Genomic DNA, 53,911 nt, shown 5'->3' with positions numbered 1-53,911 from the left:
CGAACAGGTCGATATCGCCGTCGGCTGCGCGGCGCTCAATGGCGAAACGGTGGATAGCCAGACCTGGGAAAAGCTCGGTCTGCGTTGCCTGGGCTGTTCCGGCTGCACCTCGGTGTGCCCGACCTGTTCCTGCTTCGCGCCCTTCGTGCAGGCGCAGCCTGACGGCGCCAGCGTGCAGGAGCGGGTCTGGGATTCCTGCCTGTACCAGGGTTTCCAGAAGGAGGCCAGCGGGCACAACCCCAGCGCCACACCGGGCCAGCGCGTGCAGCGTTTCTGGTATCACAAGTTCGGTGACGACTTTCGCCAGCGCTTCGGCCGCGACGGCTGCGTCGGTTGTGGGCGCTGCGATGCGGTGTGCCCCGGCGGCATCGGCGTGCACCAGGTGATGAAGAGGATCGGCCAGCCATGATCGACCTGACCCCACGACCGCTGCGCCTGCTGGAGTGTTACGACGATGGCGAGGCGGCGCGGCATTTCAGCTTTGCCGTCGAGCCGCTGGCCGACGAGCCGGTGGTGCAGCCCGGGCAGTTCTTCATGCTCGCCGTGCCCGGTGTTGGCGAAGCGGCGTTCACCTATGTCAGCTCGCCGGATGCCGACGGCCGCTTCAGTGCACTGATCCGCCAGACCGGCACGCTCACCGGGGCGCTGTTCGAGCTTGAACCGGGGGCCGTGCTTGGTTATCGCGGGCCGTTCGGCCGCGGCTGGCCGCTGCCCGAACCCGGCGAGCGGTTGCTGCTGGTGGCCGGTGGCTGCGGGCTGGCGCCACTCGCCGGGCTGATCGACGCGGCTGCCGGCGAAGTGCAGCTGATCTATGCCGCGCGCAACCGCGCCTACCAGGTGCTGGCGCAGGAACGGGCGCGCTGGCGCGGGACGCTGAAGCTGGTCGAGACGCTGGACCAGGGCGATGACGGCCGGCCGCAGGGCAATCCGCTGGACGCGCTGGAGCAGGCACTGACCTCGGGTGCGGCGCCGTCACGGGTGTTCTGTTGCGGACCGGAACCGCTGATGTTGGCGGTAGCACGCCGCTCCATTGACCATGGTCTGCCGGCCAGCCGAGTCTGGCTGTCGTTGGAGCGGCGCATGCATTGCGGGGTGGGGCTGTGTGGGCATTGCTATATCGGCAGCAGCTACGCCTGCATCGACGGGCCGACCTATCGCTACGACGAATACCTGCGCCTGCTGGCGGCCAGCGGGCAGGCTGCGGCGACCTGCATGCCGCCGCAGCCTTGCTGAGGCAAGGACCGGCTACTGCCGCAGCGTCGGCTCAGCCACGCTGCCACTGCACGTCGACGTAATACTCCTCGCCGTCGTAATGGATTTTCAGATCGCCGTCATAGGCCGCTTCCAGCGCGTGGCCGATGCGCTGCGCCAGATGCAGGCCGGTGGTGGTCACGCGCAAGCCATCGGACTCGTCGCTGATGGTCATCAGACGCTCGAGGGGATGTTCGCTTTTCTCCTTTTCCTCAGTGTTGCGGATCAGCCCGCAGAGGTCGTCGGCGTGGGCTTTGACGAAGGCACCGCGCAGGCTGATCGTCCCTGCCGGGACGTTTTCGGCGATGCGCTGGCAGGCCGGGCATACCGCTTCCTGGGCAGTGCTGGCGTCCACCAGGCCGTGCCAGGTCCAGCGTCCGGCCTGGTAGGCGGCGCCGCACTGCGGGCAGAGGGTGTCGCTGCGCTGATGCCAGGCCCTGAGATAGGGGTCGTGATGTTCGGGTTGCAGAAGCTTGTCGCGCGTCTTGTCCATGGCGAAGGCACTCGATGAGTGGAGGGTGCCCTTGCAGCGTAGATCAGCCCGGTCCGCTCTTCCGCCGCTCCAGGCTTGGGATTGTCGGTTGCGATGATTTGTCGCGCATGCGCCAGGCTGTGATGGCGTGAATGTGCAATCGGAGCGCCGCGGCGCTGGTCGTTCAGATGGGTTGCGACGCCACGCGCGGCGCCAGCTGTTCCAGGCGCAGCGCAGCCTGGGTACGGTTGCGCACCGCCATCCAGTCTTCCAGCGCGGCGAGCGAGCGCGGTGGCGAGATCAGGTAGCCCTGGAACAGGTCGCAGCCGGCCCGCAGCAGCGCCGACTGTTTGTCCATCGTGTCCACGCCCTCGGCATTCACCCGCTTGCCTTGCGCATGGCAGAACGCGACCAGGGCGCTCAGGCTCTGCTGCATGTCCGGCTGTGTCAGGCGGGTGATGATCGCCATGTCCAGCTTGATGGTGTCGGCTGGGTATTCGAGTAGCTGCTGGATCGAGGTGTAGCCAACACCGAAGTCGTCGATGGCGACGCGGAAGCCGGCGCGCCGGATCGCCTGCACCACGTCCATGGTGCCGGCGCAGAGTTCGGCGGCGTAGGTTTCGGTCAGCTCGATTTCGATCCTGCCCGGCGCGACGCCGTGATGCGCGGCCCGCCCGAGCAGGTAACTGCAGATGCGGTCATCCGCGAGCTGCGCGGACGAGACGTTGATCGCCAGGATCACCTCGGCGCCGAACAGCTCGACCAGCTTGGGATACTCGGTGAGGGCACGGTCGATGACCCAGTTGTCGATCCGTGAATGAAGCCCGGCGCGCTCGGCGATGGGAATGAACTCGCCAGGCGATACCGTGCCCAGAATTGGCGAATGCCAGCGCAGCAACACTTCGCAGCTGACCACGGTGCCTTCGCGATTCAGCGCCGGCATATAGACCAGCCGCAGCTGGTCGTCGCCATCCAGCGCCCGCAGTTGTTCTTCGATCAGGCGGATGCGCTCGTTGCGTTGCTCCAGCTCGCGGCTGAATGCCACCGCGGTGCTCTTGCCCTCGGCCTTGGCCTGGTACATGGCGGTGTCGGCGCGGGTCAGCAGCTGGGTGATCGAGTCCGCATCGTCCGGGTAGCGCGCGGTGCCAATGCTGACACCAACCGGGTAGAGACGGTCTTCCAGGCGAAAGCCGCCGCGGCAAAGATCGAGCAGTGCCGCGCACAACTCATCGACGCCGCCGTCGCCGGCATCGGTCAGCAGCAGGATGGCGAACTCGTCACCGGACAGCCGCGCAAAGGCCACGTCCGTTTGCGCATGGTCCAGCTGATGGCGCTTGAGCAGGCCGCGGACGCGCTGGGCGAAGATTCGCAGCAGCGTGTCGCCGGCATCGTGACCGTGCTGGTCGTTGACCTGCTTGAAGTTGTCCAGATCGAGGAACAGCAGCGCCAGGCGCCTGTGGGATTGCAGGCAGCGCTCGTACATGGCGCTGGCGAGCACGCCGAAGTGCGCGCGATTGCTGATCTGCGTCAGGCTGTCGGTCCAGGAGATGACCTGGATGCGCTCCAGCGCTTCGGTGTTGCGCTCGTGCAGCGTCTTCATGTTGACCGTCAGGCGACCAATCTCGCCGCCGTCGGTGGGCTCGTCGAGTGCGGTGCGCTTGCTTTGCAGCAGGTCGGTGAGCTGGTCGTCCAGCTGGCTGATGGGGCCGGTGACGTAACGGCGAATCAGCCACAGCAACAGACCGATGGACACCAGGCAGATCAGCGAACCGCCGGCGATAAAGGCCAGCGCCAGAGTCTGCAGGCGCTCGGCGGTATAGGTCGCCGCCGGCGTCAGCCGTGCATGCAATGCCGGTGACAGCTCGATTGCAGCAGACAGGCCCGACTCGACCGGCAGCTGGTGCAGCTCGATCTCGACCGCGGCGCCGTATTCCTCCTCCAGGCTGCGCTTGAGCTTGAGAAAACGCTCCGGGCGCACCGCCAGCTGCGCGGCAAAGGCTTCGCTGCGCTGACTCGGCAGCGGGCGGCTGCTGCTGGCCGGCAGGATGAAATCGGTGTCGAGCAACAGCGGTCCGCCGTCGGCGTGCGCGACATAGCGAGTCGCACCGGGGCGGGACGAGCGTCTGGCTTCACCCACGATCTGTCGCTGGGTCTCATCCATCGAAGCGAATGGCGACAGGCTGCTTTCGAAATAGTAGGCCGGCTCGCCATCGGGCTGCAGCACGGCAAAGGAGACGAACGAGAGCTCGGTGTTGGACAGCGAACGGATGCTCTGCTGAATCCGCAGTCCGAGCGTGTCGTTGCGAAAGGCGGTGTCCGATTCGCGCAGGAACAGCAGCAACGCCTCGCTATCCATGATCGAGTAGAGCACGCTGCGACTGAACGCCTCGTAGTCGAGATAGGCCGACTGCAAGGCCAGCAGCTGCTGCTCCAGGCGCGCCTGTTCCAGGCCCAGCAGCGAGGCGCGCTGGGTCAGGTAGGCGGTGGTCGATGCGAGCAGCTGGATGATCAGAATGACCGGGAAGATCACCAGCAGCGCGCGTTTACCGAGCGTCATGGGCGTTGATCAAGGCGCTGATGATGCGTCTGCGGGTCTGCGTGGCTTCCAGCGGCCGCATCTCGTAGACCTGGCTGCGCGCCAGCACCTCCTCCGCCGGGTAAATCGTCAGATCCTTGCGGATCTCCTCGGGCAGCAGCGCCTGGGCGGCGGCGTTCGGTGTGGCGACACCCAGCTCGGCAGCGTTCAGCACAGCGATATCCGGCCGGTTGAGGAAGTTGAGGAAGCGATAGGCCAGGGGCTTGTTGCGGGCGATGCTCGGCACCGACAGGCAGTCGACCCAGAGCAGGGTGCCTTCTTCGGGCACTACGTAGCGCCAGGGCTCGCCTTCCACCCCCTCGACCTGATTGAGCACTTGTTGATCGCCGCTGTAGGCCAGCGCCATATCGGCCCGCTCGAGGTGGCGCTGGCTACGCAGCGCGGTAATCACGTATTCATAGGTCAGCACCGCCTCGGATTGACTGACCAGCAGTTCGAACGCCGCCTTCAGCTCGTCATTGTCCGAGGTATTGATCGAGTGCTTCAGCAGGAGCAGCGGACTGGCGAGGATGTCCTCATGGTCTTCCATCATGATGATGTGCGGTTCGTCCGGGCGTGCCGGTCTCAGCAGGTCGGCCCAGGAGTGCGGTACGAAATCCAGACGGTCGCTGCGATAGGCGATGCCCAGCGTGCCCCACAGGTAAGGCACGCTGTAGCGCCCGCAGCTCTCGCGCCAGCGCGGCGCTGCACGGTGCAGCTCGGCCAGGCTGGGCTCGTCGAGCGGCTGCAACAGGCCGCGGGCACCGAAGCGGGTCGAGCTGATCAGCTCGGTCAGGGCGATATCGATCTGGTGATCGGGTTTGGCGAGGATTTCGTCACGCTTGTCGCCGCTGTCGAAATAGACCTGTCTGATCTCGAAGCCTGTTTCGGCCTGCCAGCGCTCGATCACCGCTTCGCTGAGATATTCCTCCCAGGTGAGCAGCGTCAGGGTTTCGCCTGCATGGAGCGAGGTGGACGGCGATAACAGGCCAAGCAGCATCACGAGCAGGGTGCGGGCACGCCAACGCGCCGGTTTCTTGTTGTTGTGGGGCATCGGCATCTATCCATCGGCTGGCACAGGATAGTGGCACTTTAATGGCGCCATATAGTCGGCGGCAACGCTTTTGTCGTTCCCCGCTTTATTCGTCCGATCGACGGTGGAGCGGCCCTGGGTTGTTTCGCCGCAGGTGGCCTACCGTTGGCCGATTATTGAGCCAGACTCCTAACAGTCAGCAGTTACGCCGAGGAGCCTGCCATGACCCTGAAGATTCCTTTCCCCGATCGAACGCAGGTTGGTGCGGCGCTGGCAGAGCGCCTGGCACAGGAGGGCAGCTGGGAGAACGCGCTGGTCCTGGCGCTGCCGCGCGGAGGCGTACCGGTGGCTTACGAAGTGGCGCAACGCCTTGGGCTGGAACTGGACATTCTGGTGGTGCGCAAGCTCGGCACGCCGGGCAATCGCGAGCTCGCCATGGGCGCCATCGCCAGTGGCGGCGTACGGGTGATGAACGAGGACATCCTGCGCTACGTGCACGTCTCCAAGGCCGAAATAGATGGAACCGTCGCCCAGGAGACTCATGAGTTGCAGCGCCGCGAGCGGGCCTATCGTGGTGATCGGGCACCGCCGGCCATCGCCGGGCGTGCGGTGATCCTGGTCGACGACGGGCTTGCCACCGGCGCGACCATGCGCGCCGCGGTGCAGGCAGCGCGTCAGCTTGGTGCGAGCAGCATCACCGTCGCCGTGCCCGTGGCAGCGCCGGACAGCGTCACGCAGCTGGAGCCGCTGGCCGACCGTATCGTCTGTCTGCATCTGCCTCATGATCTGTATGCCATCGGCCGCTGGTACGAGAACTTCGATCAGACGCCGGACCGGCAGGTCGTCGATCTGCTGCAGCGTGCCTGGAACCGGGGAGAGCAGCCCGCATGAGCCAATCGACCTCGACACCGATGCGCTTCACCCTGGGCAAGGCGCGCCTGCATGGCGACCTCAGCGTACCGCCAGACGCCGCTGGCCTGGTGGTCTTCGTGCACGGCAGCGGCAGCAGCCGACACAGCCCGCGCAACCAGAGCGTGGCGCGCTATTTCAACGAGCTGGGCCTGGCCACGTTGCTGTTCGATCTGCTTACCGCCGATGAGCAGGCGATCGACGAGATTACCCGCCAGCTGCGTTTCGACATTCCGTTGCTCAGCCAGCGTTTGAGCGGCGTGGTCGATCAGCTGGGCAACGAGGCGGACCTGCGCGGGCTACGCATCGGTCTGTTCGGCGCCAGTACCGGTGCCGCCGCGGCATTGATCACCGCGGCGTCGCGCCCGGCGGATGTCGCCGCGGTGGTGTCGCGTGGCGGTCGCGTCGATCTGGCCGACCAATCGCTGGCCCGGGTCAAGGCGGCTTCGCTGTTCCTCGTCGGTAGTCGTGATCTGGAAGTGCTGGAGCTCAATCGCGAGGCCGCGGCGCGGCTGCAGTGCGCGCATCAGCTGCAGGTGGTGCCCGGCGCGACCCATCTGTTCGAGGAGCACGGCACTCTGGAACAGGTGGCGCGGCTGGCCGGTGACTGGTTCGTGCGGCATCTGGTGTGACCGTTGCAGCGAGTCAGCGTCCGGAAACTTGCGGCGCAGCACGTGGCGGGCACGTCGGATTGGCACTGGCCAGCGGCGGGCGCGATCATGGGCGCTCGAAAACAAGGAGGTTTCATGAGTACCCAGAATCCCTACGCACCCCCGCTTGCCCCGCTGACCGGTGCTGAGGCAGGCCGGATCGAGGCGCTGCCCGTTTCCGACAGCTGGAAGCGACGTTTCCAGGCCATCGCGCAGGCTGGCGGCCCGCGCCTGCCTGCGGTCAAGAGCCTGTCCGCAGCCGAGCGGCGCCAAGCCATGGCCTTCAACATCCTCGCGTTTCTGTTCGGGCCGCTGTACTACCTGGCCAAGGGCATGTGGCGCAGGGCGCTCAGCTATACGCTGCTGGCGCTGGGCGCGGTCACCCTGATCATCATGGGGCTCGACGTTGTGGGCTACGGCGACTTCGCCCGCTTCCTTGCCTATGGTGTCGCCGGCGTGTTCGCCATGCGCGCCAATCTCGATTTCTACAAGAGCCAGGTGCTGGGCGACAACGGCTGGCTATAGCGCGGCCGTTGCACCACCCAGCCTATGGGCGAAGGCCTCCAGTGCCGCTTCGCCGACCACATCGCCGGGCAGCAGCGGCAGCTCGAGCAGCGGCAGCTGCCCCAGTGCCTGGCGCAGGGTGGCGAGATGCTGTTCCTCCAGGGCGTGGCGTTCGGCGAGAAAGCTGCCGGCGTCGGCCGGCGAGCGCTTGTTCACCACCAGTGCGCCGACCGGAGTGCCGGCGCGCTGCAGCTGCGCATGCAGTTCGATGGTTTCCAGCACGGGTAGACGCTCGGCGGCGAGGACGATGACGAAGGCGCACCGTTCGGCGTCGCCAAGCACCTCGCGCAACCGGTTGAAGCGCTCGCGGCGGCGGTCGAGGATGCTGCGGATGCGGCTGTCGCGGTCCTGCTCTTTATTTTCGCCGCCGTGACCGAGGATGGATTCGCCGAAGCCGCGATCATCCTGGCCGAGATTCTTCAGCACCTGGGCAAAGCGTGAGCCGCGCTCCTGGCGGCGCAGCAGGCCTTCGGTCCAGGCCGCCATCATCTCCGGCAGGGCCATCAGCCGCGCGGTGTGCCCGGACGGTGCGGTGTCGAACACCAGCAGGTCGTATTCGGCCAGGCCCTGGTCGACGGTTTCAGCGATGCGTTCCAGCAGCGCCGCCTCGTGCATGCCCGGGGCATCGCGCGAGAGCGCCATGTGTTTGTCCACTTCGCCGGCCAGGTGCGCCGGCATCAGCTTGCGCAGAGCGGCGCTGACCTCATCGAGGTGCTGTTGCACGGTGAGCTCCGGGTCCAGTTCCAGCCCGTCCAGCCCGGGCGCGAGGCACACCTTCTGCGGGCCCACCGGGCGGTGCCAGAGGTGACCGAGGTTGTGCGCCGGATCGGTGGAGACCAGCAGCACGCGGCGACCGGCCTGGGCCTGGGCGAGCGCGGTAGCGGCGGCCACGGTGGTCTTGCCGACGCCGCCCTTGCCGCCGAAGAACAGCACGCGCCGCTCGGCAGCGAGCTCTAACAGCATGCGATATGGTCCAGCGGCGAGTGCTCCATGCCCATGCGCCGGTGCCAGTCATGGAAACGCTCGTAAAGCGCCGGCATCAGCTCCAGGGTGTACCAGGCGGCCGGGTTCGGCACGCCGAGGGTTTCGCTGAATACCAGCAGCATGAAAAGGTCGTCCTCGTCGCGTCGGGCGCGGGCGAAGGTGCGCCGGTAGGGCGCGACGTAGAACTCGCGCAACCCCGCCGAAACCTTGCCGAGAATGCTCAGCGGCTCGCTCACGGCTGCGCCTCGAAGGCCTGCTCGGCCGGGTCGCGGCCCTTGCGCATGGCAATTACCGCTTCCAGGGTCACCCACAGCGCGGCGATCAGGATGATCACGTCCATGCCCAGCAGCAGCCAATTCTCGGCGCGGTAGAACTGGCCCATCTGCACCAGCAACGCGTAGATCGACATGGCCAGCAGGAACACCAGCGGCACCAGGGTGTACAGCGGCGAGCGGCCCAGCTTGATCAGGATGACGGTGATCACCGCCAGGGTCAGGCCGGCCAGCAGCTGGTTGGTGGTGCCGAACAGCGGCCAGATGACCATGCCGCCGGTGCCATCGGAGCCGGCGCCAAAGGCCAGCGCCATGCACACGCCGACGGCGATCAGCGTACCGATCAGGGTGTTGACCTTCATTCCGGCCAGTTCACCGGCTTCCTGGATGACGAAGCGCTGCAGGCGCAGGCCGGTGTCCATGGTGGTGCCGGCAAAGAGGATCGCCATCACCGCGAGAATGGTTCCGCCGAGCTCGGCCGGCAGGCCCAGGCCGTTGGCCAGCAGCGTGCCGCCGCCCTGCACGAAGGCGGTGACGCCGCCACTGCCGAAGGCGGTGTAGACCTGCTGCCAGTCGGTCAGCGTGGCGAAGCCGGCGGTGCAGCAGATGATCGCCGCCAGCGACAGCATGCCTTCGCCCATGGCGCCGAAGTAACCGACGAAACGGGCGTCGGTTTCCTTGTCCAGCTGTTTGGAAGTGGTGCCGGAGGCGACCAGGCCGTGGAAGCCGGAGATCGCGCCACAGGCGATGGTCACGAACAGCAGCGGCACGATGCTCGGCGTGTCGGCCGGCAGTTCCTGGTTGAACGCCGGAGCCACCAGCTCCGGTGCGCCGAACAGCACGGCCAGATAGAGCAGGCCAAGGCCGACGAACAGCTGCAGGCCGTTGATGTAGTCGCGCGGCTGCAGCAGCACCCACACCGGTAGCAGCGAAGCGATGGCGGCGTAGACGAACAAGAGCAGGATCCACACCGACTTCGCCGACAGGCCCATGATCTCGTCTGGCAGGGCGACCGGGTACTGGTTGCCCAGCAGGATCAGCGCGTAGAGCACGATTACCCCGCCGAGCGACGGCCAGAGCAGCTTCATGTTGTAGCGGTAGATCATCTGCCCGATCACCAGCGCCACCAGGATCGCGCCCCACACCGGGATCACCGAAGTCGGCGTGGACACCAGCAGGTTGGAGATCACCGCGGCGAAGGCGCCGTTGACCATCAGCAGCACGAGGAAGATCACCACCAGGAACAGGCTGCGCCCGCGAGCGCCGATCAGCCGGCCACTGAGCATGCCCACCGATTGGCCGCGGCTGCGGGCGCTGGCCCAGAGTGCGCCGAAGTCATGCACGCCAGCGAAGAAAATGGTGCCGAAGATCACCCAGGCGAAGGCCGGGCCCCAGCCCCAGATCACCGCGATGGCCGGGCCGACGATGGGCGCGGCACCCGCCACGGAGGTGAAGTGATGGCCCCAGAGCACGAACTTGTTGGTGGGGACGTAATCCACGCCGTCGCGCATGGTATGCGCCGGCGTCAGGTAGTGGGGATCGAGACGGTAGATCCGTTCGGCGATGAACTTCGAGTAGAAAACGTAGCCCAGCGCCATGGCGATCAGGCCTACCAGCAACAACGCAATTGCACTCATCTCGGATTCCTCGGCGTGCCGCTCGCCGGCAGCTCAGCCCTGTTTTGCCCTCGTGGGGTGATTGTTATGACCGGGCGTCCACACCGCGGCCTCAGGGAGGACAGACCAGCCTCGCGCACGGACGTTCCGCCCGAGTTCCGGGTGCGCTCGGGCCAGGCCGAACGGCAATCTGCTGATACAAGGCATTTGGCTGCGGGATGTGGACAGCGGCGAACTCTTCGCCTCGACTTGATACAAAGATCGGAATGCCAAGGAGGATGTGATGACACAGGCCGCACTGCGTCGCGGAGCCACCGACGCGCTCTTCTGGTCACTGATCTATGCCGCGCTCTGGGCCCTGTTCGCTGCCGGGCAGGGCTGGCTGCTGGGCGTGCCGACCGTTGCGTTGGCCGTTGCCCTGAGCCTGTGGCTGGGATTGCGCCCGCTGGGCATGCGCCTGGGTGCGCTGCCGGCATTCCTCGTTTTTTTCCTCAAGCACATGCTGCTCGGCGGCTGGGACGTGGCGCGCCGCGCGCTGCAACCGCGTTGCCCGCTGCAGCCGGCGTGGCATGCGTATCCGCTCGCCAGCCAGTCGCCGCGGGTGCGCCTGCTGCTGTCGGCCCTGGTCGGGTTGCTGCCCGGCACGCTGGCTTCGCGCATCGAGGATGACCAGATGCGTGTGCATGTGCTGGATGAGCGGTTGCCCTGGCAGGCTACGGTCGCCGACCTCGAACGGCGTCTGGAGCGCCTGCTCGGTAGCCGGGAGGTGCGCTGATGGCACTGTTCTCGGCCCTGTTGCTGCTGACCCTGATCATCGGCCTGTGGCGCGTGCTGCGCGGGCCGGGGCGCGTCGATCGGCTGCTCGCAGTGCAGCTGTTCGGCACCACCGGTGCCGCGCTGCTGCTGGTCATGGCGCAGTGGCAGCGCGCCCCCGGCTTGCGTGATGCGGCGCTGGTGCTGGCGCTATTGGCGGCGATGATCAGCGCCGCCCTGGTGCAGCTGTTGCGGCGCAGTCGCCATGAGTGAGCTGCTGAACATCTTCAGCTGGCTGCTGCTGGCTGGCGGCCTGCTGTTCTTCGCCGCCGGCAGCATCGGCCTGCTGCGCTTCCCTGACACCCTCAGTCGCCTGCACGCGCTGACCAAGGCCGACACCCTCGGCCTCGGTCTGGTGGTCGCTGGCCTTTCCCTGCGCGCCGGCAGTCTGCTGGAGGTCGCGCAGATGCTGCTGATCTGGCTGCTGGTGCTGGCTTCCGGTGCCACCGCCTGTCAGCTGCTGGCACGCCAGGCTGACGAGGAGGGTGGCGATGAGTGAGTGGCTGCTCGATGGGGTGCTCGGTCTGTTGCTGCTGGGCCTGGCCGGCGGTGCGCTGCATGTGCGCCAGCTGTATGCCGGCGTGCTGCTGTTCATTGCCTTCGGCCTGGTGCTGGCGCTGGTCTGGGCGCGGCTGGGGGCCGTCGATCTGGCACTGGCCGAGGCTGCCATCGGTGCCGGCCTGACCGGCGTATTGCTGTTCGCCGCATTGGCGCGGCAACCGCAGGCCGGCAGCGAACCGCGCCTGTCGCGGCGCCGCCGCCTGGCCGCGCTACTGGTGGTGTTGCCGCTGCTGATGCTGCTGTTGCCACAACTGGCTCCGCTGGCCGAGTTACAGCCGACGGTGCCGGCGCAGATCGACGCCGCTCTGGCGCAAAGCGGCGTCGAGCATCCGGTGACGGCGGTGCTGCTCAACTTCCGCGCCTGGGACACGCTGCTGGAACTGGCGGTGCTGCTGCTGGCGCTGCTCGGTGCCCGCCAGCTCGGACCGCTGCAGCCGCGATTGAGCGAACCCTGGCCGCTGCTGCGAGCCTGGGGCCGCACGCTGGCGCCGCTGCTGGTGCTGGCTGGCGGCTATGTGCTCTGGCGGGGTGCTGCTTCGCCGGGCGGCGCCTTCCAGGCCGGCGCATTGCTGGCGGCGGGCATCGTCCTGCTGCGCCTGGCGGGGGCGCTGCCGGCTTTGCACTGGAGTTTCTGGCCGCTGCGCCTGCTGGTACTGGTCGGCTTGCTGCTGTTCGTCGGCGTGGCCGCCGCCTGCGCCTGGTTTGGCGATGGCTGGCTGCAGTACCCGATCGGCTGGGCCAAGCCGCTGATTCTGCTCATCGAGGCGGCGGCTACGCTGTCCATCGCCGCCAGCCTGAGCCTGCTGGTGATCGGCGACGAACCGGAGGCGCAGTCATGAGCGCCACGCTGTTCTGGATTGCCATCGGCTTCGCCCTCTGGCTGCTCGGCCTGCACGGGTTGCTCACCTTGCGTCATGCGCTGCGGCGCATCATTGCGATAAACCTGATGGGCAGCGGCGTGTTCCTGGTGATGATCGCCCTGGCGGCGCGCCGCGACCCGAGTGATCCGTTGCTGGTGGCGCTGGTGGTCACCGGGCTGGTGGTGGCGGTGAGCGCGACCGCGCTGGCGTTGCGCCTGAGCAGTGCGCTGGCTTCATCGACGGAGCACGAGCGATGAATGCCGCCCTGGTCAGCCTGCTGCTGCCATTAGCCGGCGCCTTGCTGCTGATCCTGCTGCGCCCGGCACGCAGCGGGCGCTGGGTGATCGCGCTGAGCCTGGGCGCGCTGGTGGCGGCGATCATGGCGCTGCAGGTGGTGCTCGATCACGGTGAGCGCAGCCTGCTTGTCGGTGGCTGGGAGGCGGGGCTGGCGATCCGTTTCCGACTGACGCCGCTGGCGGCGCTGTTACTGGTATTTACCGCCGGGTTGCACCTGCTGGTGGCGCTATACGCGGCGCGCATCCCTCATGCTGCTGGCAAGGAAGATTACTGGCCGCTGTCCTGCCTGCTGCATGCGGCGCTGGCTGCGCTGTGGCTGTCAGCGGACCTGTTCAACCTCTACGTCACGCTGGAGCTGCTCAGCCTGGGCGCCGTGGCGCTGGTGTCGCTGGCCGGACGCAAGGCCTGGAAACCGGCGCTGAACTATCTGCTGCTGTCGCTAGCCGGATCGCTGGCCTATCTGCTGGGCGTGGCGCTGGTCTACGGACGCTACGGCGTGCTCGATCTAACCTTGCTGGCGCAGTTGAGCGAAGCCGATGGCGTGACCCATCTGGCGCTGCTGTTGATGACCCTCGGGCTGATGCTCAAGGCTGCGCTATGGCCGCTGCACCTGTGGTTGCCGCCAGCCCACGCGGCGGCGCCGACGGCGGTCAGCGCGCTGCTCTCGGCGTTGGTGGTCAAGGGCCCGTTGTACATTCTCTGGCTGATCTGGAGCGAGATTGCCCCGGCTGAATTCGGCCGCGACGCCGGCCTGCTGTTCGGCGCCGCCGGTGTGCTGGCGCTGCTCGCCGGCGGCTGGTCGGCGCTGCGTGCGCCGCGGCTGAAGACGCTGGTGGCCTATTCCACCGTGGCTCAACTCGGTTACGCGCTGCTGGCGCTGGGGCTGCTGCTGCATCTCAATGAGCCACGTCTGCATGCGGCCTTGTGGTTGTTCGTGCTGGCCCACGGCTTGGCCAAGGTCTCGATGTTTCTCGCCGCAGGTGAGCTGCAGAGCATTCTCGGCAGCAAGCGGGTGACGGGCATGCGCGGCGCCAGCCAGAACGTGCCCATCGCCCTGGCTGCATTTGCCGTAGCCGGTGGCAGCCTGGTGGGCCTGCCGCCCAGTGGCGGCTTTCTGGCCAAGTGGCTGCTGCTGCAGCCGCTGTTCGAGCAGCCGCAGCACTGGCCGTGGGCGGTGGGCGTGCTGCTCGGCACGCTGATGTCGGCCGCCTATGTGTTCCGCGTCGTTGCCCACGGCTTCGACCGGGCACGGCCCAATCCGCCGAGCATCCGCGCGGATCGTCTGGCGCAGTGGCTGGCCCTGCTGCCGGCACTGCTGGTCTGGGGGCTGGCGCTGATCAGCGAGCCGCTGCTGCTCTGGCTCGGAGGGCTTGGACGATGAACTGGCACGGCCTGCTGCCGCTCGGCATCGTGCTCAGCTCGCTGCTGCCGGGCCTGGTGATCTTCGCCCTGCGCGAGGACCAGCAGCGCCTGCGGGTCACGCTCAACCTGCTCGGTGTAACCCTCAAGCTGCTGCTGGTTGGCGGCATGCTCTACGGTGTCAGCCAGGGCAGCGAATACCGTTTCAGCGTGCCGCTGCTGCCAGGTGCGCCGCTGGTGCTGCAGGCCGATGCCCTGTCACTGCTGTTCGTCGCGCTGTCGTCGCTGCTCTGGGCGCTGACCACGATCTACGCCATCGGCTATCTGGAAAACTCGCCGTTGCGTTCGCGTTTCTTCGGCTACTTCAGTCTGTGCGTCAGCGCCACGGTGGGTCTGGCGCTGGCCGGCAACCTGGTCAGCTTCCTGCTGTTCTACGAGTTGCTGACGCTGGCCACCTTTCCGCTGGTGGTGCATCGCGGCACGCCCGAGTCGCTGCGCGCCGGGCGTGTCTACCTGGCTTATACGGTCGGTGGTGGCACGCTGGTGCTGATGGGCGTCGGGCTGCTGCACAGCCTGGCGGGCACGCCGGACTTCCAGGCGGCCGGCTACCTGCTGGAGCAGGTCGACGAACATGACATTGCACTGCGGGTCGCCTTCGCACTGTTGATTCTCGGCCTCGGGGTGAAGGCCGCGCTGATACCGCTGCACGGCTGGCTGCCGCAGGCGATGGTCGCGCCGGCGCCGGTCAGCGCACTGCTGCATGCGGTGGCGGTGGTGAAGGCGGGGGCATTCGGCATCGTGCGGGTGGTCTATGACGTCTTTGGTGCCGAAGCGCTGACCCGGCTGGATCTCACCAGACCGCTGCTCTGGCTGGCCGCGGCGACCATCCTCTATGGCTCGCTGCGCGCCTTGCAGCAGCAGGAGCTGAAGAAGCGCCTGGCCTACTCGACCATCAGCCAGGTGTCCTACGTGACGCTGGGCGTCGCGCTGCTCGGGCCGATCGCCGCGGTGGGCGGCCTGGTGCATCTGGTGCATCAGGGGCTGATGAAGGTGACGCTGTTCTACTGCGCGGGCAACTTTGCCGAAACCCTGGGGATTCACCGCATCCGCGAGATGGATGGCGTCGGCCGGCGGATGCCCTGGACCATGGCGGCGTTCTCCATCGGTGCGCTGGGCATGATCGGCATCCCGCCGATCGCCGGTTTCATCAGCAAATGGACGCTCGGCCTCGGTGCTCTGGAGGTCGGGCAGGACTGGGTGCTGCTGGTGCTGCTCGGCTCGGCGCTGTTGAATGCCGCCTACTTCCTACCGCTGCTCTGGCGCGGCTGGTTCGCCGAGCCGGCCGACTGGCACGAGAATCGTTGGGCGGAGGAGCGTTTCGAAACCCACTGGATGTTGCTGCTGCCACCGGTGCTCACCGCGCTGCTGTCACTGCTGGTCGGGTTGCTGGCGGCCACGGCGCTCAGCCCGCTGGGCTGGAGCCAGCTGATCGTCGAGCGGGAGTTCGCCATATGAATCCCTGGCTTTGGCTGCTGGTGCCCTTCGCGCCGTTGCTCGGCGGCGTGCTGCTGTGCCTGCGTGAACGCGCCCTGTCGTGGTTGTGGCTGACCTGCCTGCCGGCGTTGCTGGTGGCGCTGCAGCCTCCGGCGGCGCTGGAGCTGCCCTGGCTGTGGGAGGGGGTGCGCTGGGGCGCGGACGATATCCTGACGCGCGCCTGGCTGGGGTTTTCCGCCGTGCTCTGGGGCTGCGCAGCGGTCTTTGCCAACAGCAGCCTGAGCCGGGACCCGCGTCGGTTGCGCTTCTGGGCGTTCTGGCAGCTGGCGCTGGCCGGCAATCTGTTGCTGATCGTGGCCACCGACGCGCTGAGTTTCTACCTCGGCTTCAGTGCCATGAGCCTGTCCGCCTACGGGCTGATCGTCCACCGTGGCGGCCCGGGACCGCGGCGCGCCGGGCGGCTGTATCTGCAGCTGGCGATCTGTGGCGAGATGCTGCTGCTCGCCGGTCTGCTGTTGCGCACCCATTCCACCGGCCAGGCCTTCGACTTCGCCAGCTGGCAGGCGCAACCGATCGACCATCTGACCCTCGCCCTGCTGTTGCTCGGCCTCGGCTTGAAGGCCGGCTTCTGGCCGCTGCATGTCTGGCTGCCGCTGGCCCATCCGGAGGCGCCGGCGCCGGCCAGCGCGGTGCTCTCGGGGGCGATGCTCAAGGCCGGCATCCTCGGCATCTGGCGCTGCGTGCCGGAGGCCGATCCGACGCTGGCTACCTGGAGCATGCCGCTGCTGGCAGCCGGGATCTTCGGCGCGCTCTACGCTGCGGCGCTGGGCCTGTGCGCCGGCAAGTCGAAAGCGGTGCTGGCCTATTCCTCGGTAAGCCAGATGGGCTGGATGCTGATGATTCTGGCGCTGGCGTGGAGCCTCGATGAACCGTCGGCGGGAGTTCTCGCGGTGCTGGTGCTGTTCGGCGTGCATCACGGCCTGGCCAAGGGCGCGCTGTTCCTGGCGGCGGGGATGGTCCATGAAGGGCGGCTGCCCCGGCTGGCCTGGCTGCTGTTGTTGCTGCCGGCACTGGCGATCATGGGGGCGCCGCTGACCAGCGGGGCGGCGGTGAAGTACCTGTTCAAGGACGCCCTGCACGACAGCGCCTTCGCGGCCTGGGCGCCGTGGCTGACGCTGGCCAGCTTCGCTACCGCGCTGCTGCTGTTGCGCGCACTCTGGCTGATGTGGCGCGATCAGCAGCATGCCCCGGCGCAGCGCCCGCCGGCTGGCCAATGGCTGCCATGGGCGGCGCTCAGCACGGCCTCGCTGCTGTTGCCTTGGGGCTGGCCGGCGCTGCGTGAATCCTTGCTGGACGGCCTCTATCCGGGCGGATTATGGGCAGCGCTTTGGCCGCTGCTGGCTGCGCTGGCGCTGGCTGGATGGGCGCTGCGCCGTGGCTGGCAAGTGCCGTCGCGTCTGGCACGGTTGCCCAACCCGGCGCTGTGGGCGTCGCTGTATTTCACGCGGGTGCTGCGTCAGCCGCCACTGCCTGTTCCCGCTATCCACATTCAGCGCAATCGCTGGCGTCAGCGCGAGCGGCGCTGGAATCGGCAGTGGGAGCGCGGCTCACTGACGATCAGCGCCTGGCTGCTGGTGGCGCTGCTCTGGCTCGGCTGGCTCTGGTGAACCGCTGCTCAGGGCAGGGCTTTTTCGGCGTAGGGGCGGGTATCCAGGCCCAGCTGGGCGCGGAAGCTTTCCATGTCGAACATGGTGCAGATCTCCTGCACCTGCTGCGTCGGGGTGATGGACCAGAACGCCATGGCGGAAATGCTCAGCACCTTGTCGCTGGGCGGGTAGCCGAACGCCGCATGCTCGATGGTGCCGATCAGCGTGCTCCAGGTCACCACCCGGTTGCCTTCGGCGATGCATTCCTCGACTACCACCTCCAGCTCCGGCATGGCGTGACGGATCTGTCGGACCATGTCGAGAAACTCGGCACTGTGGAGCGGCCTTCCAATGAACGAGCTCTTGTAGAGAAAGTCCTTGCTGTGCAGATGCTCGGCGAGCGCCAGGTGACCACGATTCCAGGTCAGGTCGATGTGCTGGCGAACGAGTTTCTTGCGGTCATCCAGTGACATGCGCGCTCCATGAGGCTGCAGTTGGCTCGGCAGCGAACTCTAGCAGCGCCCAGCGTGCAGTGGGAGAGCCGGTCGGTAACCTGATCTGGAATGCCGCTTGGGGTTTGCGTGATCAGATTCGGAATCTCCCGACCTTGTTTTGCAGGTCGCTACCCAGCTCAGCAAGATCCACGCTGGCCTTTGCGGTGTGCTCGGCGGAAACAGCCGACCGTTCTGAAATGTCCCGTACCCGGATAACACTCAAGTTGATTTCTTCAGCTACTGCGCTTTGTTGCTCTGCTGCAGTTGCGATCTGCTGCATCATTTGCTGGATGCTGGCGATCATCCTGGAAATGTCTTGTACAGCGGCGCCGGTGCTGTCCACCCCTTCGACTGTCTGGTCGGTCAAGTTGCGGCAAGTGTCCATCGTCGAGGCGGATTCGTCGGCAATCGCCTGCAAGCCCTGGATCAGGACCTGTATTTCCAGCGTTGCGTCTTGCGTGCGTTTGGCCAGATTGCGCACTTCATCGGCTACCACCGCAAATCCGCGCCCCGCATCTCCTGCCCTGGCGGCTTCGATTGCTGCGTTCAAGGCCAAGAGATTGGTCTGCTCCGCAACGGAGCGAATGACGTCCAGAACGCCCCCAATTCGCTCGCTCTCGTGCTTGAGTCGCATCATCGCGTCGGTGGCTCGGCCGACCTCGCTGGCTAGTCGACCGATTTGATCTATGGCTGCGCGAGCGGTGTCCTCACCCTGTTGCGCGTGCTGGTCAGCTGAAATCGCAGCCTGGGCGGCGTGTTCGGTGTTTCTCGCAACATCCTGCACGGTTGCAGCCATCTCATGAATGGCCGTTGCAACCTGCTCGACTTCCTGCTTTTGCCGGATAACGCTGTTGCTGGCCTGCTCGGTTGACTGAGACAGTTCTTCCGCGGCGCCGGAGATAACATCTGCGGAGCCCCGAATCTGCCCGATCAGGTCGGCCAGGCTGGATTGCATCTCGCCTAACGAAGCCATCACGCTACCAGGCGGAACCGATGCTCGGTCCGTCAACCTGCGCATATCGCCGGAAGCGGCTTTTTTCGCCGCAGCCGAGAGCACGTCGGGCTCGGCGCCGAGTGTCCGCAGCAGGCTGCGGACAATGGCAAGGCCCAGGCCGATCGCCAGGGCGATGGCCAAAATGCATGCACCTACCAGCAGCTTGCGCTGGCCCTCGAACAGAGCTCTTTCCTCCTCAACCTCGGCTACGGCAATCGCCCGACTGTGCTGCATAAACGCTTCGGCAGCCTGAATCAGTTGGCGAAGGAGCGGCATGCAATCGTCGCTCATACGCTGGATGGCCTCCTCACGTTGCCCGTCGACAGCCAATCCGACGATGTCCAGTGCAACGGGGCCATACAAGCCTTCGACGCGCGCCAGTTCATCGAACAGCAGCTGTTCTTCTCTATCCTGTGAGGCGCGAAGCTGGAGGATTGCCGCCCTGAGCTTGCTGAGGGTGGCGCCTACTTCATTGTGGGCTTTGCTGACCATGGCATGTTCGGCATCACGTTCAGCCCGGGAGGAAACCAGAACCAGATTTCGCGCGTGAATCGCACGTTGCTGTGCAGCAACCAGCAGCTCGGACGCAAGCTCCTCTCTCAGGTTCACACCTTCGACATAGTTCGCGAACGCTTCGTTGGCCTGTTCGAGTTGAGCAATTGAAAGTATGGAAATGCTCAGGACTACGGCGGTGAGGGCAGCGAAGCTGAGCCCCAGCTTGGCTTTGACGGACGAGATAATTGCCATGGCGAACTCTCTGACAACGAGCTCCGTCCGTGGAGGTGTGGAAGGCTGGTGTCATAGTGGCATTATCGATTCCACGAAAAATGCCTCGTTCGAGGTAGGGTTTCTCCTACCTTAGGCCATGTCGGAATACCGGCGTGCACGACTCGTCTAGTCGGTCCGCAACTTGATCTGGAAGGCTGCGCCGCCAAGTTCTGACTCGCCCAGGCTGAGTTCGCCGCCGTAGCTGTCGAGGATGTCCTTGACCACCGCCAGGCCGATGCCCTGGCCAGGGTGCTGGCCGTCGAGGCGTTCACCGCGACGGATGATGCGTGCGCGCTGGTCCACCGGCACGCCGGGGCCGTCGTCCTCGATGCCCAGCAGCAGGTCGCCTTCATGGGTGCGGGCGCTGATGCGGATCCTGCCGAGGCAGAGCCGATAGGCGTTTTCCAGCAGGTTGCCGAGCAGCTCCATCAGCGCACCCTGTTCCATCGGCACCAGGCAAGACTCGGCGAGCTGCATGTCGACCTGCACGTGTTTATCGCGATAGACCTTGTCCAGTGTGCTGCACAGACTGTCGAGCAACGGCCGCAGCTGGACCCGGTGACGCACCAGGCCGCTCTTGCCGAGACTGGCGCGTTGCAGCTGATAGCCGATCTGCTGGCTCATGCGTTCGATCTGCGCCTGCATCACCTGCGCCTGCTCGCGGCTCCGTGCCTGCGCCGCAAGGGTTTCGCCGACGCCCTGCAGCACGCTGAGCGGAGTTTTCAGACTGTGCGCCAGGTCGCCCAACGAGTTGCGGTACTGCTCGCGCTGGCGCCGTTCGCTGTCCAGCAGGCGGTTCAGCGAGCGGGTCAGGCGCAGCAGTTCGCGCGGGTGGTCATCGCTCAGTCGTTCGCGCTGGCTGGCTTCGACCTGGTCGAGTTCGGCGCTGACCCGCTTGAGCGTACGGAAGCCCCAGGTCAGGCCGAGCCAGAGCAGGGCCAGCAGCACCAGCAAACCACTGCCCAGCCACAGATAGAGTTGCCGGCGAAATTCATCGAACAGGCTCAGGTACTCGCTGGTCGGCTGCATGGTGACGAAGCTGAAGGCGTTGTCGCGGCTGCCAGCCAGCTGCAGCTCGACGTCATAGACGAAGTACTCCATCCCGTCCGCATCGCGCACGCGCAGGAATTCGGTACTGCCACCCTCGTAACGCGGACGATAGTCGATGCGCTCGTCGGCGGCCGAGCGCGAATGCCACACCAGTTCGCCGCGGCGGTCGTAGATGAAGCCGAGCAGCTGCGCGTCCGGCAGGTCGAATTCCTCGTCCGGCAGGCGCTCGGGCATCTGCAGTTGGCCGCCCTCGAGCTGGGCGGCGGTGATCAGCGTACTGGCATCGGCGGCCAGGCGCTGTTCGATGACTTTTTCGAAGGAAAGACTAAACGCGCCTTGCAGCGCCGGTAGCAGGGCCAACATGAACAGCACGGCCAGGCTCGCCGCGCCGAGCATCAGGCGCAGGCGCAGCGACATGGCGCCGGTCAGTCGGTTGCGAACGCGCGCCTGCAGGCGGCGCCAGCGTCGACTCATCGGCAGCGCTCGGTGAACAGATAGCCGAGGCCGCGCACGGTTTCGATCGGCTTCATCGCGCATTGGGCTTCGAGCTTGCGCCGCAGCCGCCCGACGAGCACCTCGATCACGTTCGGATCGCGCTCTTCGTCGCCGCTGTAGAGCTGCTCCATCAACCGCTCCTTGGCCACCACCTGCTGCTGATGACGCATCAGGTATTCGAGGATGCGATATTCATAGGCGGTCAGCGCCAGCGGCTCGCCATTGGCCGTGGCCTGCTTGCGATTGAGGTCGAGCAGCAGCGGGCCGGCCTCGATGGTGGCCTGGGTGAAGCCGCTGGAGCGGCGCAGCAGCGCGTTCAGCCGGGCTTCCAGTTCCTCGAACTGGAACGGCTTGACCACATAGTCGTCGGCGCCGGCGGCCAGGCCTTCGACCTTGTCCTGCCAGTTGCCGCGGGCGGTGAGGATAAGAATGGGGAAGACCTTGCCGCGGCTGCGCAGCTGGCGGATCAGGTCCAGCCCGCTGATACCTGGCAGGCCGAGATCGATGACGGCAAGGTCGTGATTGAATTCGTGGGTCTGATACAGCGCTTCTTCGGCGTTGGGCACGGCATCGACAATATGCCCGCTTTCACCGAGCCGCGTCAGCAAGTGGTGGCGCAGCAGCGCCTCGTCTTCCACCACCAGCACTTTCATTTTTCTGCTCCCTGGGCAAACGGCCGGGCAATGCCCGGCCGTTGTTCAACGTTCTGTCAGCGTAAGGCCATCAGAAGTGATAGTTCAGACCCAGATAGGCCTGCTTGCTGCTGTGTACGTCGATCGAGCCCAGCTTGCCGACGCCACGCTCGGAGACTTCGGTACCGGCGTTGCTGCGCAGGTAGCGGTAGCCGGCTTCGACCGAGGTGTTGTCGCCGAGCTTCTGCAGGATACCGGCCTGCAGGCCGACCAGGTAGCCGATGTCGCTGTCACGGGTGTAGCCCTTGGACTCGTTTTCCAGCTTGGTCAGACCGGCGCTGGCACCGCCGAACAGGCGAGTGGTGTCGCCCAGCGGGACGAACATGTCGTAGCTGCCGATCAGGTTCTGCTGACGCAGCTTGAGGCTGCTGCCGTAATCGTCGGAGACGTTTTCATAGGTCATGTAGTAGCGGCCTTCGTCGGTCATCTGACCGGCGCGCACGCCCCAGGTGCCGCTGTTCTTGATCACGTCATCGAAGCGATTCTTGCCGTCCATGTTCTGCTTCAGCGAGCTGGAGCGGTCGGTGTTGACGGTGCTTTTGCCCCAGGTGAAACCGGCGAAGTTCTCCGCGGCGTGGGCGCCGAAGCTGAAGATGCCGAGGGTGGTGGCGAGGGCCAGAGTGCTAAGTTTTTTCATCGGTGACTCCTTTTCAGGCAGCGGGATACTGACGGCCCCTAGCCTGAACGGTTGTCACTGAACCCTTCCTGAACCCCGCCTGAACCTGCGCTGAACGACTGGCCCATGCGCCACCGTTGGTCCGGCGCACGCGCTTAGGCGATCTGCTGTGGCCCGTCGTTATCGTCCACCTCAACCTCATCTGACGGGTAGCGGCGCAGGATCGGCGGCTGCTCGGCATCGTCGATCCACCACTGCAGCTCGGCCTCGACACGGATGTCGTCCGCGATGCCGAGTCGGTTGCGCAGCGGGCATTGCTCCGTGGGGCTGGCGATCAGCGTGCCGCTCTGCGCCGTCTGGGCACTGCCTGCCCTGCCGCTGGAGCGGACCTTGAGGCGGAAGCGGACCTGCTGGCCGCTGCCCGTGAAGCACAGGGCCAGGGACAGCCGATCGTCCGCGACGGGTTGCAGGTCGAGGCTGGCGTTTACCGCCGCGTCAGTTGGTGCGGGGGCGGCGGCGAGCAGCCAGGTGGCGAGGGTCATGGTCAGCATCCGCTCTGTTTCCGTTGAAGCCGGTCCGTGGCTGGAGTAGGCGCTGGGTTACTGCTGGACGATGGTCGCGCTGTTGCCGATGCCGCTCTGGTGGATCGCTGCGGCGCTCGGCAAACGGGTGTAATCGTTGGTCGGCAGACTCTGGCGAATGATCGCCTCGTTGGCGATGCCCATCTGCGTGATGGTTGCCTGATGGCTGTAGTTACCCTGCTCGATGCTCGCCAGGTTGTCGTTGCCGTTCTGGATTACCGTGGCCTGGTTGGACATGAAGCGCTGTGCGATGTCGACGCTGTTGCCACTGCCGGTCGACGAACCGCTGATGCGGCCGCCGAAACCGTTCTGTTCGACCGTCAGTCGGTTGCTGTCGCCGTTCTGGGTGAAGTCCAGCTCGTTGTGGTAGTCGCTCTGGTGGATATCCGCCGTGTTGTAGCTGCCGATCTGAGCGAGCGTCATACGATTGCCGTCGCCCTGAAAAATATCGGCCATGTTGCCCAGGCCGTCCTGGGACACGCTCAGCTGGGCGCCTTCGAAGAAGCCCTCCTGGCGGAAGGTCAGCTGGTTGTCGTCGCCACGCTGATCGACCTGGGCGCTGACGAAGCTGGTCTGGCTGGCATCGATCCGGTTGCCGTTGCCGACGCTGCTGGCGTTCAGGGTGCTGGTGCGTCCGGTCTGCTCGACCGTGGCGACGTTTGCATTGCCGATCTGCTGGAGGTTGGCGACCTTGAAGTAGGCCTCGCCGATCTGGGTGACGCTGGCCTCATTGAGGTTGCCGATCTGGCTGACATCGATTGTGCTGGATTCGACCAGACCGGGCTGTTGCAGCTCGGCAACGTTGTCCGCGCCACGTTGCTCCAGTTCGATGCTGTTCTCGGCCAAGGCCTGGGTGGCGCCGAGGGCAAGCAAGCTGGCTATCGCGACGGGCTTGAACATGTGTTTCTCCTTGGTCCCTGGCGGTTATCGACCCTGCACGATGTTGATCTGCTGGCCGATGCCGAATTGGGTGACGGTGCTGCGCAGCCCGCTCCCGGTCTGTTCGATGCGTGCGTCGTTATAGGCGCCGTACTGGCTGATGCTGGCCTGGTTGTCGCTGCCGGTCTGGCGGATGTCGGCGAAGTTGCCCTGGCCGACCTGTTCGACGATGGCCAGCAGATTGTCGCCGTGCTGAAGGATGAAGGCTTCCTGGTCCGAACCCTGCTGCAGTATCTGGGCATTCAGGGCCTGGCCGCTCTGGCGCAGGTCGGCCAGGTTGCCTTGGCCCACCTGCTGCACATAGGCCGCCTGTGAGGAGGACAGCGGGACCGCCCGCTGCGCAGCGGAAACCGCGCTCGAAATGCCGACCGGCGAAAGGTCGCCGTTATCCATCAGGTCGGCAGCGTGCAGCGGCGCGCCGATCGAGCCGGCAATGAGTGCAAGTGCAAGTGCAAGTGCGAGCGTGAGGCGGGGCAGGGCAGGATGGGTCATTGGTGTGTACCGGATGACAGTGGGCGCGATTCTTGAACGCCACATGAGCTTTTGAACATCCATCCGATGATGTAAAAAAGGCAGCGAGTTTCAGTATTCAGGGATTAATGCCTGGCCGATCTCACCGACACGCCGGCGTCGAGGCCGGCGTCGAGCGCGCCGCCTGCAGTGCCATCCGCGGTGCGGGCGGCCACTCGCGGTGACGTCCTCAGGCGCTGCAGGTCTTGTCCCAATCCAGATGACTGCGCAGCAGGTAGGCCGCCTCGGCTCGGTTGGAGGCGCCGATCTTGCGCAGCAGGTTGTGGATATGGCTCTTGATCGTATGCGGGCTCAGGCACAACTGCTCGGCGATCTCCGCGTTCGACAGCCCCTTGCCGGCCAGGCTGAGGATTTCCCGTTCGCGCAGCGTCAGGCTCGATTTGGTTTCGGCGAGCTGGCGCATCCGCCGCCATTGTCCCAACAAACGTTCGGTCAGCACGCGCGGCAGCCAGTCGCCGCCCTGCAGCAGCACGCGGATACCTTCGAGCAGATGTTCGCGGGTGGCGTGGCTGTAGAAGACACCGCGAATCACCGGGTGCTTTTCCACCAGCTGTTCGGCCTGTTCGGGGACGATGTTCACCAGCGCCACCGGTGTCTGCTCGTCCAGCTGATCGATCAGGCTGGAAATCTGTTCAGCCTCGCTATGGCCGGCGTCCACCAGAAACAGATCGGCACCCGTGTGCTCAGCCGATTCCAGTCCGGCCAGCGAAACCTCGACTTGCGCCTGCTCGCCGAGAAAGTGACGAAAAAACAGCCCCAGCAGCTCATTGCCGGTTAGCAGCGTGACAGTTGGGGAGGAAGTATCCCGTGTAAGCTCCGCGTCCATGTTCGGTACCTAGTCAGTCGGGCGTGATTGATTAAAAAGTTACTAAACGACCAGCACCTTGCAGCGAAGTTCAGCCGAGCGATGGCGAACGGGCATTATCCCGCCAGCACGTGCGCAACTCGGCCAAGGGGCGGGTGAGCCGCTTGGAAGGACGCGCGTTTTTGCACCGCAGTGGCTGCTAAGGTAACCGCATGATCGCGACCAACCTTGCCGTTTCGCCTCGGGAGCTGACTGCGCGTGCTCTGCTTACCGGGCTGTTGCTCGGTGCGCTATTGGCGCCGTCCAATGTGTACTCCGGCCTCAAAATCGGCTGGTCGTTCAATATGTCGATCATCGCGCTGCTGATCGGCTTCGCTTTTTGGCAGAGCATGTCCGTTGCGTTCGGCCGTCCGCGCTGGTCATTGCTGGAAAGCAACATCAACCAGACCACCGCTTCGTCCTGCGCGTCGATCATCTCCGGCGGGCTGGTGGCGCCGATTCCGGCGTACACGTTGCTCACCGGTCAGCAGCTGGACAGCCTGCCGCTGATGGCCTGGGTGTTCTCGGTGAGCTTTCTCGGCATCTGGGTCGCCTGGTATCTGCGGCCATCGCTGATCGTCGAGTCGGGGCTGCGCTTTCCCGAAGGCATGGCGACCCTGGCGACGCTGCAGCAGATCTACAGCCATGGCGCCGAAGCCGGCCGAAGACTCTGGGTGCTGGGCAGTGCGGCGCTGTTGGCGGCCGCGAGCAAGCTGATCGATACCTTCTTCTGGACGCTGCCGCGCTGGGCACCTTCGGCGCAACTGGAGCGCCTGACGTTCAGCTTCGAACCCTCGCTGCTGTTGCTCGGCTTTGGCGGCATCATCGGCCTGCGTGTCGGCCTGTCGCTGTTGCTCGGTGCCGTGCTGGCCTGGGGGTTGATCGCGCCCTGGCTGCTGGCCGAAGGCCTGGTGCGCCTGCCGGCTGATGCGCAGGGGCCGCAGTTCGCCTTATTGATCGAATGGCTGCTGTGGCCCGGCGTGAGCCTGATGGTCTGCGCCACGCTGACTTCGCTGGGGTTGCGCCTGCTGCGTTCGCGCTCGTCAGCGGTACCCCGACAGCCGAGGTCGCGGCGCCCGAATGGCTGGCCAATCGCGGGTTTCGTGCTGGCGGTGCTCGTGGTGCTGGTGTTGCAGGTCAGCCTGTTCGGCATCGATCTCTGGCTGGCGTTGCTGTCGATTCCGCTGGCGCTGTTGCTGGCGATGGTCGCCGCGCGGGTGGTCGGCGCCACCGGGATTCCGCCAATCGGTGCCATCGGCCAGCTGTCGCAGCTGGGTTTCGGTGTGTTCGCGCCGGGCCAAGTGCCGGTCAATCTGATGAGCGCCAACACCGCTGGTGGCGCGGCGGGGCAGTGCACCGATCTGCTCAATGACTTCAAGGTCGGCCACGTCATCGGTGCGGCGCCGGGGCGGCAGGCGGTGGCGCAGTGCTGCGGCATTCTGTTGGGCAGCGTGGTCGGCGTGCTGGCCTATCAGCTGCTGATTCCCGACCCGCAGAGCATGCTGATCACCCCGGAGTGGCCGGCCCCGGCAGTCGCCACCTGGAAGGCGGTCGCCGAAGCATTGACCGGTGGCCTCGGCGCGCTGGCTGCGGATGTGCGCTGGGCGGTGCTGGCTGGTGCGCTCTGTGGCGTGCTGCTCGGGACGCTCGAGGGCTTGCTGCCGGAGCGCCGCCTGCGCTGGTTGCCGAGTTCCGCGGCGCTCGGCCTGGCATTCATCATTCCGGCGTCGATTTCGCTGATGATGACTCTCGGTGCAGTGCTGGCCTGGGCCTTCGCCTCGCGTTGGCGCAGCCTTGGCGAGCGTTTCGTGATCGTCGCCGCAGCCGGGCTGGTCGCCGGTGAAAGCATGGCCGGCGTCGGCGCATCGCTCTGGCAACTGCTGCGCTGATTGGCGCCGAGCCTGAATTAAAGCGCCGGGTGGCCTGTCGTACCCCTTGTACTCATCAGGGGGAGAACCATGTCCACACCCACGTCGCAGAACGACGCCAAGAAGGTGGCCAATCGCGCCATGGTGCAGGCTGCCGTGCTCGCCGCAGTCGTACTGTTCTGCATAGTCGCCTGGCTGGCCTTCGATTTTCTGCTGCTGCTGTTCGCCTCGATTCTGTTCGGCGTACTGATTCACGGCGTAAGCCAGTGGATCAGCGACCACACCTCCATGCCCTACAAGGCTGCCATGCCGGCGTTCTTCGTGGTGATGCTGCTCGCCCTTGGCGGCGGTGGCTGGTGGGTCGCGCCAAACATCGCCGAGCAGGCCGATGCGTTGTCCGATTCCCTGCCACAGGCCGTCGAGCAGCTGCGCGAGCGTGCCGAGCAGCTGCCCTGGGCGAACGAACTGATGCAGCAGGGCGATCGCCTCGAAGACTCTCTCCCTGACGGCTCCAGCGCGTTCAGCGTGGTGACCAAGGTGATGGGCTCGGTGGCGGGCGCGCTGAGCAGTTTCGTCATCGCGTTCGCCATCGGCATCTGCCTTGCCATCAATCCGCAGATCTATGTCCGGGGGCTGCTGAAGCTGGTTCCGCTCGGCTATCGCCCACGCGCCGGCGAGATTCTCGATGAAAGCGGTGCGACCTTGCGCGCGTGGCTGCTGGCCAAGCTGCTGGAAATGCTGCTGATCGGCGTGTTGACCACCCTTGGTCTCTGGCTGCTGGGTATCGAGTTGGCCCTGGTGCTCGGGCTGATTGCCGGGTTGCTGTCGTTCATACCCAATATCGGCCCGGTGCTGGCGGTGATTCCGGCGCTGCTGCTGGCCTCTCTGGAGGGTGGTCGTACGGTGCTCTATGTCGCCGGGCTCTATCTGTTCGTCCAGGCGCTGGAGAGCTACGTCTTCACGCCGCTGATGCAGCAACGCATCGTTTCGATCCCGCCCGCGCTGACTATCGCTGTGCAGCTGCTGTTCGGCTTGCTCGCCGGCACGCTCGGGCTTCTGCTGGCGACACCGCTGGCCGCGGTTGGAATGGTGCTGGTGCGCATGCTGTATGTGGAGGATCTGCTCGGCGACCGCAGCGACGCGACCGACGGTTCTTCTCCATAGCCGCTCTGCAACAGGCCTCGCGGGCTCTGTCATGTTTTGTAAAGGCTGCCGAGGAAACCCCTGCTGCGCCCTGCTGCCGGAACCTGTGAACCCCTGAAGATATGCAGGAGAACATCATGACCATACACAAGATTGCCGCATTCACTCTGGCTGGGCTGATCTCTGGCGCGGCGTTCGCAGCGGGCAATACCGGCACTGGCACCGATGCGGGTACCGGCACCCATGACTCGATGGGCCACGGTACCCATGAGCAAGGCACCATGGGCGGCAGCGGAACAGGCACCGGCATGGGTACTGGCGGAACTGGCACGGGTAGCGGAATGGACAGCGGCGCCGGCACGGGTACCGGCCATATGCCGGGCTCCGGCGATCGCCCGGCGACCACGCCCGGGAGTGATCGCGGCACCGGCGTCGATGCCGGCGGCGATGGTGCCTCCGGTGAGCAGGGCACTACGGGCACCGGCGGCGAAGGTGGTGCACGCGGCGCCTATTGATCGCAACGGTGCTCAATAACGGCCCGGCAGGCAACGCTTGCCGGGCCGTTTCGCGTCTGGCATCGACCGCTCGGCTGCTCGTGGCGCAGCTAGGGAAACCTTTGCCGACGCGCATATGCCGAAAGCGGACCAACCCTGATCGGAGGTGCACGATGAGCATGCTGCGCTTGAGCATTCTGCTGGTTTCGCTGGCTGGCGCCTCGGTCGTCATGGCTGACGGCACCGGGCCCACCCATCCGGACAAGGCGCGCCAGCATCCGCTGGATAGCAGCGAACCGCGTGGCGAGACGGGCGAGCAGCCGCAGGAGGCGGAGCAGCTCGAGGCACCGGTGTTGCAGCCGCGTCAGGCACCGATCGAGACGGACGTGCCGCCGATGCCCGAACCGCGTGATGAGCAACCCGGCTCGGATGTGGACGCCGCGGGCAACCGGGTGCTGCGCAGCTAGCGAGCCGATCGGGCGAGGCGCGCAAACGAAAAAGGGAGGCCGAAGCCTCCCTTTTGGCAGTGCTGCCTGCTCAACGCATCAGAACAGCACGCGGCTGCGGATGGTGCCGTTGACGTGCTGCAGCTTTTCCAGCGCCAGGTCGGAGTATTCCTTGTCCACGTCGATGACGACGTAACCGACCTTCTCGTTGGTCTGCAGGAACTGGCCGCAGATGTTGATGCCGTTGTCGGCGAAGACCTTGTTGATCTCGCTCATCACACCCGGAATGTTCTGGTGGATGTGCAGCAGACGGTGCTTGCCCGGGTGCGACGGCAGGGCGACTTCCGGGAAGTTGACCGAGGACACCGAGGTGCCGTTGTCGCTGTACTTGACCAGCTTCTCGGCGACTTCCAGACCGATGTTGGCCTGCGCTTCGGCGGTCGAACCACCGATGTGCGGGGTCAGGATCACGCGATCCAGGCCACGCAGCGGGCTTTCGAATTCCTCGTCGTTGGACTTCGGCTCGACCGGGAACACGTCGATCGCGGCGCCGATCAGGTGCTCGTCCTTGATCGCGGCGGCCAGGTGATCCAGCTCGACCACGGTGCCGCGGGCAGCGTTGATCAGGATGGCGCCTTTTTTCATCGCGCGGATTTCCTTCTCGCCGATCATCCACTGGGTGGACGGCAGCTCGGGGACGTGCAGCGAGACGATGTCGCACATGCCCAGCAGCTCGTACAGCGAGCCGATCTGGGTGGCGTTGCCCAGCGGCAGCTTGGTCACCACGTCATAGAAGAAGACCTGCATGCCCAGCGCTTCGGCGAGTACCGACAGCTGGGTACCGATGGAGCCGTAACCGATGATGCCGAGCTTCTTGCCGCGGATCTCGAAGGAGTTGGCCGCCGACTTGATCCAGCCGCCGCGATGGCAGGAGGCGTTCTTCTCCGGGATGCCGCGCAAGAGCAGGATGGCTTCGGCCAGCACCAGTTCAGCCACCGAACGGGTGTTGGAGTAGGGCGCGTTGAACACCGCGATGCCGCGTTCGCGGGCAGCGTTCAGGTCGACCTGGTTGGTGCCGATGCAGAAACAGCCGACGGCGATCAGCTTCTTGGCGGCCTCGAAGACTTCCTCGGTGAGCTGGGTGCGCGAGCGGATGCCGATGAAATGGGCGTCGGCGATCTTCTCCTTCAGCTCCTCGGTGGACAGCGCGCCCTTGAGGTACTCGATGTTGGTGTAGCCGGCCGCCTTGAGGGTGTCGACGGCGTTCTGGTGCACGCCTTCGAGAAGAAGAAACTTGATCTTGCTCTTGTCGAGAGAGGTCTGGCTCATCTGCATTAAAACCTTAAGGCCGAAGGATAGGACTGAAGTGTCCAGCGAAGGCTGGCCGACCCGTCATTAGCGGTGTCGGGAGTCTGCCGAGGCACGTTTCAAAGGGGTGCGTATGCTAGCATACGAGCCCCGCGAAACACCCCCACCCCTGTGCTGAAGCGTGCTCAGGGTGACCATGAATCGTATGAGAGTTCCCGTGATGACCGACCCCGCCCTGATCGATGAGCTGAAAACCCTGGTCGAGCCCGGCAAAGTGCTGACCGACGCCGATTCGCTGAATGCCTACGGCAAGGACTGGACCAAGCATTTCGCTCCTGCGCCCTCGGCCATCGTCTTTCCCAAGAGCATCGAGCAGGTTCAGGCCATCGTGCGCTGGGCCAACGAGCGCAAGGTCGCGCTGGTGCCCTCGGGCGGTCGCACCGGGCTTTCCGCAGCGGCCGTGGCGGCCAATGGCGAGGTGGTGGTGTCGTTCGACTACATGAACCAGATTCTCGAGTTCAACGAGATGGACCGCACCGCTGTCTGCGAGCCGGGCGTGGTCACCGCGCAGCTGCAGCAGTTCGCCGAGGATAAGGGCCTGTACTACCCGGTGGACTTCGCCTCCGCCGGCTCCAGCCAGATCGGCGGCAACATCGGCACCAACGCCGGTGGCATCAAGGTGATTCGCTACGGCATGACCCGCAACTGGGTTGCCGGCATGAAGGTGGTGACCGGCAAGGGCGACGTCCTCGAGCTGAACAAGGACCTGATCAAGAACGCCACCGGCTACGATCTGCGTCAGCTGTTCATCGGCGCCGAGGGCACGCTGGGCTTCGTCGTCGAGGCGACCATGCGCCTGGAGCGCCAGCCGACCAACCTCACCGCGCTGGTGTTGGGCACCCCCGATTTCGATTCGATCATGCCGGTGCTGCACGCCTTCCAGGACAAGCTGGATCTGACTGCCTTCGAGTTCTTCTCCGACAAGGCGCTGGCCAAGGTGCTGGCGCGTGGCGACGTGCCGGCCCCGTTCGAAACCGACTGCCCGTTCTACGCGCTGCTGGAATTCGAGGCCACCACCGATGAGCGCGCCGACCAGGCACTGGCGACCTTCGAGCATTGCGTCGAGCAGGGCTGGGTGCTCGATGGCGTGATGAGCCAGAGCGAGCAGCAGCTGCAGAACCTGTGGAAGCTGCGTGAGTACATCTCCGAAACCATCAGTCACTGGACGCCGTATAAGAACGACATCTCGGTCACCGTCGCCAAGGTGCCGGCCTTCCTCAAGGAAATCGACACCATCGTCGGTGAACATTACCCGGACTTCGAGATCGTCTGGTTCGGCCATATCGGCGACGGCAATTTGCACCTGAACATCCTCAAACCGGATGCGATGGACAAGGACGAGTTCTTCGGCAAGTGCGCCACGGTGAACAAGTGGGTGTTCGAGACCGTGCAGAAGTACAACGGCTCAATCTCCGCCGAGCACGGCGTCGGCATGACTAAGCGTGACTACCTCGAGTACAGCCGCTCGCCGGCAGAAATCGAGTACATGAAGGCAGTCAAGGCGGTGTTCGATCCCAACGGGATCATGAACCCGGGCAAGATTTTCGCGGCCTGAACGGCCCACGGATTACCAGGAGTCTTCGATGAGCTACCAGCACCACTACACCGATGGCACGCCGATCCACTATCCGCTGGGTAAGGTGGTCTGCATCGGCCGCAACTATGCCGAGCACGCCAAGGAACTGAACAACCCGGTGCCGACCGAGCCGCTGCTGTTCATCAAGGCCGGCAGCTGCACCGTACCGCTGGACGATGGCTTCGGCATTCCGAGCGACCGCGGCGCCGTGCATTACGAAGCGGAAATCGCCGTGCTGATCGGCAAGCCGCTGTCGCGCAAGCCGAACGAGGAAGAGGTGCGCGATGCCATCTCCGGTTTCGCCCCGGCGCTCGACCTCACCCTGCGCGACGTGCAGGCGAAGCTGAAGGAAAAGGGCCACCCGTGGGAAATCGCCAAGAGCTTCGATGGCGCCTGCGTGCTGGCGCCGTTCGTGCCGGGCGACGCGGTCGAGGATCTGGGCGACATCGGCATCCGCCTGACCATCAACGGCGAAGTCCGCCAGGACGGCAACAGCAGCCAGATGCTCAATGCCATCCTGCCGCTGCTGCAACACATCGCCGGACATTTCAGCCTGCAGCCGGGTGACGTGGTGCTGACCGGCACGCCGGCCGGCGTCGGCCCACTCAAGCAGGGCGATCAGCTGGTGCTGGAACTGGTCGGCCTGTCGCGCTTCGAGAGCCGCGTGCTCTGACCCCCGCGCGGCGGGGCACACCCGCCGCGTTTGCCGCTTTTTTTGCAATCCTCTCTCGTGATGTAATCCGGCACCTTCCCGCTGGAACGCTTTCTTCATGCCCGTCCGTTATTCCCGTTGGCGCCTGATCGTCGCCGCTGCCCTGTTGCTGCTGTTCGTTGCCCTGCTCGTCACCGGGCGCCTGCTGCACTGGGACGATCAGTTGCGACTCTATTGGGAAGAACGCTCGGTCACCGCCGAGCAGCGCGCCGCCGGCATCTGGCTGCCGGATTACGAACTGGCGCTGGAAACCACGCTGGCGGGGCTCGAGGACGACGAGACCTCCGGGCTGACCTGGAATCCGCTGACCGGCACGCTGTTCACCGTCACCGGCAAGCATCCGCAGCTGGTCGAACTCACGCCTGCCGGGGTGGTTCTGCGGCGTATCGCACTGACCGGCTTTTCCGATCCGGAAGCGGTGGAAGCGCTGGGTGATGGCCGCCTGGCCATCGTCGATGAGCGTCGCCGGCTGGTGGCGGTGTTCTTCCTCGAACCGGATGTCGAGAGCCTCGATCTGGACGACCTGGCCAGTTATGACCTGGGCTTCGCCGATGCCGGCAACAAGGGCTTCGAGGGCCTGGCCTGGAATCCGCATACGCAACGCCTGTTGCTGGCCAAGGAACGCGATCCGCAGGGCCTTTTCGAGCTGCCGTTTCCGGGTGAGGACGGCGCAGTCGGCGTGCTCGAGGCGCTGCCCAGCCAGCCGCTGATAGTTCGCGATCTGTCCTCGGTGACGATCGATCCACGCAGTGGTCATACGCTGCTGCTCTCCGACGAGTCGCGCTTGCTGGTTGAGCTCGATCGGCACGGTCAGCCGCGCAGCTTCATCGCGCTGTTTGGTGGTCTGCACGGCCTGGTGCAAGGCATCGAGCAGGCCGAGGGCGTGGCGATGGATGGCGAAGGCAACATCTATGTGGTCGGCGAGCCCAACCGCTTCTACGTCTTCAGCCGCAAGCGCTGAGACATGGGCCGCCGTTAAGCTTGGTGTAAGCCGTGCCGAGCACAATCGCGGTCTCCAATTAGAAGAAAGTGGGCGTTATGCGTGCGTTGAAAATTCTCCTGGCTGCGCTGCTGGGCGTGGCGTTGTTGCTGGCGGTTGCCGCTGGCGTTCATTACCGCCTGTTCGAGCGGGGCTGGTTCCATCTCAATCAGTGGCATCAGGGCGAGCAGGCTCAGGAAGCTTCGCTGTGGCTGCCGGATTACCAGGCGACCATTCAGCGCAAAGTGGTCAGTGGCATCGATGACGATCTCTCGGCACTGACCTTCGACCCCGACCGTAACAGCCTGATCGCCGTTACCAACGGCAAGCCGCACTGGCTGGAAATCAGCCTGGAGGGCGATCTGCTGCGCGCGATCCCGCTGGTGGGGTTCGGTGATCCGGAGGCCATCGAATACATTTCCGAGGGCGTCTACGTAATCAGCGACGAGCGCCTGCAGCGGCTACTGCGCGTCGAAGTCAACGAGCAGACCACGCTCATCGAAGCGGCGCAGGCGCAGCAGCTCTCACTGGGCATCGAACTGAACGGCAACAAGGGCTTCGAGGGGCTGGCATACGATACGGCTGGCAAACGCCTGTTTGTCGCCAAGGAGCGCGACCCGGTGCGCATCTATGAAATTTCCGGCTTTCCCTTTGCCGAACCGACGCCATCGGTGCATATCAACGAACACGACGCCCGGCTGTTCGTGCGCGATCTGTCCAGTCTGCAGTTCGACGAACGGACCGGGCATCTGCTGGCGCTATCCGACGAGTCGCGGCTGGTGGTGGAACTGGATAGCAAGGGTCAGCCACTGAGCAGTCTGTCGCTGAGTGCGGGCAAGCATGGGCTGCAAAGCAATGTGCCGCAGGCGGAGGGCATCGCGATGGGGTCGGACGGCACCCTGTATGTGGTCAGCGAACCGAATCTGTTCTACGTGTTTCGCAAACCGGCCAGGTGATCGGACTACCAGCCGGTCACCTGGCACCAGCGATCAGGCGACCGGCGAGGCACTTTCGTCCTGCAGGGCGGCATCCGGGGCGTGACGGCGAACCGAATCGCAGCCCTGTTCGGCGCTATGCAGGCTGGCGTACATCTGGCTCTGGCCAATGACCTGGCCATTGCTTGCCTTGAGCACGAAATAGAACTTGTCGTTGCTGGACTCCTTGACCTCGAAGGCATCCTCGCGCACTGCGTTCTTGCGTACCGAATCGATGCCGTTCAGCGCCGAAGCGTGGGCTTTGTACTGCTCGCTGGACAGCACAACCTGGCCGTTACCGGCCAGCAGGTTGAAATGGAACTGGCCGTTGCTGGCTCGCTTCAAGTGGAACTTGCCGGACATGGCGACACCTCCTGTGATGAGCTGCGTCGGACACGACGCAGCACTTCAAAGCGTAGCCGCCAACCCGATGTGGCGCTGGTGCGCTTCGCTCGGGCAGGTCAGCGCTTGAGGGTCTGCACGCCGTCCTTGGTGCCGAGCAGCAACAGGTCGGCCGGGCGCATGGCGAACAGGCCGTTGCAGACCACGCCGACGATATCGTTGATCTTGCCTTCCAGTTCTGGGGCGAAGCCGATCATCAGGTTGTGCACATCGAGGATGACGTTGCCGTTGTCGGTCACCACGCCGTCGCGGTAGACCGGGTCGCCGCCCAGCTTGACCAGTTCGCGCGCGACGTGACTGCGTGCCATCGGGATGACTTCCACCGGCAGCGGGAAGGCGCCCAGCTGCTCGACCAGCTTGCTGCCGTCGGCGATGCAGATGAAGGTCTTGGCCACCGCGGCGACGATCTTCTCGCGGGTCAACGCGGCGCCACCGCCCTTGATCAGCTCGAGGTGCTTGTTGGCTTCGTCGGCGCCGTCGACATAGAACTCCAGTTCGCTCACCGAGTTCAGGTCGTAGACCGGAATGCCATGCTGCTTCAGACGCTCGGCGGTGGCTTCGGAACTGGCCACGGCGCCATCGAAGAAGCCCTTGTGCTTGGCCAGCAGGTCGATGAAGAAGTTGGCAGTGGAGCCGGTGCCCACGCCGACGATGCTGCGATCGCTGAGGTGCGGAACGATATGGTCGACGGCGGCCTGGGCGACGGCCTGCTTGAGCTGATCCTGGGTCATGAGGAAATCCGGGCGGGAGAGACGAGGCGCGGATTATAGCCCTCTGCCGGCGGCGGGTCTTGTGCGCCGCGGCTGCGGAGGGCGTCGCGGATTGCCGGTGGTCGCCAGGGGCGGTGCGGGGGTAGACTCGTCGTTCTCCCGCACTGCCCGCCAAGACAGCCAGAATGCTCGAACATTACGTCAAGAAGATCCTCACCTCCCGCGTCTACGACGTTGCCATCGAAACCCCGCTGCAGCCCGCCCGCCAGCTCTCCGAGCGAATCGGCAACCAGATTCTGCTCAAGCGCGAGGATCTGCAGCCGGTGTTCTCCTTCAAGGTTCGCGGCGCATACAACAAGCTGGCGCAGCTGTCGGCCGAGGAACTGGCGCGTGGCGTGGTCACGGCATCGGCGGGCAATCACGCCCAGGGCGTTGCGCTGGCGGCCAAGCAGTTGGGCATCAAGGCCACCATCGTCATGCCACGCACCACGCCGGAGCTGAAGGTGCAGGGCGTACGCGCCCGCGGCGGCAAGGTGGTGCTGCACGGCGATGCCTTCCCCGAGGCGCTGGCCTATTCGCTGAAGCTGGTGGAAGAAAAGGGCTACGTCTATATCCACCCCTACGACGATCCCGATGTGATCGCCGGACAGGGCACCGTGGCAATGGAAATCCTTCGTCAGCACCAGGGGCCGATCGACGCGATCTTCGTCCCGGTCGGCGGCGGTGGTCTGGTGGCCGGTATCGCCGCCTACGTGAAATACCTCTATCCGCAGACCAAGGTGATCGGCGTCGAGCCGGACGACTCCAACTGCCTGCAGGCGGCGATGGCGGCGGGTGAGCGGGTGGTGCTGGAGCAGGTCGGGCTGTTCGCCGACGGCGTGGCGGTGGCGCAGATCGGTCAGCACACCTTCGAGATCTGCCGGCACTATGTCGATGAGGTCATCACCGTCAGCACCGACGAGATCTGCGCGGCGATCAAGGATATCTACGACGACACCCGCTCGATCACCGAACCGGCCGGTGCGTTGTCCGTCGCGGGCATCAAGAAGTACGTCGAGCGCGAGGGTGTCAGTGGCCAGGTGCTGGTCGGCATCGATTCCGGCGCCAACGTCAATTTCGACCGTCTGCGCCACGTCGCCGAGCGCGCCGAGCTGGGCGAGAAGCGCGAGGCGATCATCGCCGTCACCATTCCCGAGCAGCCGGGCAGCTTCAAGGCTTTCTGCGAGGCGATCGGCAAGCGCCAGATCACCGAATTCAACTATCGCTACCACACCGACCGCGAGGCGCACATCTTCGTCGGTGTGCAAACGCATCCGGAAAACGACCCGCGCGCCGCGCTGGTGCAGGGGCTGCGCGACAAGGGCTTCCCGGTGCTCGATCTGACCGATAACGAACTGGCCAAGCTGCACACGCGGCACATGGTCGGCGGCCATGCGGTCGGGGTCAGCAACGAGATGGTGCTGCGCTTCGAGTTTCCCGAGCGGCCCGGTGCATTGTTCAACTTCCTCAACAAGCTCGGCGGGCGCTGGAACATCTCGATGTTCCATTACCGCAACCATGGTGCCGCCGACGGCCGGGTAGTTGCGGGACTGCAGGTGCCGGCCGACGAGCGTCATCTAGTACCGGCGGCGCTGGACAAGATCGGCTACCGCTACTGGGACGAAAGCGAGAATCCGGCTTACAAGCTGTTTCTCGGCTGAACTGACTTAAAGGATCGCGAATGGAACACTATCTGACCCTACGAATCGTGCATGGCGCCACCGCGGTGCTGTTGCTGCTGGGTGTGATCGTGCACCTGATCATCCTGTGGAAAGCCGGCCGCGGCGGCGACGAGGCCGTGCTGCAACGCAAACTGCAGCGCACTCGGCGGTTGTCGCTGCCGCTGCTCGCGGTAATCGGCCTGTCGCTGCCAGTGACAGGCTGGTGGCTGACGCATCTGGCCGGCTGGCCGCTGGGCCAGTTCTGGCTGCTGGCCAGTTCCGTGCTGTTCCTCGTGCTGATTCCCCTGGTGTTGCTGCTGGCTGGCCGTCTCAGTGCCTGGCAGGCGCCGGGCAGCCCCACTGCGGCACGTAATGCCGGTATCTATGCGGTGCTGGTGCTGGTCGTGCTGATCGCGATCACCGCGCTGATGGGCGCCAAGCCGGTCTGATTCGACCAGCTCGGACATGGCTGCTGCGCGCGGGCTCAGCGCAGCGAGATGATCTGCCAGCCGCGCTCGGTGGCGATCTGGCGCAGTACCGGATCGGGGTCCACTGCCACCGGATGGGTCACGCGCTGCAGCAGCGGCAGGTCATTACGCGAATCGCTATAGAAGTAGCTGTCTTCCAGGGTCTGCTCGGTTTCGGCGAGCCAGCGCTCGATCCGCTGGACCTTGCCTTCCTGGAAGCAGGGAATGTCGGTCAGACGGCCGGTGTAGCGGCCGTCGCGCATCTCGCATTCGGTCGCCAGCAGGGTATCGACGCCCAGGCGTGCGGCGATCGGGCCGGTGATGAAACGGTTGGTGGCGGTGATGATCACCACCTTGTCGCCGGCCTCCAAATGTTGGCGCAGCAACGCCTCGCCCTTGCTCAGCACGATGGGTTCGATGAAGTCACGCATGAATTCGTCGTGCCACTGCTGCAGCTGCGGCATTTCGCTGCGCCCAAGCAGTTCCTGGCAGAAGTTCTGGTAGGCGTGCACGTCGAGGTTGCCGGCCAGGTAGTCCTGATAGAAGGCATCGTTGCGTGCCTTGTACTGGCTTGCATCGACGATGCCGCGCTGGCAGAGGTATTCGCCCCAGGCGTGGTCGCTGTCACCGGCCAGCAGGGTGTTGTCGAGATCGAATAGAGCCAGGCGCACGGTTGTTTTCCTCGGGATGGACAGGGCAGCGCCAAGCATAACGGCTAGAGCGTTCTCGGCGCAGCCTTCACCAGCCTTTATCCGCGCGGCCGGCACGTGCCGAATGGCGGCTTGCCGCGCTTTCGGCTTATTGCCGTTTTGTGGAACAATGCCGCGACATGCGTCTGCGAGGTTGTATGCCGTGATCGATTCCGATGGTTTTCGCCCGAATGTCGGCATCATCCTGACTAACGATGTCGGTCAGGTGCTGTGGGCCAGGCGGATCAATCAGGACGCCTGGCAGTTCCCGCAAGGCGGGATCAATGCTCGTGAAACGCCGGAAGAAGCGCTGTTTCGCGAACTCAACGAAGAAGTTGGCCTGGAAGAGCAGGATGTGAAAATCCTCGCCTGCACCCGCGGCTGGTTGCGCTATCGTCTGCCGCAGCGATTGGTGCGTACCCACAGCCAGCCGCTGTGCATCGGGCAGAAACAGAAGTGGTTCCTGCTGCGCCTGACCAGCGCCGAAGAGCGTGTGCGCATGGACCTGACCGGCAAGCCGGAGTTCGACGGCTGGCGCTGGGTCAGCTACTGGTATCCGCTGGGGCAGGTGGTCACCTTCAAGCGCGAGGTCTATCGTCGCGCACTTAAAGAACTTGCACCGCGTCTACCGGTGCGGGACTGAGATTCGGGGAGAAAGCCTCTGAGCATGCTCGGCACGCTGCGCAAGATTGTCCAGGAAGTGAATGCCGCCAAGGACCTCAAGGCGGCGTTGGGCATCATCGTGCTGAGAGTCAGGGAGGCCATGGGTAGCCAGGTCTGCTCGGTCTATCTGCTCGATCCGGAAACCGAACGCTTCGTCCTGATGGCCACCGAAGGTCTCAACAAGCGCGCCATCGGCAAGGTCAGCATGGCGCCCAACGAAGGCCTGGTCGGCCTGGTGGGCACCCGCGAAGAACCGCTCAACCTCGAACACGCCTCCGAACACCCGCGCTATCGCTATTTCGCCGAGACCGGCGAGGAGCGCTACGCCTCCTTTCTCGGTGCGCCGATCATCCACCACCGTCGGGTGATGGGCGTACTGGTCATCCAACAGAAGGAACGCCGTCAGTTCGATGAAGGTGAAGAAGCCTTCCTGGTGACCATGAGCGCCCAGCTCGCCGGTGTTATTGCTCATGCCGAGGCGACCGGCTCGATCCGTGGTCTTGGCCGGCAGGGCAAGGGCATCCAGGAAACCCGCTTCATCGGCATCCCGGGTGCGCCGGGCGCCGGTGTGGGCACCGCCCTGGTGGTGCTGCCGCCGGCAGATCTGGATGTGGTGCCGGACAAGCACATCGATAACATCGATGCCGAGCTGACGTTGTTCGAAGCCGCACTGGAAGCCGTACGCGCGGACATGCGCAACCTGTCGGAAAAGCTCGCCACGCAGATGCGCAAGGAAGAGCGCGCACTGTTCGATGTGTACCTGATGATGCTCGACGATTCGGCCCTCGGTGGTGAGGTGACCAAGGTCATCCGCACCGGACAATGGGCGCAAGGCGCGTTGCGTCAGGTGGTCAGGGAGCACGTGCGGCGCTTCGAGATGATGGACGACGCCTATCTGCGTGAGCGCGCCTCGGACGTCAAGGATATCGGCCGGCGCCTGCTTTCCTACCTGCAGGAAGCCCGCCAGCAGACCCTGACCTATCCTGACAAGACGATTCTGGTCAGTGAGGAACTGTCGCCGGCGATGCTCGGCGAAGTACCTGAAGGCAAGCTGGTGGGCATGGTTTCCGTGCTTGGCTCGAGCAACTCGCACGTCGCCATTCTCGCCCGTGCCATGGGTATTCCCACCGTGATGGGCGCGGTCGACCTGCCGTACTCGAAGGTCGACGGCATCGAGCTGATCGTCGACGGTTACCGCGGCGAGATCATCACCAACCCGGGCAAGGTGCTGCGTGAGCAGTACGAAGTGCTGGCCGAGCAGGAGCGCCAGCTCTCCGAAGGCCTCGATGTATTGCGTGAACTGCCGTGCGAGACCATCGACGGCCATCGCATCCCGCTGTGGGTGAATACCGGGCTGCTCGCCGATGTGGTGCGTGCGCAGGAGCGCGGTGCCGAAGGCGTAGGTCTGTATCGCACCGAAGTGCCGTTCATGATCAAGGAGCGCTTCCCCAGCGAGAAGGAGCAGATGGCGATCTACCGTGAGCAGCTGGAGGCTTTCCATCCGCTGCCGGTGACCATGCGCAGCCTCGATATCGGTGGCGACAAGTGCCTGCCGTACTTCCCGATCAAGGAAGAGAACCCGTTTCTCGGTTGGCGCGGTATCCGCGTCACGCTCGACCATCCCGAAATCTTCCTGCTGCAGACCCGCGCCATGCTCAAGGCCAGCGCCGGGCTGAACAATCTGCGCATCCTGTTGCCGATGATTTCCGGCATCGGCGAACTGGAAGAGGCACTGCACCTGATCCATCGCGCCTGGTGCGAAGTGCGCGACGAGGGGCTTGATGTGCACATGCCGCCGGTGGGCGTGATGATCGAAGTGCCAGCGGCGGTTTATCTCACCCGCGAGCTGGCACGCCAGGTCGACTTCATCTCGGTTGGCTCCAACGACCTGACCCAGTATCTGCTGGCGGTCGATCGCAACAATCCACGGGTCGCTGATCTCTACGACTACCTGCACCCCGCCGTGCTCGAGGCGCTGCAGCGGGTGGTCAAGGAAGCGCACAGCGAAGGCAAACCGGTGAGCATCTGCGGCGAGATGGCGGGCGACCCGGCTGCGGCCGTGCTGCTGCTGGCGATGGGCTTCGACAGCCTGTCGATGAACGCCACCAACCTGCCCAAGGTGAAATGGCTGCTGCGCCAGATCAGCATGGATACCGCCCAGCAGCTGCTGGCGCGGGTCATGCTTCTCGATAGCCCGCAGGTCATCCAGAGTACGGTCCAGCTGACCTTGCGCAATCTGGGGCTGGACAAGCTGATCAACCCGTCCGCCGCCGTCTGAGCACGCTCAGTCGCGCGGCGGATGGCGGTAGCGCACTTCGCTCAACGGCCCGTCCGGGCCGAAACTCCGCTCCAGGATATCCAGCGCGCCGTCCGCATGGCGGATCAGCGCTGTGCTGGCGCGCGTGCCGTATTCTGGGCTGCTAATGAAGATGCTCGACAGTCGCCGCTCCCACTCCAGCGGAACGCCTGTCTGCGGCAGCTCATGTTCGGCGGCCTGTTGCGGATCGGCGAGCAGGGCCAGCAGGCGCTCGGTGTCGACCCGGTCGAGTCCTGCCGCCAGCGCCGCGCGAGCTTTCTGAAGCTTCGGCCAGGGCGTATCCAGACCCGCGTTGGACAGGCCATAGACGCCCGCTCCGAGCCGCGTTGCTTCGCCGCTACGGGAGTTCAGATGCCACAGGCTGCGATCATCGCCGACCAGCAAATTGAAGCCGGCATAGTCATGGCGGCGCGCGGACAGTTCAGTCAGGTAATCGGCGGGCGACAGCTCTGCGCGCAGGTACTGTGCCGGCAGTTCACCACGTGAACGCAGGCCGACAGGCTGGCCAGGTGCGCGGATGTTGGTCACGGCGGCGAAGCGCCCATGGGCGGTGATGCCCATCCAGGTGCCGCCGGCCTGCAGGTCGCGCCCGGCGATGATCCCGGGGGCGTCCTCCCAGTGGCCCAGCGGCAGGCTGGGGCGGGCGTAAAATTCATCGCGGTTGGCGGCCACCACCAATGGCTGGTTGTGGTCCGGGCGCCAGGCAAAGACGATCAGGCACATGGGTAATCCTACTCTCCGGCCGGACCCCAAGAGTACAGGCGCAGCGCACCCGGGAGCCACTCTCCGGCTGGGCGTGCGTCTGCCCGCGCTCGCGTGCGGGCGAGCGTGCGGCGCGGGTTTTCCGCTAACATGCCGCTTTGTTTCGCCAGGACGGGGCACATGGAGTTTCTGCTGTATCTGCTGCTGGGTGGCTTCGCAGGCGTGCTGGCCGGCCTGTTCGGCGTGGGCGGCGGACTGATCATCGTGCCGGTGCTGGTGTTCAGTTTCAGCGCTCAGGGGTTTTCCGCGGATATCCTCACTCACCTCGCCGTCGGGACGTCGCTGGCCACCATCGTCTTCACCTCGATCAATTCGATTCTCACGCACCATCGCAAGGGTGCGGTGCGTTGGCCGACGGTGCTGTGGATGACCTTCGGCATCCTCGTCGGCGCCGCTCTTGGCAGCTTGACCGCGGCGGCGATCCAGGGGCCGATGCTGCAGAAGATCATCGGTGTGTTCGCCCTGGCGATGGCGGTGCAGATGGGTTTCGACCTGCGACCCAAGGCCACTGGTCGAGCACCCGGGCGGCCGGAACTGTCGCTGGTCGGGGTAGTGATCGGCTGGGCTTCGGCGATTTTCGGCATCGGCGGCGGCTCGTTGTCGGTGCCGTATCTGACCTGGCGCAGCGTGCCGATGCAGCAGGCGGTGGCGACTTCCGCGGCGTGCGGCTTGCCGATCGCCATCGCCGGGGCGTTGAGTTTCATGGTGGTCGGCTGGCACGAGACGCAGCTGCCGGACTGGAGCCTGGGTTTCGTCTATCTGCCGGCGATGCTCGGCATCGCGGCAACCAGCATGTTTTTCGCCAGACTGGGTGCGAAGCTGGCGCATCGGTTGTCGGCAAAGGTTTTGAAACGGCTGTTCGCTCTGCTGCTGCTGAGCGTCGGCATCAATTTTCTGGTTTGAGGAGTAACGGATGCTGCCCTATCCGCAGATCGATCCGGTGGCCATCGCCATCGGCCCCTTGCAGATTCACTGGTACGGCCTGATGTACCTGATCGGCATCGGCGGCGCCTGGTGGCTGGCCTCGCTGCGGGTGCAGCGTTTCGCACCGGAATGGCCGAAGGACAAACTCTCCGACCTGGTGTTCTGGGTGGCCATGGGCGTGATCGTCGGCGGCCGTCTGGGCTACGTGCTGTTCTATGATCTGGCCGCCTACCTCAATCAGCCGAGCCTGATCCTGCAGGTGTGGAAGGGCGGCATGTCGTTCCATGGCGGCTTGATCGGGGTGCTGCTGTGCAGCTGGATCTTCGCCCGGCGCAACGGCAAGAGCTTCTTCGAGCTGATGGACTTTATCGCGCCGTTCGTGCCGATCGGTCTGGGCGCCGGCCGTATCGGCAATTTCATCAATGCCGAACTGTGGGGCAAGGCCACCGATGTGCCCTGGGCGATGGTCTTTCCGACCGATCCGCAGCAGCTGGCGCGGCACCCGTCGCAGCTCTATCAGTTCGCCCTGGAGGGTGTCGCGCTGTTCGTCATTCTCTGGCTCTATTCGCGCAAGCCACGGCCGACCATGGCGGTGTCCGGGCTGTTCGCGGTGTGCTACGGCATCTTCCGCTTCATCGTCGAGTTCGTCCGTGTGCCGGATGCCCAGCTGGGCTATCTCGCCTTCGGCTGGCTGACCATGGGCCAGGTACTCTGCGTGCCGATGGTGCTGCTGGGCGCAGGGATGATCGCCTGGGGTTACCGACGCGACGCTGGTCGGGCTCCGGCCTGACTCGAAGGCCTGCCTGTCGCCGCGAAGGCGACAAGCGGGCCCCGGGCTTTTACTATTCGCGCAGCCTTTTTTCACCGCGCTTCGGCGCCTGCTTCGAGTCAATCGATGAAACAGTATCTCGACCTGATGCGCCACGTGCGCGAACACGGCACCTTCAAGAGCGACCGCACTGGCACCGGCACCTACAGCGTGTTCGGCCATCAGATGCGTTTCGATCTGGCCGAAGGCTTTCCGCTGGTCACCACTAAGAAGTGCCACCTCAAATCCATCATTCACGAGCTGCTGTGGTTCCTTCAGGGCGACACCAATATCAAGTACCTGAAGGAAAACGGCGTGCGCATCTGGGACGAGTGGGCCGACGAGAACGGCGAGCTGGGCCCGGTCTACGGCTATCAGTGGCGTTCCTGGCCGGCGCCGAATGGTGAATCCATCGACCAGATTTCGAACCTGCTGGCGATGATCAAGAAGAATCCGGACTCGCGCCGCCTGATCGTCTCGGCCTGGAACCCGGCGCTGGTCGAGCAGATGGCGCTGCCGCCGTGCCACGCGCTGTTCCAGTTCTACGTTGCCGACGGCAAGCTCAGCTGCCAGCTGTACCAGCGCTCGGCGGATATCTTCCTCGGCGTGCCATTCAACATCGCCAGCTACGCGCTGCTGACGCTGATGGTGGCGCAGGTCTGCGACCTGCAACCGGGCGAGTTCATCTGGAGTGGCGGCGACTGCCATCTGTACGCCAATCACCTGGAACAGGCCGACCTGCAGCTGACCCGCGAGCCGCTGCCGCTGCCGACCATGCAGCTCAATCCCGAGGTGAAGGACCTGTTCGCCTTCCGCTTCGAGGACTTCGAACTGGTCGGCTACGAAGCGCATCCGCATATCAAGGCGCCCGTCGCGGTCTGACTTTGGTCGGGTTTGCCGTCGCGGATAACCTGAGCGTCATATTTGCCGTATAGACTCGACCGCTCAGGGTTATCGAGGATCGAGTCATGCGCAGGGTCGTGTTCAATCAGAAGGGCGGTGTCGGCAAGTCCAGCATCGCCTGCAACCTGGCGGCGGTCAGCGCATCGCAGGGTTACCGCACACTGCTGGTGGATCTGGACGCCCAGGCCAACTCCACGCATTACCTGACCGGGTTGACCGGCGATGACATTCCCACCGGTATCGCTGACTTCTTCAAGCAGATCCTCGCTGGGGGTACGGCTGGCAAGAAGGCGCGCCCGCCGATCCTCGAGACGGCCTTCGACAATCTGCACCTGATCAGCGCCACCGCTGAACTGGCCGACCTGCAGCCCAAGCTGGAGGCCAAGCACAAGATCAACAAGCTGCGCAAACTGCTCGACGGCCTTGCTGAAGACTATGACCGCATCTACCTCGACACTCCGCCGGCGCTGAACTTCTATACCGTTTCTGCGCTGATCGCTGCCGACCGCTGCCTGATTCCCTTCGACTGCGACAGCTTTTCCCGTCAGGCGCTGTACAGCCTGCTGGACGAAATCGAAGACATGAAGGACGACCATAACGAGACACTCGAGGTCGAGGGCATCGTGGTCAACCAGTTTCAGCCGCGGGCCGCGCTGCCGCAGCAGATGATCGATGAACTGCTGAGCGAAGGGCTGCCGGTACTGCCGGTCAACCTGATGAGTTCGGTGAAGATGCGCGAATCGCACCAGGCCTGTATGCCGCTGGTCTATCTGGACCCACGACACAAGCTGAGCCAGCAGTTCGTCGAGCTGCACGAGCTGCTCGAAGCGAACGGCTGAGCCTGTTCGGGGCTGCGCCTGGCGGCCTTAGTCGTCGGCGCGGCGTTCCAGCTTCTTGCCCAGCCGGGAGGCATAGAGCTCGCCGATCATCCCGCGGCGGAACACCAGCACGCAGACCATGAAGATGATCCCGGTGACCAGCGTCACCGGCAGCTCCGAGGTGGCGAAGTAGTTGCCCAGCGTGGTCACCAGTGCGGCGCCGAAGACCGGCCCGACCAGCGTGCCGATGCCGCCGAGCAGGGTCATCAGCACCACCTCGCCGGACATCTGCCAGCTGACATCGGTCAGCGTGGCGAACTGGAACACCAGTGCCTTCAGCCCGCCGGCCAGTCCCGCCAGCGCGGCGGACATGACGAAGGCGCCCAGCTTGTAGCGCGACACCGAATAGCCCAACGAGATGGCGCGGTTCTCGTTCTCGCGGATCGAGCGCAGGATCATGCCGTACGGCGAGTGGATCACCCGCCAGATCAGCAGCATGCCGGCGAGAAACACCGACAGCACGAAGAAGTACATGTACAGCGGTTCCTCGAGATCGATCAGGCCGAACAGATGGCCGCGCGGGATGTTCTGGATGCCGTCTTCGCCATGGGTGAACGAAGCCTGCAGGCAGAAGAAAAAGAACATCTGCGACAGCGCCAAGGTGATCATCGTCGAGTAGATGCCCTGCCGGCGGATCGCCAGGAAGCCGATGATCAGCCCGAGAAACGCCGCGCCGGCAACCCCGACGAGAATGCCCAGCTCCGGCGTCAGCCCCCATTCCTTCACCGCATGGGCGGTGAAATAGGCGGCGCCGCCGAAGAACGCCGCATGGCCGAAGGAGAGGATGCCGGTATAGCCGAGCAGCAGATTGAAGGCGCAGGCGAACAGCGCGAAGCACAGCACCTTCATCAGGAAGATCGGATAGAAGTAGAACGGCGCCAGGGCCAGGGCAATCACGCCGATCAGGATCAGCACGGTTTCCAGGCGCAGCAGCGGGCGTTTGGTGGCAGGGGTGACGCTCAGCTGGCTGTTCATCAGGCGTCCCTCCCCATCAGACCGGCGGGACGCACCAGCAGCACGATCGCCATGATCACGAAGATCACGATGTTGGAAGCCTCCGGATAAAACACCTTGGTCAGGCCCTCGAGAATGCCGAGCATGTAGCCGGTAATGATTGCGCCGAGAATCGAGCCCATACCGCCAACCACTACCACCGCGAACACCACGATGATCAGGTTCGAGCCCATCAGTGGGCTGACCTGATAGATCGGCGCGGCAAGCATGCCGGCCAGCCCGGCCAGCGCCGCGCCCATGCCGTAGGTGAAGGTCAGCAGCAGCGGTACGTTGATGCCGAAGGTGCGCACCAGCGTCGGGTTCTCGGTGGCGGCACGCAGGTAGGCGCCGAGCTTGGTCTTCTCGATCAGCAACCAGCTGGCGATGCAGATCACCAGCGAGGCCAGCACGACCCAGGCGCGGTACTTGGGCAGGAACATGAAACCCAGGTTGTAGCCACCAGCCAGCTCCTTGGGCACCGCGTAGGGCTGCCCGGAGGAGCCGTAGAAATAGCGGAACGCGCCTTCCAGGGCGAGCGCCAGGCCGAAAGTGAAGAGCAGGCTGTAGAGGTGGTCGAGGTTGTACAGCCGCGACAGCGCCAGGCGCTCGATCACCGCGCTGCACAGGCCGACGATGATCGGCGCGAGGATCAGCGCCGGCCAGTAGCCAATGCCCAGGGTGGCCAGCAGCAGGTAGCCGGCGAAGGCGCCGATCATGTACTGCGCGCCGTGCGCGAAGTTGATGATCTTCAGCATGCCGAAGATGATCGCCAGGCCCAGGCTGAGCATGGCGTAGAACGAGCCGTTGATCAGGCCGATCAGCAATTGTCCGAGAAACGCCTGGATTGGCACATCGAAAATCGTCGTCATCAGACCCCCAGGGCTTCGTTGAGCATGCTCATGCGATCAGGCAGTTCGTCGACGGCGAAGCGGTCGATGACCTGGCCGTGGTCCACCACGTAGAAGCGGTCGGCCACCTTGCTGGCGAAGCGGAAGTTCTGCTCCACCAGCAGGATGGTCATGCCGCGTTGCTTGAGCGTCTGCAGCACCTCGCCGATGCGCTGGATGATCACCGGTGCCAGGCCTTCGGTGGGCTCGTCGAGCAGCAGCAGCTTGGCGCCGGTGCGCAGGATGCGCGCCATGGCGAGCATCTGCTGTTCGCCGCCGGAAAGCTTGGTGCCGGGGCTCTTGCGGCGTTCCTCGAGATTGGGGAACAGCTGATAGATCTCCGCCAGGGTCATGCCGCCTTTGGCGACCACCGGCGGCAGGGTGAGGTTTTCCTCGACGGTAAGGGTGGAGAAGATGCCTCGCTCCTCCGGCACATAGCCGATGCCGTGGCGGGCGGTACGGTGCAGCGGCACGCGCAGCATGTCCTTGCCGTCGAAGCGGATGCTGCCGCTGCGCTTGCGGATGATGCCGACGATGGCGCGCAGCGCGGTGGTCTTGCCCACCCCGTTGCGCCCGAGCAGGGTCACCGTCTCGCCCGCATGGACGTCCAGATCGATGCCGTGCAGGGCATGGCTTTCGCCGTACCAGGCGTTGAGGTCGCGCACGCTGAGCAGCGGTTCAGTCATCGTCGGTCCCCATGTAGGCCACGCGCACTCGCTCATCCTGGCTGACCGTGCGGTAATCGCCGGAGGTCAGGATTTCGCCGCGCTGCAGCACGGTCACCTGATGGCAAAGATCGGCGACCACCTTGAGATTGTGCTCGACCATCAGTACCGCGCGCTGGGTGGCGACCTCGCGGATGATCTCGGCCACTACGTGCACGTCTTCGTGGCCCATGCCGGCCATGGGTTCGTCGAGCAGCAGCACCTTGGGCTCCAGCGCCAGGGTGGTGGCGATCTCCAGCACGCGCTTGCGCCCGTAGGAGAGATCGGCGGCCAGTTCGTGGCGCTTGTCGGCCAGGCCGACCGACTCGATCAGCTGCAGGGCGCGCTCGTTGAGGCGGTTCAGCGAGCGCATCGGCAACCAGAATTGCGTGGCCAGCCCGCCCGGCCGCTGCAGGGCGACGCGCACGTTATCCAGTACGGTCAAGTGCGGAAACACCGCGGAAATCTGGAACGAGCGCACCAGGCCCATGCGCGCCACCTTGGCCGGGTCGGTACGGGTGATGTCATGGTCGAGCAGGCGGATGCTGCCGGCGCTGGGCTGGAGGAACTTGGTCAGCAGGTTGAACACCGTGGTCTTGCCCGCCCCGTTGGGGCCGATCAGGGCATGCACCTGGGCATGGCGCACGTCCAGATCGACGTTGTTGACCGCGATGAAGCCGCCGAACTCCTTGCGCAGACCGCGCGCCGAGAGCATCACGGGCGCGTCCCGCTCGGCGTTGCCAGCCGGGTTGGGATGAACGGCGGCCATGCTCATTGCCCAACCAGCTCGCAGCCGCTGTCGGCCGGCTTGATATAGGCTTCGTCGCCCGGCACGGTGGCCAGCACCTTGTAGTAGTCCCAGGCGCGTTTGCTTTCCTCGGGCTTCTTCACCTCCATCAGGTAGACGTCGCTGATCAGCCGGCCGTTGGCACCGACCTTGGCGTTGCGTGCGAAGACGTCATCCACCGGCATCTCGTGCATCGCCTTGGCCACCGGCTCGGTGGCGTCGGTGCCGGCCTTCTCGATGGCCTTGAGGTACTGCATGACGCCGGAGTAGGTGCCGGCATGGACCATGTTCGGCATACGCCCGGTGCGTTTGAAGAAGCGCTCGCCGAACTCACGGGATTTGTCGTCGCGGTCCCAGTAGAAACTCTCGGTCAGCGTCAGGCCCTGGGCGGCGTCGAGGCCCAGGCCGTGCACTTCGGCGAGGGTGAAGAGCAGCGCGGCGAGGCGCTGGCCGCCGGCGACGATGCCGAACTCGGCGGCCTGCTTGATGCTGTTGGCGGTATCCAGGCCGGCATTGGCCAGGCCGATGACCTTGGCTCCGGAGGACTGCGCCTGCAAGAGGAATGACGAGTAATCGGTGCTCGCCAGCGGATGACGCACTGCGCCCTTGATCTCGCCGCCCTTGGATTTGACGAACTTGCCGGTCTGCTCTTCCAGCGAATAGCCGAAGGCGTAGTCGGCCGTGAGGAAGTACCAGCTGTCGCCACCTTGGGAGACCAGCGCACCGCCGGTGCCGACTGCCAGCGCATGGGTGTCGTAGGCCCAGTGGAAGCCGTAGGGTGAGCACTGCTTGCCGGTCAGTTCGGTGGTGGCGGCTCCGGTGACCAGGTTGATCTTCTTCTTGCTCTTGGAGATGCCCTGTACCGCCAGCGCCACCGACGAGGTGGTCAGCTCCATGATCGAGTCGACCTGCTCGCGGTCGTACCACTGCCGCGAGATATTGGAGGCAATGTCCGGCTTGTTCTGATGGTCAGCGGTGACGATCTCGATCGGCGCGTCCAGCACCTTGCCGCCAAAGTCCTCGGCGGCCATCTTCGCCGCCTCGAACGACCACTTGCCACCGAAGTCGGCATACACGCCGGACTGGTCGTTGAGGATGCCGATTTTCACCTTGCCGTCGGAAATCTCGGCCGAGGCGGGTAGGGCCACCGCTGCTGTAAGAGTTGCCGCTGCGATTGCTGAAAGCTTCATGCGTGTCTCCTTCACGTTTTGCTCGGCATACGAACGCGCGCCATGCGCGGCGAGCCGTATGGGCGGTTAGGGAAAAACCGGGCAGGTTGGTGTTTGCGCTGAACCCAGAGGCGCCGAATGCATAGCGGCAGCAATGGTATGGCGGACTGCGCCGTGCCGCGGCGGATGCGTGGTGCGTGGCACCCGCGTCAGGTCGCGGCAAGGCAGATGAGTGGACGTTGAAAGGCTGAACCAGAAACGAGTCGAAGCGAGGCACATGGGCGTCTTCTTCTTATTGTTGTTCTGGCTCTAAACGTAGCAGGGGTTTGCCGGGGCGCAACCTGGCGGTCGCGCAGTAAAGTCTGACGCGCTCCTGGGACGAGGCGCGCAAGCCTTGAGGGGAGGGCCTTAGCGGGCGATCAGAAGGTCACAGGGCGGGTTGTCGAGAAACTGCCGGGCCAGGCTGCCGAGCAGCGCGCTGCTCATCTCGCCGCGGCTGTGACTACCCAGTGCCAGCAGTTGCGGTTGCAGGTCGCGCAAGGCGGCCTCCATGCAGTTGCCGCGTTCGCCCTGGTAGAGGCTGTAGCTCAGCAGCGCCCCGTTTTCCGGCAACTGCTGCTGGATATCCGCGACCAGCTGATCGAACAGTTCCTGCTGCAGCGCCAGGCCTTCGGGATCGGGGCCATGCACTTCGGCCATTTCATGCACGTGCAGCGCGTGTAGTTCGGCGCCATCGCCGAGCAGCTCCCAGGCGCATTGCATGGCCCGGCTGGCGCAACGGGAGAAGTCCAGCGCGGCCATGGCACGTTGATACGGAGCGTCCGCCGGGGAGATCACCAGCAGCAACGGCGCCAGGCTTTCAAGCATGATGCGCTCCAGCGTGGTGCCGGCGAATCCCTGGCTCGAGCCCTTGTGGTGGCGGCCCATCACCAGCAGGTCGGCCTCCAGACCTTCGGCCTGCGTGAGTATTTCCTCCACCGGCTGGCCGCGACGAATCCAGGGTTCGAGCTGATCCAGCCCGTTATCCTGCAGGCGTTGCTGCAGCAGCGCCCGCGCGGTTTGCTCATCGCTCGCCGTATCGCGCTCATCCAGCACGTAAAGCAGGCTGATGCGAGCACCAATCTGGCGCGCCAGGCCGGCGGCACGCTGCAGCGCGAGGTCGGCGTCCGAGCTGAGGTCGTGGGCAACGAGAATGTGCTGAACCCGATTTTGCTGAAACATGGGCGGCCTCGCGGAGCTGGCGAAAGCCGCAAGTATGCCGCGACGGCAGCGCCATGTCCTGCCCATGGCCGGTGCGCTGCGTTGATCGGGCGCAACAACTTTGCTGACGATGGTCGCTCGTGCTTTTGTCGATCTGATCCTGCGGCTATGCTTGCCGGCATTCGAGCAGGAGTTAAGGATGAGCAAGGTCAGTGTGCTGGTAGTGGATGACGCGCCCTTTATCCGGGATCTGGTAAAGAAGGCGCTCCGTAGTCACTTTCCGGGCATTCGCATCGAGGATGCGGTCAACGGGCGCAAGGCTCAACAAATGCTCAGCCGCGAGCGTTTCGATCTGATTCTCTGTGATTGGGAAATGCCGGAGATGTCGGGGCTGGAGCTGCTGACCTGGTGCCGCACTCAGGATGCGCTGAAGACCACGCCTTTCATCATGGTCACCAGCCGTGGCGACAAGGAGAATGTGGTGCAGGCCATTCAGGCCGGCGTATCGGACTTCATCGGCAAGCCATTTTCCAATGAACAGCTCACCAGCAAGGTGCGCAAGGCCCTCGGTCGTGCCGGCAAGCTGGACGCGCTGGCAGCCAGTGCGCCGATCAGAAGCATGGCGACCGGCATGGCCAATGACTCGCTGGCCGCACTGACCGGTGGCAAGGCTGAGGTGGTGCGCCCTGCGGCGCCTACCGCGCCTGCGACCGAAGCCAAGAGCTCTCCGCTGATCCAGCCAAGCGCAGCGCCTGCCAGCGCCCCGGCCGGCGCCGCTTCAGGTCGGGGGCAGGGTCAGCTGCGCCTGGCCAATGGCAGTGTTGCCTGCGTGATCAAGGCGCTGAGCCTCAAGGAGGCCCTGCTGGTGGTCAAGCGCGGAGAGCAGCTGCCGCAGGTACTGGAAAGCGCCGTGCTCGACCTCGAACAGGGCGAAGGTGGCGAGGTTGCCCGTCTCAATGGCTATCTGCACGCTGTCGCGGCGTTCGAACCCAAGCCCGACAGCGAATGGCTGCAGCTGTCGTTCCGCTTCGTCGATCGCGATCCGCAGAAGATGGATTACCTGTCGCGCCTGATCGCCCGCGGCACGGCACAGCGGCACTTCGTTCCGGGTGCCTGAGCAATCCGGCGGGCGACCGTTCGGCACCCGCCAGTCTCTACAAACTGACAAGCATCACACCCCGACGGTCGGTGGCTCGCACAGGCCGCTCGCCACTGCTAGTCTTCCCGCTCCAACACTATAACCATTAGAAACTGCCGTTATGCTGGGGCGCATTCTCTTGTTGCTCGGGCTGCCGCTGCTGGCCACGCCGGCGTTGGCCCTGACCATCTACAAATACACTGACGCCAATGGCGTCGTGACCTACAGCGATCAGGCTGCGGCTGGCGCGCAGGTGTTCGTCTTCCGTGATCGCATGGTGGAAAAGCTCGACACCCAGGTGAAACTGGAAACCCGCAAGCATGACGCGGGCGAGACGCTGCTGGTGCGCAACGACCTGTTCGCGCCGGTGGATATCGAGCTGAAACTGGAAAACGTCGAGAACGCCATTGGCGCGCCGGCCAAGCCGATCCGCTGGGTATTGCCGCCGCGCAGCCAGATCCGTCTGGCGACCCTGGCGCCGCGCGATGCTTCCAGGCCGCTGAAGTACACGCCCAAGCTGCGCCATGCGCTGGGCGATCCGCGGCTGATTCCCAAGCCCTACAAATACCCGCTGCCCTGGCAGGGTGGTCCGTTTCGCCTGACCCAGGGCGCCAACGGTCAGTACAGTCACTTCACGCCAAAGGGCCGTTACGCGGTGGATATCGCCATGCCCGAGGGCACGCCCATCGTCGCGGCGCGCGGCGGCATGGTGGTGAAGATCGAAAACGAGCAGAGCGGGCGCGGCAACAACCCGGCCGGCAACTTCGTGCGCATCCTGCATGACGACGGCACCATGGGCGTCTATCTGCACCTGATGAAAGGCTCGGTGGCCGTGCGCGAAGGCCAGCGGGTCGAAACCGGCAGCCGCATCGCGCGTTCCGGCAACACCG

At 64.9% G+C, this 53,911-nt stretch carries 57 protein-coding genes and 1 pseudogene (2 of these 58 cut by a window edge); 31 read left to right on the top strand and 27 right to left on the bottom strand.

Features of this window, described 5'->3' with window-relative positions; translation table 11 throughout:
• A protein-coding gene (locus BHD08_RS12450; protein WP_125022613.1) for a 4Fe-4S dicluster domain-containing protein crosses the window boundary here: on the top strand, positions 1-409 show its final stretch. 599 nt of this gene lie to the left of the window's left edge; the window shows 409 of its 1,008 coding nt (coding positions 600-1,008); the start codon falls outside the window, past its left edge; the stop codon is at positions 407-409.
• Entirely contained in the window at positions 406-1,233 is an 828-nt protein-coding gene (locus BHD08_RS12445) for an FAD/NAD(P)-binding protein (protein WP_125022611.1), read from the top strand. Before BHD08_RS12450 ends, BHD08_RS12445 begins: the two co-directional genes overlap by 4 nt.
• A gap of 31 nt (positions 1,234-1,264) precedes the next feature.
• Here the strand turns inward: BHD08_RS12445 and BHD08_RS12440 are convergent, their stop codons facing one another.
• The 3 genes from BHD08_RS12440 to BHD08_RS12430 form a co-directional block, all read right to left on the bottom strand.
• Entirely contained in the window at positions 1,265-1,744 is a 480-nt protein-coding gene (locus BHD08_RS12440; RefSeq protein ID WP_125022609.1) for a BCAM0308 family protein, read from the bottom strand.
• A gap of 163 nt (positions 1,745-1,907) precedes the next feature.
• Complete coding sequence (locus BHD08_RS12435; RefSeq protein ID WP_125022607.1) at positions 1,908-4,280, bottom strand: bifunctional diguanylate cyclase/phosphodiesterase; 2,373 nt, start codon at positions 4,278-4,280, stop codon at positions 1,908-1,910.
• Positions 4,267-5,352 carry a PotD/PotF family extracellular solute-binding protein gene (locus BHD08_RS12430; protein ID WP_125022605.1) on the bottom strand — a complete coding sequence of 362 codons (1,086 nt, stop codon included), beginning with the start codon at positions 5,350-5,352 and terminating at the stop codon, positions 4,267-4,269. Before BHD08_RS12430 ends, BHD08_RS12435 begins: the two co-directional genes overlap by 14 nt.
• A gap of 201 nt (positions 5,353-5,553) precedes the next feature.
• Between BHD08_RS12430 and BHD08_RS12425 the strand changes: the two genes are divergently transcribed.
• From BHD08_RS12425 to BHD08_RS12415, 3 genes are all read left to right on the top strand, one after another.
• Positions 5,554-6,222, top strand: a complete 669-nt coding sequence (locus BHD08_RS12425) for a phosphoribosyltransferase (protein ID WP_125022603.1) — start codon at positions 5,554-5,556, stop codon at positions 6,220-6,222.
• Complete coding sequence (locus BHD08_RS12420; RefSeq protein ID WP_125022601.1) at positions 6,219-6,872, top strand: dienelactone hydrolase family protein; 654 nt, start codon at positions 6,219-6,221, stop codon at positions 6,870-6,872. The genes BHD08_RS12425 and BHD08_RS12420 overlap by 4 nt, the downstream gene beginning before the upstream one ends.
• Positions 6,873-6,986: 114 nt before the next feature.
• Entirely contained in the window at positions 6,987-7,415 is a 429-nt protein-coding gene (locus BHD08_RS12415) for a DUF2628 domain-containing protein (protein WP_125022599.1), read from the top strand.
• Here BHD08_RS12415 and BHD08_RS12410 read toward each other — a convergent pair.
• Genes BHD08_RS12410 through BHD08_RS12400 form a run of 3 tightly spaced genes read right to left on the bottom strand, consistent with a single transcriptional unit; the run spans position 7,410 to position 10,347 of the window.
• Positions 7,410-8,417: an ArsA family ATPase gene (locus BHD08_RS12410; RefSeq protein ID WP_125022597.1), complete on the bottom strand. Its 1,008-nt coding sequence runs from the start codon at positions 8,415-8,417 to the stop codon at positions 7,410-7,412. The two genes, BHD08_RS12415 and BHD08_RS12410, sit on opposite strands and share 6 nt — an antisense overlap.
• Complete coding sequence (locus tag BHD08_RS12405) at positions 8,408-8,674, bottom strand: cory-CC-star protein (RefSeq protein ID WP_013981518.1); 267 nt, start codon at positions 8,672-8,674, stop codon at positions 8,408-8,410. Before BHD08_RS12405 ends, BHD08_RS12410 begins: the two co-directional genes overlap by 10 nt.
• Positions 8,671-10,347, bottom strand: coding sequence for a carbon starvation protein A (locus BHD08_RS12400; RefSeq protein ID WP_015278547.1), 1,677 nt, complete (start codon positions 10,345-10,347; stop codon positions 8,671-8,673). Before BHD08_RS12400 ends, BHD08_RS12405 begins: the two co-directional genes overlap by 4 nt.
• A gap of 262 nt (positions 10,348-10,609) precedes the next feature.
• On the opposite strand from BHD08_RS12400, the gene BHD08_RS12395 reads away from it, so the two are divergent.
• From BHD08_RS12395 to BHD08_RS12360, 8 genes are read left to right on the top strand one after another with little or no spacing between them, the layout of a single operon-like run.
• Complete coding sequence (locus BHD08_RS12395) at positions 10,610-11,101, top strand: Na+/H+ antiporter subunit E (RefSeq protein ID WP_125022594.1); 492 nt, start codon at positions 10,610-10,612, stop codon at positions 11,099-11,101.
• The gene (locus BHD08_RS12390) at positions 11,101-11,352 is read left to right on the top strand and encodes a monovalent cation/H+ antiporter complex subunit F (protein WP_125022592.1); all 252 of its coding nucleotides are present in this window, start codon (positions 11,101-11,103) and stop codon (positions 11,350-11,352) included. Before BHD08_RS12395 ends, BHD08_RS12390 begins: the two co-directional genes overlap by 1 nt.
• Positions 11,345-11,638: a monovalent cation/H(+) antiporter subunit G gene (locus BHD08_RS12385; RefSeq protein WP_102857172.1), complete on the top strand. Its 294-nt coding sequence runs from the start codon at positions 11,345-11,347 to the stop codon at positions 11,636-11,638. The genes BHD08_RS12390 and BHD08_RS12385 overlap by 8 nt, the downstream gene beginning before the upstream one ends.
• Positions 11,631-12,539 (top strand): hydrogenase subunit MbhD domain-containing protein, encoded by a 909-nt coding sequence (locus BHD08_RS12380; protein ID WP_125022590.1) that lies wholly within the window; start codon positions 11,631-11,633, stop codon positions 12,537-12,539. The genes BHD08_RS12385 and BHD08_RS12380 overlap by 8 nt, the downstream gene beginning before the upstream one ends.
• Positions 12,536-12,817, top strand: a complete 282-nt coding sequence (locus BHD08_RS12375) for an NADH-quinone oxidoreductase subunit K (protein ID WP_125022588.1) — start codon at positions 12,536-12,538, stop codon at positions 12,815-12,817. The genes BHD08_RS12380 and BHD08_RS12375 overlap by 4 nt, the downstream gene beginning before the upstream one ends.
• Positions 12,814-14,238, top strand: a complete 1,425-nt coding sequence (locus BHD08_RS12370) for a complex I subunit 5 family protein (protein WP_125022586.1) — start codon at positions 12,814-12,816, stop codon at positions 14,236-14,238. Before BHD08_RS12375 ends, BHD08_RS12370 begins: the two co-directional genes overlap by 4 nt.
• The gene (locus tag BHD08_RS12365) at positions 14,235-15,731 is read left to right on the top strand and encodes a complex I subunit 5 family protein (RefSeq protein WP_125022584.1); all 1,497 of its coding nucleotides are present in this window, start codon (positions 14,235-14,237) and stop codon (positions 15,729-15,731) included. Before BHD08_RS12370 ends, BHD08_RS12365 begins: the two co-directional genes overlap by 4 nt.
• On the top strand, positions 15,728-17,377 hold the full coding sequence (locus BHD08_RS12360) for a complex I subunit 5 family protein (protein WP_125022582.1): 1,650 nt from the start codon (positions 15,728-15,730) through the stop codon (positions 17,375-17,377). Before BHD08_RS12365 ends, BHD08_RS12360 begins: the two co-directional genes overlap by 4 nt.
• Before the next feature lie 8 nt (positions 17,378-17,385).
• Here BHD08_RS12360 and BHD08_RS12355 read toward each other — a convergent pair whose 3' ends face one another.
• The 10 genes and pseudogenes from BHD08_RS12355 to BHD08_RS12315 all read right to left on the bottom strand — a co-directional run bounded on the left by BHD08_RS12355 (position 17,386) and on the right by BHD08_RS12315 (position 25,270).
• Positions 17,386-17,829, bottom strand: coding sequence for a ketosteroid isomerase-related protein (locus BHD08_RS12355; protein WP_106156119.1), 444 nt, complete (start codon positions 17,827-17,829; stop codon positions 17,386-17,388).
• Between the two features lie 112 nt (positions 17,830-17,941).
• Positions 17,942-18,646 carry a methyl-accepting chemotaxis protein gene (locus tag BHD08_RS23505; protein ID WP_375708253.1) on the bottom strand — a complete coding sequence of 235 codons (705 nt, stop codon included), beginning with the start codon at positions 18,644-18,646 and terminating at the stop codon, positions 17,942-17,944.
• 393 nt (positions 18,647-19,039) lie between these two features.
• Positions 19,040-19,591: pseudogene (locus BHD08_RS23500) on the bottom strand (MCP four helix bundle domain-containing protein); the annotation flags it as partial.
• A gap of 147 nt (positions 19,592-19,738) precedes the next feature.
• Positions 19,739-21,136: an ATP-binding protein gene (locus tag BHD08_RS12345; protein WP_125022580.1), complete on the bottom strand. Its 1,398-nt coding sequence runs from the start codon at positions 21,134-21,136 to the stop codon at positions 19,739-19,741.
• Complete coding sequence (locus BHD08_RS12340) at positions 21,133-21,810, bottom strand: response regulator transcription factor (protein WP_125022578.1); 678 nt, start codon at positions 21,808-21,810, stop codon at positions 21,133-21,135. The genes BHD08_RS12345 and BHD08_RS12340 overlap by 4 nt, the downstream gene beginning before the upstream one ends.
• A gap of 70 nt (positions 21,811-21,880) precedes the next feature.
• Entirely contained in the window at positions 21,881-22,486 is a 606-nt protein-coding gene (locus BHD08_RS12335; protein ID WP_015278536.1) for an outer membrane beta-barrel protein, read from the bottom strand.
• A gap of 134 nt (positions 22,487-22,620) precedes the next feature.
• Entirely contained in the window at positions 22,621-23,016 is a 396-nt protein-coding gene (locus BHD08_RS12330; protein ID WP_125022576.1) for a hypothetical protein, read from the bottom strand.
• Positions 23,017-23,064: 48 nt separating this feature from the next.
• Positions 23,065-23,946: a hypothetical protein gene (locus BHD08_RS12325; protein WP_125022574.1), complete on the bottom strand. Its 882-nt coding sequence runs from the start codon at positions 23,944-23,946 to the stop codon at positions 23,065-23,067.
• 24 nt (positions 23,947-23,970) lie between these two features.
• Positions 23,971-24,477, bottom strand: a complete 507-nt coding sequence (locus tag BHD08_RS12320) for a curli production assembly protein CsgB (RefSeq protein WP_125022572.1) — start codon at positions 24,475-24,477, stop codon at positions 23,971-23,973.
• A gap of 208 nt (positions 24,478-24,685) precedes the next feature.
• The gene (locus tag BHD08_RS12315; protein ID WP_041757095.1) at positions 24,686-25,270 is read right to left on the bottom strand and encodes a response regulator transcription factor; all 585 of its coding nucleotides are present in this window, start codon (positions 25,268-25,270) and stop codon (positions 24,686-24,688) included.
• 263 nt (positions 25,271-25,533) lie between these two features.
• Here BHD08_RS12315 and BHD08_RS12310 point away from each other — a divergent pair, with 263 nt between their 5' ends.
• From BHD08_RS12310 to BHD08_RS12295, 4 genes are all read left to right on the top strand, one after another.
• Positions 25,534-27,249, top strand: coding sequence for an OPT family oligopeptide transporter (locus BHD08_RS12310; protein WP_125022571.1), 1,716 nt, complete (start codon positions 25,534-25,536; stop codon positions 27,247-27,249).
• A 69-nt stretch (positions 27,250-27,318) separates the two neighbouring features.
• Positions 27,319-28,392: an AI-2E family transporter gene (locus tag BHD08_RS12305; protein WP_125022569.1), complete on the top strand. Its 1,074-nt coding sequence runs from the start codon at positions 27,319-27,321 to the stop codon at positions 28,390-28,392.
• Between the two features lie 116 nt (positions 28,393-28,508).
• On the top strand, positions 28,509-28,886 hold the full coding sequence (locus tag BHD08_RS12300) for a hypothetical protein (protein ID WP_015278529.1): 378 nt from the start codon (positions 28,509-28,511) through the stop codon (positions 28,884-28,886).
• Positions 28,887-29,038: 152 nt separating this feature from the next.
• Positions 29,039-29,332 carry a hypothetical protein gene (locus tag BHD08_RS12295; protein WP_015278528.1) on the top strand — a complete coding sequence of 98 codons (294 nt, stop codon included), beginning with the start codon at positions 29,039-29,041 and terminating at the stop codon, positions 29,330-29,332.
• A gap of 78 nt (positions 29,333-29,410) precedes the next feature.
• Here the strand turns inward: BHD08_RS12295 and serA are convergent, their stop codons facing one another.
• The gene (serA, locus tag BHD08_RS12290) at positions 29,411-30,640 is read right to left on the bottom strand and encodes a phosphoglycerate dehydrogenase (RefSeq protein ID WP_103456062.1); all 1,230 of its coding nucleotides are present in this window, start codon (positions 30,638-30,640) and stop codon (positions 29,411-29,413) included.
• 199 nt (positions 30,641-30,839) lie between these two features.
• On the opposite strand from serA, the gene BHD08_RS12285 reads away from it, so the two are divergent.
• The 4 genes from BHD08_RS12285 to BHD08_RS12270 all read left to right on the top strand — a co-directional run bounded on the left by BHD08_RS12285 (position 30,840) and on the right by BHD08_RS12270 (position 34,902).
• A complete protein-coding gene (locus BHD08_RS12285; protein ID WP_125022566.1) occupies positions 30,840-32,234 on the top strand; it encodes an FAD-binding oxidoreductase in 1,395 nt (464 codons plus the stop codon).
• Between the two features lie 28 nt (positions 32,235-32,262).
• Entirely contained in the window at positions 32,263-32,928 is a 666-nt protein-coding gene (locus BHD08_RS12280) for a fumarylacetoacetate hydrolase family protein (protein ID WP_125022564.1), read from the top strand.
• A 97-nt stretch (positions 32,929-33,025) separates the two neighbouring features.
• Entirely contained in the window at positions 33,026-33,928 is a 903-nt protein-coding gene (locus tag BHD08_RS12275; protein ID WP_125022562.1) for an SdiA-regulated domain-containing protein, read from the top strand.
• Between the two features lie 77 nt (positions 33,929-34,005).
• Positions 34,006-34,902 (top strand): SdiA-regulated domain-containing protein, encoded by an 897-nt coding sequence (locus BHD08_RS12270; protein ID WP_125022560.1) that lies wholly within the window; start codon positions 34,006-34,008, stop codon positions 34,900-34,902.
• Between the two features lie 33 nt (positions 34,903-34,935).
• Here BHD08_RS12270 and BHD08_RS12265 read toward each other — a convergent pair whose 3' ends face one another.
• The gene (locus BHD08_RS12265) at positions 34,936-35,283 is read right to left on the bottom strand and encodes a YegP family protein (protein WP_125022558.1); all 348 of its coding nucleotides are present in this window, start codon (positions 35,281-35,283) and stop codon (positions 34,936-34,938) included.
• Between the two features lie 98 nt (positions 35,284-35,381).
• On the bottom strand, positions 35,382-36,053 hold the full coding sequence (gene rpiA, locus BHD08_RS12260) for a ribose-5-phosphate isomerase RpiA (protein ID WP_015278521.1): 672 nt from the start codon (positions 36,051-36,053) through the stop codon (positions 35,382-35,384).
• Positions 36,054-36,217: 164 nt separating this feature from the next.
• Here rpiA and ilvA point away from each other — a divergent pair, with 164 nt between their 5' ends.
• Both ilvA and BHD08_RS12250 read left to right on the top strand, forming a co-directional pair.
• Entirely contained in the window at positions 36,218-37,732 is a 1,515-nt protein-coding gene (gene ilvA / locus BHD08_RS12255) for a threonine ammonia-lyase, biosynthetic (RefSeq protein WP_015278520.1), read from the top strand.
• A 20-nt stretch (positions 37,733-37,752) separates the two neighbouring features.
• Positions 37,753-38,181: a DUF2269 family protein gene (locus BHD08_RS12250; RefSeq protein ID WP_125022556.1), complete on the top strand. Its 429-nt coding sequence runs from the start codon at positions 37,753-37,755 to the stop codon at positions 38,179-38,181.
• A gap of 35 nt (positions 38,182-38,216) precedes the next feature.
• Here the strand turns inward: BHD08_RS12250 and BHD08_RS12245 are convergent, their stop codons facing one another.
• The gene (locus BHD08_RS12245) at positions 38,217-38,870 is read right to left on the bottom strand and encodes an HAD family phosphatase (RefSeq protein WP_125022554.1); all 654 of its coding nucleotides are present in this window, start codon (positions 38,868-38,870) and stop codon (positions 38,217-38,219) included.
• Positions 38,871-39,051: 181 nt separating this feature from the next.
• Between BHD08_RS12245 and BHD08_RS12240 the strand changes: the two genes are divergently transcribed.
• Both BHD08_RS12240 and ptsP read left to right on the top strand, forming a co-directional pair.
• A complete protein-coding gene (locus tag BHD08_RS12240) occupies positions 39,052-39,531 on the top strand; it encodes an RNA pyrophosphohydrolase (RefSeq protein WP_015278517.1) in 480 nt (159 codons plus the stop codon).
• A gap of 24 nt (positions 39,532-39,555) precedes the next feature.
• A complete protein-coding gene (ptsP, locus tag BHD08_RS12235; protein ID WP_015278516.1) occupies positions 39,556-41,829 on the top strand; it encodes a phosphoenolpyruvate--protein phosphotransferase in 2,274 nt (757 codons plus the stop codon).
• A 6-nt stretch (positions 41,830-41,835) separates the two neighbouring features.
• Here ptsP and BHD08_RS12230 read toward each other — a convergent pair whose 3' ends face one another.
• Positions 41,836-42,591 carry an NRDE family protein gene (locus BHD08_RS12230; RefSeq protein ID WP_125022553.1) on the bottom strand — a complete coding sequence of 252 codons (756 nt, stop codon included), beginning with the start codon at positions 42,589-42,591 and terminating at the stop codon, positions 41,836-41,838.
• Between the two features lie 159 nt (positions 42,592-42,750).
• Between BHD08_RS12230 and BHD08_RS12225 the strand changes: the two genes are divergently transcribed.
• From BHD08_RS12225 to BHD08_RS12210, 4 genes are all read left to right on the top strand, one after another.
• Entirely contained in the window at positions 42,751-43,533 is a 783-nt protein-coding gene (locus BHD08_RS12225; RefSeq protein WP_015278514.1) for a sulfite exporter TauE/SafE family protein, read from the top strand.
• Positions 43,534-43,543: 10 nt separating this feature from the next.
• On the top strand, positions 43,544-44,344 hold the full coding sequence (lgt, locus tag BHD08_RS12220; protein WP_015278513.1) for a prolipoprotein diacylglyceryl transferase: 801 nt from the start codon (positions 43,544-43,546) through the stop codon (positions 44,342-44,344).
• Between the two features lie 105 nt (positions 44,345-44,449).
• Entirely contained in the window at positions 44,450-45,244 is a 795-nt protein-coding gene (locus tag BHD08_RS12215; RefSeq protein WP_125022551.1) for a thymidylate synthase, read from the top strand.
• Between the two features lie 86 nt (positions 45,245-45,330).
• Complete coding sequence (locus BHD08_RS12210; protein WP_125022549.1) at positions 45,331-46,104, top strand: ParA family protein; 774 nt, start codon at positions 45,331-45,333, stop codon at positions 46,102-46,104.
• Positions 46,105-46,131: 27 nt separating this feature from the next.
• On the opposite strand, the gene BHD08_RS12205 is transcribed toward BHD08_RS12210, so the two are convergent.
• The 6 genes from BHD08_RS12205 to BHD08_RS12180 form a co-directional block, all read right to left on the bottom strand.
• A complete protein-coding gene (locus BHD08_RS12205) occupies positions 46,132-47,118 on the bottom strand; it encodes a branched-chain amino acid ABC transporter permease (protein WP_015278510.1) in 987 nt (328 codons plus the stop codon).
• On the bottom strand, positions 47,118-48,005 hold the full coding sequence (locus tag BHD08_RS12200; RefSeq protein WP_013981555.1) for a branched-chain amino acid ABC transporter permease: 888 nt from the start codon (positions 48,003-48,005) through the stop codon (positions 47,118-47,120). Before BHD08_RS12200 ends, BHD08_RS12205 begins: the two co-directional genes overlap by 1 nt.
• Positions 48,005-48,709 (bottom strand): ABC transporter ATP-binding protein, encoded by a 705-nt coding sequence (locus BHD08_RS12195; protein WP_125022547.1) that lies wholly within the window; start codon positions 48,707-48,709, stop codon positions 48,005-48,007. The genes BHD08_RS12200 and BHD08_RS12195 overlap by 1 nt, the downstream gene beginning before the upstream one ends.
• Positions 48,702-49,502: an ABC transporter ATP-binding protein gene (locus BHD08_RS12190; RefSeq protein ID WP_177412672.1), complete on the bottom strand. Its 801-nt coding sequence runs from the start codon at positions 49,500-49,502 to the stop codon at positions 48,702-48,704. Before BHD08_RS12190 ends, BHD08_RS12195 begins: the two co-directional genes overlap by 8 nt.
• Positions 49,499-50,704: an ABC transporter substrate-binding protein gene (locus BHD08_RS12185; RefSeq protein ID WP_015278507.1), complete on the bottom strand. Its 1,206-nt coding sequence runs from the start codon at positions 50,702-50,704 to the stop codon at positions 49,499-49,501. The genes BHD08_RS12190 and BHD08_RS12185 overlap by 4 nt, the downstream gene beginning before the upstream one ends.
• A 387-nt stretch (positions 50,705-51,091) precedes the next feature.
• A complete protein-coding gene (locus BHD08_RS12180) occupies positions 51,092-51,904 on the bottom strand; it encodes a universal stress protein (protein WP_125022545.1) in 813 nt (270 codons plus the stop codon).
• Between the two features lie 178 nt (positions 51,905-52,082).
• Between BHD08_RS12180 and BHD08_RS12175 the strand changes: the two genes are divergently transcribed.
• The gene (locus BHD08_RS12175; protein ID WP_125022543.1) at positions 52,083-53,000 is read left to right on the top strand and encodes a response regulator; all 918 of its coding nucleotides are present in this window, start codon (positions 52,083-52,085) and stop codon (positions 52,998-53,000) included.
• A gap of 142 nt (positions 53,001-53,142) precedes the next feature.
• A protein-coding gene (locus BHD08_RS12170; protein ID WP_015278504.1) for a peptidoglycan DD-metalloendopeptidase family protein crosses the window boundary here: on the top strand, positions 53,143-53,911 show its 5' portion. It continues 128 nt past the right edge of the window; 769 of the gene's 897 nt are visible here — the first part of the coding sequence; its start codon is at positions 53,143-53,145; its stop codon lies off the right edge, out of view.

The sequence above is a fragment of the Pseudomonas sp. SCT genome (assembly GCF_003864275.1).
Lineage (GTDB): Bacteria > Pseudomonadota > Gammaproteobacteria > Pseudomonadales > Pseudomonadaceae > Stutzerimonas > Stutzerimonas stutzeri_AE.
Note: the sequence above shows the minus strand (reverse complement) of the source record. Positions and strands in the feature narration are given on the sequence as shown.

Coding starts and splice junctions, on each gene's coding strand:
- BHD08_RS12355 (WP_106156119.1), bottom strand. CDS start 17,829: ATGTCACTGGATGACCGCAAGAAACTCGTTCGCCAGCACATCGACCTG.
- BHD08_RS12250 (WP_125022556.1), top strand. CDS start 37,753: ATGGAACACTATCTGACCCTACGAATCGTGCATGGCGCCACCGCGGTG.
- BHD08_RS12195 (WP_125022547.1), bottom strand. CDS start 48,709: ATGACTGAACCGCTGCTCAGCGTGCGCGACCTCAACGCCTGGTACGGC.
- BHD08_RS12265 (WP_125022558.1), bottom strand. CDS start 35,283: ATGTCCGGCAAGTTCCACTTGAAGCGAGCCAGCAACGGCCAGTTCCAT.
- BHD08_RS12430 (WP_125022605.1), bottom strand. CDS start 5,352: ATGCCCCACAACAACAAGAAACCGGCGCGTTGGCGTGCCCGCACCCTG.
- BHD08_RS12305 (WP_125022569.1), top strand. CDS start 27,319: ATGTCCACACCCACGTCGCAGAACGACGCCAAGAAGGTGGCCAATCGC.
- BHD08_RS12320 (WP_125022572.1), bottom strand. CDS start 24,477: ATGACCCATCCTGCCCTGCCCCGCCTCACGCTCGCACTTGCACTTGCA.
- BHD08_RS12400 (WP_015278547.1), bottom strand. CDS start 10,347: ATGAGTGCAATTGCGTTGTTGCTGGTAGGCCTGATCGCCATGGCGCTG.
- BHD08_RS12445 (WP_125022611.1), top strand. CDS start 406: ATGATCGACCTGACCCCACGACCGCTGCGCCTGCTGGAGTGTTACGAC.
- BHD08_RS12435 (WP_125022607.1), bottom strand. CDS start 4,280: ATGACGCTCGGTAAACGCGCGCTGCTGGTGATCTTCCCGGTCATTCTG.
- BHD08_RS12440 (WP_125022609.1), bottom strand. CDS start 1,744: ATGGACAAGACGCGCGACAAGCTTCTGCAACCCGAACATCACGACCCC.
- BHD08_RS12205 (WP_015278510.1), bottom strand. CDS start 47,118: ATGAACAGCCAGCTGAGCGTCACCCCTGCCACCAAACGCCCGCTGCTG.
- BHD08_RS12335 (WP_015278536.1), bottom strand. CDS start 22,486: ATGAAAAAACTTAGCACTCTGGCCCTCGCCACCACCCTCGGCATCTTC.
- BHD08_RS12385 (WP_102857172.1), top strand. CDS start 11,345: ATGAGTGAGCTGCTGAACATCTTCAGCTGGCTGCTGCTGGCTGGCGGC.
- serA (WP_103456062.1), bottom strand. CDS start 30,640: ATGAGCCAGACCTCTCTCGACAAGAGCAAGATCAAGTTTCTTCTTCTC.
- BHD08_RS12390 (WP_125022592.1), top strand. CDS start 11,101: ATGGCACTGTTCTCGGCCCTGTTGCTGCTGACCCTGATCATCGGCCTG.
- rpiA (WP_015278521.1), bottom strand. CDS start 36,053: ATGACCCAGGATCAGCTCAAGCAGGCCGTCGCCCAGGCCGCCGTCGAC.
- ilvA (WP_015278520.1), top strand. CDS start 36,218: ATGCTCGAACATTACGTCAAGAAGATCCTCACCTCCCGCGTCTACGAC.
- BHD08_RS12375 (WP_125022588.1), top strand. CDS start 12,536: ATGAGCGCCACGCTGTTCTGGATTGCCATCGGCTTCGCCCTCTGGCTG.
- BHD08_RS12295 (WP_015278528.1), top strand. CDS start 29,039: ATGAGCATGCTGCGCTTGAGCATTCTGCTGGTTTCGCTGGCTGGCGCC.
- BHD08_RS12280 (WP_125022564.1), top strand. CDS start 32,263: ATGAGCTACCAGCACCACTACACCGATGGCACGCCGATCCACTATCCG.
- BHD08_RS12425 (WP_125022603.1), top strand. CDS start 5,554: ATGACCCTGAAGATTCCTTTCCCCGATCGAACGCAGGTTGGTGCGGCG.
- BHD08_RS12345 (WP_125022580.1), bottom strand. CDS start 21,136: ATGAGTCGACGCTGGCGCCGCCTGCAGGCGCGCGTTCGCAACCGACTG.
- BHD08_RS12275 (WP_125022562.1), top strand. CDS start 33,026: ATGCCCGTCCGTTATTCCCGTTGGCGCCTGATCGTCGCCGCTGCCCTG.
- BHD08_RS12230 (WP_125022553.1), bottom strand. CDS start 42,591: ATGTGCCTGATCGTCTTTGCCTGGCGCCCGGACCACAACCAGCCATTG.
- BHD08_RS12180 (WP_125022545.1), bottom strand. CDS start 51,904: ATGTTTCAGCAAAATCGGGTTCAGCACATTCTCGTTGCCCACGACCTC.
- BHD08_RS12175 (WP_125022543.1), top strand. CDS start 52,083: ATGAGCAAGGTCAGTGTGCTGGTAGTGGATGACGCGCCCTTTATCCGG.
- BHD08_RS12215 (WP_125022551.1), top strand. CDS start 44,450: ATGAAACAGTATCTCGACCTGATGCGCCACGTGCGCGAACACGGCACC.
- BHD08_RS12300 (WP_015278529.1), top strand. CDS start 28,509: ATGACCATACACAAGATTGCCGCATTCACTCTGGCTGGGCTGATCTCT.
- BHD08_RS12395 (WP_125022594.1), top strand. CDS start 10,610: ATGACACAGGCCGCACTGCGTCGCGGAGCCACCGACGCGCTCTTCTGG.
- BHD08_RS23505 (WP_375708253.1), bottom strand. CDS start 18,646: ATGGCTGCAACCGTGCAGGATGTTGCGAGAAACACCGAACACGCCGCC.
- BHD08_RS12325 (WP_125022574.1), bottom strand. CDS start 23,946: ATGTTCAAGCCCGTCGCGATAGCCAGCTTGCTTGCCCTCGGCGCCACC.
- lgt (WP_015278513.1), top strand. CDS start 43,544: ATGCTGCCCTATCCGCAGATCGATCCGGTGGCCATCGCCATCGGCCCC.
- BHD08_RS12420 (WP_125022601.1), top strand. CDS start 6,219: ATGAGCCAATCGACCTCGACACCGATGCGCTTCACCCTGGGCAAGGCG.
- BHD08_RS12370 (WP_125022586.1), top strand. CDS start 12,814: ATGAATGCCGCCCTGGTCAGCCTGCTGCTGCCATTAGCCGGCGCCTTG.
- BHD08_RS12330 (WP_125022576.1), bottom strand. CDS start 23,016: ATGCTGACCATGACCCTCGCCACCTGGCTGCTCGCCGCCGCCCCCGCA.
- BHD08_RS12270 (WP_125022560.1), top strand. CDS start 34,006: ATGCGTGCGTTGAAAATTCTCCTGGCTGCGCTGCTGGGCGTGGCGTTG.
- BHD08_RS12225 (WP_015278514.1), top strand. CDS start 42,751: ATGGAGTTTCTGCTGTATCTGCTGCTGGGTGGCTTCGCAGGCGTGCTG.
- BHD08_RS12410 (WP_125022597.1), bottom strand. CDS start 8,417: ATGCTGTTAGAGCTCGCTGCCGAGCGGCGCGTGCTGTTCTTCGGCGGC.
- BHD08_RS12360 (WP_125022582.1), top strand. CDS start 15,728: ATGAATCCCTGGCTTTGGCTGCTGGTGCCCTTCGCGCCGTTGCTCGGC.
- BHD08_RS12190 (WP_177412672.1), bottom strand. CDS start 49,502: ATGAGCATGGCCGCCGTTCATCCCAACCCGGCTGGCAACGCCGAGCGG.
- ptsP (WP_015278516.1), top strand. CDS start 39,556: ATGCTCGGCACGCTGCGCAAGATTGTCCAGGAAGTGAATGCCGCCAAG.
- BHD08_RS12285 (WP_125022566.1), top strand. CDS start 30,840: ATGACCGACCCCGCCCTGATCGATGAGCTGAAAACCCTGGTCGAGCCC.
- BHD08_RS12200 (WP_013981555.1), bottom strand. CDS start 48,005: ATGACGACGATTTTCGATGTGCCAATCCAGGCGTTTCTCGGACAATTG.
- BHD08_RS12415 (WP_125022599.1), top strand. CDS start 6,987: ATGAGTACCCAGAATCCCTACGCACCCCCGCTTGCCCCGCTGACCGGT.
- BHD08_RS12310 (WP_125022571.1), top strand. CDS start 25,534: ATGATCGCGACCAACCTTGCCGTTTCGCCTCGGGAGCTGACTGCGCGT.
- BHD08_RS12380 (WP_125022590.1), top strand. CDS start 11,631: ATGAGTGAGTGGCTGCTCGATGGGGTGCTCGGTCTGTTGCTGCTGGGC.
- BHD08_RS12365 (WP_125022584.1), top strand. CDS start 14,235: ATGAACTGGCACGGCCTGCTGCCGCTCGGCATCGTGCTCAGCTCGCTG.
- BHD08_RS12185 (WP_015278507.1), bottom strand. CDS start 50,704: ATGAAGCTTTCAGCAATCGCAGCGGCAACTCTTACAGCAGCGGTGGCC.
- BHD08_RS12210 (WP_125022549.1), top strand. CDS start 45,331: ATGCGCAGGGTCGTGTTCAATCAGAAGGGCGGTGTCGGCAAGTCCAGC.
- BHD08_RS12340 (WP_125022578.1), bottom strand. CDS start 21,810: ATGAAAGTGCTGGTGGTGGAAGACGAGGCGCTGCTGCGCCACCACTTG.